56 protein-coding genes and 1 riboswitch (1 of these 57 running past the window's edge) are annotated in these 54188 nt (G+C 69.2%); of the genes, 21 read left to right on the top strand and 35 right to left on the bottom strand.

The genetic code is table 11. From position 1 onward, the window contains the following. The 4 genes from gcvPB to gcvT all read right to left on the bottom strand — a co-directional run. Nucleotides 1–191, bottom strand: the beginning of a protein-coding gene (gene gcvPB / locus AC1Q87_RS21305) for an aminomethyl-transferring glycine dehydrogenase subunit GcvPB (protein WP_492610837.1). The gene continues 1393 nt to the left of window position 1, outside the view; 191 of the gene's 1584 nt are visible here — the first part of the coding sequence; the start codon lies at nucleotides 189–191; the stop codon falls past the left edge of the window. Further along, complete coding sequence (gene gcvPA / locus AC1Q87_RS21300) at nucleotides 191–1534, bottom strand: aminomethyl-transferring glycine dehydrogenase subunit GcvPA (protein ID WP_492610836.1); 1344 nt, start codon at nucleotides 1532–1534, stop codon at nucleotides 191–193. Before gcvPA ends, gcvPB begins: the two co-directional genes overlap by 1 nt. Before the next feature lie 76 nt (nucleotides 1535–1610). Beyond that, nucleotides 1611–1976 carry a glycine cleavage system protein GcvH gene (gcvH, locus tag AC1Q87_RS21295; RefSeq protein WP_492610835.1) on the bottom strand — a complete coding sequence of 122 codons (366 nt, stop codon included), beginning with the start codon at nucleotides 1974–1976 and terminating at the stop codon, nucleotides 1611–1613. Nucleotides 1977–1994: 18 nt separating this feature from the next. After that, nucleotides 1995–3107: a glycine cleavage system aminomethyltransferase GcvT gene (gene gcvT, locus AC1Q87_RS21290; protein WP_492610834.1), complete on the bottom strand. Its 1113-nt coding sequence runs from the start codon at nucleotides 3105–3107 to the stop codon at nucleotides 1995–1997. Nucleotides 3108–3264: 157 nt separating this feature from the next. Continuing rightward, a riboswitch (glycine riboswitch) is annotated at nucleotides 3265–3358 on the bottom strand. A 173-nt stretch (nucleotides 3359–3531) separates the two neighbouring features. Between gcvT and AC1Q87_RS21285 the strand changes: the two genes are divergently transcribed. After that, a complete protein-coding gene (locus AC1Q87_RS21285; protein WP_492610833.1) occupies nucleotides 3532–3882 on the top strand; it encodes a nuclear transport factor 2 family protein in 351 nt (116 codons plus the stop codon). Between the two features lie 19 nt (nucleotides 3883–3901). Here the strand turns inward: AC1Q87_RS21285 and argS are convergent, their stop codons facing one another. Beyond that, nucleotides 3902–5737, bottom strand: coding sequence for an arginine--tRNA ligase (argS, locus tag AC1Q87_RS21280; RefSeq protein ID WP_492610832.1), 1836 nt, complete (start codon nucleotides 5735–5737; stop codon nucleotides 3902–3904). After that, on the bottom strand, nucleotides 5734–6417 hold the full coding sequence (locus AC1Q87_RS21275; protein ID WP_492610831.1) for a Tat pathway signal sequence domain protein: 684 nt from the start codon (nucleotides 6415–6417) through the stop codon (nucleotides 5734–5736). The genes argS and AC1Q87_RS21275 overlap by 4 nt, the downstream gene beginning before the upstream one ends. A gap of 129 nt (nucleotides 6418–6546) precedes the next feature. Here AC1Q87_RS21275 and ispH point away from each other — a divergent pair, with 129 nt between their 5' ends. The 4 genes from ispH to AC1Q87_RS21255 are packed head-to-tail and all read left to right on the top strand — an operon-like array spanning nucleotide 6547 to nucleotide 9490. Beyond that, nucleotides 6547–7512: a 4-hydroxy-3-methylbut-2-enyl diphosphate reductase gene (gene ispH, locus AC1Q87_RS21270; RefSeq protein ID WP_492610830.1), complete on the top strand. Its 966-nt coding sequence runs from the start codon at nucleotides 6547–6549 to the stop codon at nucleotides 7510–7512. Between the two features lie 34 nt (nucleotides 7513–7546). Further along, nucleotides 7547–8515, top strand: a complete 969-nt coding sequence (gene thrB, locus AC1Q87_RS21265) for a homoserine kinase (protein WP_492610829.1) — start codon at nucleotides 7547–7549, stop codon at nucleotides 8513–8515. Continuing rightward, nucleotides 8512–8955, top strand: a complete 444-nt coding sequence (gene rnhA / locus AC1Q87_RS21260; protein ID WP_492610828.1) for a ribonuclease HI — start codon at nucleotides 8512–8514, stop codon at nucleotides 8953–8955. Before thrB ends, rnhA begins: the two co-directional genes overlap by 4 nt. A gap of 55 nt (nucleotides 8956–9010) precedes the next feature. After that, entirely contained in the window at nucleotides 9011–9490 is a 480-nt protein-coding gene (locus AC1Q87_RS21255) for a MarR family winged helix-turn-helix transcriptional regulator (protein ID WP_492610827.1), read from the top strand. Here AC1Q87_RS21255 and AC1Q87_RS21250 read toward each other — a convergent pair. From AC1Q87_RS21250 to AC1Q87_RS21240, 3 genes are read right to left on the bottom strand one after another with little or no spacing between them, the layout of a single operon-like run. After that, entirely contained in the window at nucleotides 9450–9908 is a 459-nt protein-coding gene (locus AC1Q87_RS21250; RefSeq protein ID WP_492610826.1) for an NfeD family protein, read from the bottom strand. The two genes, AC1Q87_RS21255 and AC1Q87_RS21250, sit on opposite strands and share 41 nt — an antisense overlap. A 4-nt stretch (nucleotides 9909–9912) precedes the next feature. After that, on the bottom strand, nucleotides 9913–10899 hold the full coding sequence (locus AC1Q87_RS21245; RefSeq protein ID WP_492610825.1) for an SPFH domain-containing protein: 987 nt from the start codon (nucleotides 10897–10899) through the stop codon (nucleotides 9913–9915). A 29-nt stretch (nucleotides 10900–10928) separates the two neighbouring features. Continuing rightward, entirely contained in the window at nucleotides 10929–11357 is a 429-nt protein-coding gene (locus AC1Q87_RS21240) for a TIGR02301 family protein (RefSeq protein ID WP_492610824.1), read from the bottom strand. Between the two features lie 87 nt (nucleotides 11358–11444). Between AC1Q87_RS21240 and AC1Q87_RS21235 the strand changes: the two genes are divergently transcribed. Continuing rightward, nucleotides 11445–11975, top strand: a complete 531-nt coding sequence (locus AC1Q87_RS21235; RefSeq protein ID WP_492610823.1) for a type III secretion system chaperone family protein — start codon at nucleotides 11445–11447, stop codon at nucleotides 11973–11975. Here the strand turns inward: AC1Q87_RS21235 and AC1Q87_RS21230 are convergent. Then, nucleotides 11972–12889 (bottom strand): LysR family transcriptional regulator, encoded by a 918-nt coding sequence (locus AC1Q87_RS21230; RefSeq protein ID WP_492610822.1) that lies wholly within the window; start codon nucleotides 12887–12889, stop codon nucleotides 11972–11974. The two genes, AC1Q87_RS21235 and AC1Q87_RS21230, sit on opposite strands and share 4 nt — an antisense overlap. Before the next feature lie 112 nt (nucleotides 12890–13001). On the opposite strand from AC1Q87_RS21230, the gene AC1Q87_RS21225 reads away from it, so the two are divergent. Together AC1Q87_RS21225 and wrbA are read left to right on the top strand one after the other, a co-directional pair. Beyond that, a complete protein-coding gene (locus tag AC1Q87_RS21225; protein ID WP_492610821.1) occupies nucleotides 13002–13700 on the top strand; it encodes a pirin family protein in 699 nt (232 codons plus the stop codon). Between the two features lie 72 nt (nucleotides 13701–13772). Then, complete coding sequence (gene wrbA / locus AC1Q87_RS21220) at nucleotides 13773–14372, top strand: NAD(P)H:quinone oxidoreductase (RefSeq protein ID WP_492610820.1); 600 nt, start codon at nucleotides 13773–13775, stop codon at nucleotides 14370–14372. An 88-nt stretch (nucleotides 14373–14460) separates the two neighbouring features. On the opposite strand, the gene AC1Q87_RS21215 is transcribed toward wrbA, so the two are convergent. Further along, a complete protein-coding gene (locus AC1Q87_RS21215; RefSeq protein ID WP_492610819.1) occupies nucleotides 14461–15159 on the bottom strand; it encodes a winged helix-turn-helix transcriptional regulator in 699 nt (232 codons plus the stop codon). A gap of 169 nt (nucleotides 15160–15328) precedes the next feature. Between AC1Q87_RS21215 and AC1Q87_RS21210 the strand changes: the two genes are divergently transcribed. Further along, nucleotides 15329–16468 carry an acyl-CoA dehydrogenase family protein gene (locus tag AC1Q87_RS21210; RefSeq protein WP_492610818.1) on the top strand — a complete coding sequence of 380 codons (1140 nt, stop codon included), beginning with the start codon at nucleotides 15329–15331 and terminating at the stop codon, nucleotides 16466–16468. A 26-nt stretch (nucleotides 16469–16494) separates the two neighbouring features. Here the strand turns inward: AC1Q87_RS21210 and AC1Q87_RS21205 are convergent, their stop codons facing one another. After that, nucleotides 16495–17472 carry an NAD(P)H-dependent flavin oxidoreductase gene (locus AC1Q87_RS21205; protein WP_492610817.1) on the bottom strand — a complete coding sequence of 326 codons (978 nt, stop codon included), beginning with the start codon at nucleotides 17470–17472 and terminating at the stop codon, nucleotides 16495–16497. Between the two features lie 224 nt (nucleotides 17473–17696). Then, entirely contained in the window at nucleotides 17697–18479 is a 783-nt protein-coding gene (locus AC1Q87_RS21200; protein ID WP_293404155.1) for an SDR family NAD(P)-dependent oxidoreductase, read from the bottom strand. 131 nt (nucleotides 18480–18610) lie between these two features. On the opposite strand from AC1Q87_RS21200, the gene AC1Q87_RS21195 reads away from it, so the two are divergent. The 3 genes from AC1Q87_RS21195 to AC1Q87_RS21185 all read left to right on the top strand — a co-directional run bounded on the left by AC1Q87_RS21195 (nucleotide 18611) and on the right by AC1Q87_RS21185 (nucleotide 20349). Continuing rightward, nucleotides 18611–19417: a glutathione S-transferase family protein gene (locus tag AC1Q87_RS21195; protein WP_492610816.1), complete on the top strand. Its 807-nt coding sequence runs from the start codon at nucleotides 18611–18613 to the stop codon at nucleotides 19415–19417. 2 nt (nucleotides 19418–19419) lie between these two features. Further along, nucleotides 19420–19833, top strand: coding sequence for an HXXEE domain-containing protein (locus AC1Q87_RS21190; protein WP_492610815.1), 414 nt, complete (start codon nucleotides 19420–19422; stop codon nucleotides 19831–19833). 75 nt (nucleotides 19834–19908) lie between these two features. Further along, nucleotides 19909–20349 carry a hypothetical protein gene (locus AC1Q87_RS21185; RefSeq protein ID WP_436062768.1) on the top strand — a complete coding sequence of 147 codons (441 nt, stop codon included), beginning with the start codon at nucleotides 19909–19911 and terminating at the stop codon, nucleotides 20347–20349. A gap of 21 nt (nucleotides 20350–20370) precedes the next feature. Here the strand turns inward: AC1Q87_RS21185 and AC1Q87_RS21180 are convergent, their stop codons facing one another. The 5 genes from AC1Q87_RS21180 to AC1Q87_RS21160 form a co-directional block, all read right to left on the bottom strand. Then, nucleotides 20371–21168 (bottom strand): 3-hydroxybutyrate dehydrogenase, encoded by a 798-nt coding sequence (locus AC1Q87_RS21180; RefSeq protein WP_492610814.1) that lies wholly within the window; start codon nucleotides 21166–21168, stop codon nucleotides 20371–20373. A 4-nt stretch (nucleotides 21169–21172) separates the two neighbouring features. Continuing rightward, on the bottom strand, nucleotides 21173–21973 hold the full coding sequence (gene yaaA, locus AC1Q87_RS21175) for a peroxide stress protein YaaA (protein ID WP_492610813.1): 801 nt from the start codon (nucleotides 21971–21973) through the stop codon (nucleotides 21173–21175). Between the two features lie 6 nt (nucleotides 21974–21979). Further along, nucleotides 21980–23389, bottom strand: coding sequence for an FAD-binding oxidoreductase (locus AC1Q87_RS21170; protein ID WP_492610812.1), 1410 nt, complete (start codon nucleotides 23387–23389; stop codon nucleotides 21980–21982). A 59-nt stretch (nucleotides 23390–23448) separates the two neighbouring features. Further along, nucleotides 23449–27345 (bottom strand): autotransporter outer membrane beta-barrel domain-containing protein, encoded by a 3897-nt coding sequence (locus AC1Q87_RS21165; protein ID WP_492610811.1) that lies wholly within the window; start codon nucleotides 27343–27345, stop codon nucleotides 23449–23451. A 102-nt stretch (nucleotides 27346–27447) separates the two neighbouring features. After that, on the bottom strand, nucleotides 27448–27963 hold the full coding sequence (locus AC1Q87_RS21160) for a GNAT family N-acetyltransferase (protein ID WP_492610810.1): 516 nt from the start codon (nucleotides 27961–27963) through the stop codon (nucleotides 27448–27450). A gap of 232 nt (nucleotides 27964–28195) precedes the next feature. On the opposite strand from AC1Q87_RS21160, the gene AC1Q87_RS21155 reads away from it, so the two are divergent. Then, entirely contained in the window at nucleotides 28196–29329 is a 1134-nt protein-coding gene (locus AC1Q87_RS21155; RefSeq protein WP_492610809.1) for a serine hydrolase domain-containing protein, read from the top strand. A gap of 8 nt (nucleotides 29330–29337) precedes the next feature. On the opposite strand, the gene AC1Q87_RS21150 is transcribed toward AC1Q87_RS21155, so the two are convergent. After that, complete coding sequence (locus tag AC1Q87_RS21150) at nucleotides 29338–30234, bottom strand: dienelactone hydrolase family protein (RefSeq protein ID WP_492610808.1); 897 nt, start codon at nucleotides 30232–30234, stop codon at nucleotides 29338–29340. A gap of 202 nt (nucleotides 30235–30436) precedes the next feature. On the opposite strand from AC1Q87_RS21150, the gene AC1Q87_RS21145 reads away from it, so the two are divergent. From AC1Q87_RS21145 to AC1Q87_RS21130, 4 genes are all read left to right on the top strand, one after another. Next, on the top strand, nucleotides 30437–31723 hold the full coding sequence (locus AC1Q87_RS21145; RefSeq protein WP_492610807.1) for a cytochrome P450: 1287 nt from the start codon (nucleotides 30437–30439) through the stop codon (nucleotides 31721–31723). Between the two features lie 60 nt (nucleotides 31724–31783). Next, nucleotides 31784–32356: a TetR/AcrR family transcriptional regulator gene (locus AC1Q87_RS21140; protein WP_492610806.1), complete on the top strand. Its 573-nt coding sequence runs from the start codon at nucleotides 31784–31786 to the stop codon at nucleotides 32354–32356. Nucleotides 32357–32483: 127 nt separating this feature from the next. Further along, the gene (locus AC1Q87_RS21135; RefSeq protein ID WP_492610805.1) at nucleotides 32484–32957 is read left to right on the top strand and encodes a GatB/YqeY domain-containing protein; all 474 of its coding nucleotides are present in this window, start codon (nucleotides 32484–32486) and stop codon (nucleotides 32955–32957) included. Nucleotides 32958–33205: 248 nt separating this feature from the next. Continuing rightward, nucleotides 33206–35026 (top strand): DUF885 domain-containing protein, encoded by a 1821-nt coding sequence (locus AC1Q87_RS21130; RefSeq protein ID WP_492610804.1) that lies wholly within the window; start codon nucleotides 33206–33208, stop codon nucleotides 35024–35026. 647 nt (nucleotides 35027–35673) lie between these two features. Here AC1Q87_RS21130 and AC1Q87_RS21125 read toward each other — a convergent pair. Beyond that, nucleotides 35674–35973: a hypothetical protein gene (locus AC1Q87_RS21125; RefSeq protein WP_492610803.1), complete on the bottom strand. Its 300-nt coding sequence runs from the start codon at nucleotides 35971–35973 to the stop codon at nucleotides 35674–35676. 5 nt (nucleotides 35974–35978) lie between these two features. Continuing rightward, nucleotides 35979–36863, bottom strand: a complete 885-nt coding sequence (locus tag AC1Q87_RS21120; RefSeq protein WP_492610802.1) for a LysR family transcriptional regulator — start codon at nucleotides 36861–36863, stop codon at nucleotides 35979–35981. Nucleotides 36864–36983: 120 nt separating this feature from the next. On the opposite strand from AC1Q87_RS21120, the gene AC1Q87_RS21115 reads away from it, so the two are divergent. After that, nucleotides 36984–37307: a nuclear transport factor 2 family protein gene (locus AC1Q87_RS21115; RefSeq protein WP_492610801.1), complete on the top strand. Its 324-nt coding sequence runs from the start codon at nucleotides 36984–36986 to the stop codon at nucleotides 37305–37307. Further along, nucleotides 37304–38083, top strand: a complete 780-nt coding sequence (locus AC1Q87_RS21110; RefSeq protein WP_492610800.1) for an SDR family oxidoreductase — start codon at nucleotides 37304–37306, stop codon at nucleotides 38081–38083. Before AC1Q87_RS21115 ends, AC1Q87_RS21110 begins: the two co-directional genes overlap by 4 nt. Before the next feature lie 3 nt (nucleotides 38084–38086). On the opposite strand, the gene AC1Q87_RS21105 is transcribed toward AC1Q87_RS21110, so the two are convergent. Both AC1Q87_RS21105 and AC1Q87_RS21100 read right to left on the bottom strand, forming a co-directional pair. Beyond that, nucleotides 38087–39052, bottom strand: coding sequence for an L-threonylcarbamoyladenylate synthase (locus tag AC1Q87_RS21105; RefSeq protein ID WP_492610799.1), 966 nt, complete (start codon nucleotides 39050–39052; stop codon nucleotides 38087–38089). After that, complete coding sequence (locus AC1Q87_RS21100; RefSeq protein ID WP_492610798.1) at nucleotides 38983–40272, bottom strand: YceI family protein; 1290 nt, start codon at nucleotides 40270–40272, stop codon at nucleotides 38983–38985. The genes AC1Q87_RS21105 and AC1Q87_RS21100 overlap by 70 nt, the downstream gene beginning before the upstream one ends. A 344-nt stretch (nucleotides 40273–40616) precedes the next feature. On the opposite strand from AC1Q87_RS21100, the gene AC1Q87_RS21095 reads away from it, so the two are divergent. Continuing rightward, nucleotides 40617–42365 carry an acyl-CoA dehydrogenase family protein gene (locus AC1Q87_RS21095; protein ID WP_492610797.1) on the top strand — a complete coding sequence of 583 codons (1749 nt, stop codon included), beginning with the start codon at nucleotides 40617–40619 and terminating at the stop codon, nucleotides 42363–42365. 1 nt (nucleotide 42366) lies between these two features. Here AC1Q87_RS21095 and AC1Q87_RS21090 read toward each other — a convergent pair whose 3' ends face one another. Further along, on the bottom strand, nucleotides 42367–42849 hold the full coding sequence (locus AC1Q87_RS21090) for a peroxiredoxin (RefSeq protein ID WP_492610796.1): 483 nt from the start codon (nucleotides 42847–42849) through the stop codon (nucleotides 42367–42369). A 114-nt stretch (nucleotides 42850–42963) separates the two neighbouring features. On the opposite strand from AC1Q87_RS21090, the gene AC1Q87_RS21085 reads away from it, so the two are divergent. Then, nucleotides 42964–43533 (top strand): YqgE/AlgH family protein, encoded by a 570-nt coding sequence (locus AC1Q87_RS21085; protein ID WP_492610795.1) that lies wholly within the window; start codon nucleotides 42964–42966, stop codon nucleotides 43531–43533. On the opposite strand, the gene AC1Q87_RS21080 is transcribed toward AC1Q87_RS21085, so the two are convergent. The 11 genes from AC1Q87_RS21080 to ctaD all read right to left on the bottom strand — a co-directional run bounded on the left by AC1Q87_RS21080 (nucleotide 43530) and on the right by ctaD (nucleotide 54089). Further along, the gene (locus tag AC1Q87_RS21080; RefSeq protein WP_492610794.1) at nucleotides 43530–45188 is read right to left on the bottom strand and encodes a putative bifunctional diguanylate cyclase/phosphodiesterase; all 1659 of its coding nucleotides are present in this window, start codon (nucleotides 45186–45188) and stop codon (nucleotides 43530–43532) included. The genes AC1Q87_RS21085 and AC1Q87_RS21080 overlap by 4 nt on opposite strands. A 60-nt stretch (nucleotides 45189–45248) precedes the next feature. Further along, nucleotides 45249–45860 (bottom strand): GNAT family N-acetyltransferase, encoded by a 612-nt coding sequence (locus AC1Q87_RS21075; RefSeq protein WP_492610793.1) that lies wholly within the window; start codon nucleotides 45858–45860, stop codon nucleotides 45249–45251. Nucleotides 45861–45918: 58 nt separating this feature from the next. Beyond that, nucleotides 45919–47208, bottom strand: coding sequence for a M16 family metallopeptidase (locus tag AC1Q87_RS21070; protein WP_492610792.1), 1290 nt, complete (start codon nucleotides 47206–47208; stop codon nucleotides 45919–45921). After that, nucleotides 47183–48577 (bottom strand): threonine synthase, encoded by a 1395-nt coding sequence (thrC, locus tag AC1Q87_RS21065; RefSeq protein ID WP_492610791.1) that lies wholly within the window; start codon nucleotides 48575–48577, stop codon nucleotides 47183–47185. The genes AC1Q87_RS21070 and thrC overlap by 26 nt, the downstream gene beginning before the upstream one ends. Next, a complete protein-coding gene (locus AC1Q87_RS21060; protein ID WP_492610790.1) occupies nucleotides 48577–49302 on the bottom strand; it encodes an SURF1 family protein in 726 nt (241 codons plus the stop codon). The genes thrC and AC1Q87_RS21060 overlap by 1 nt, the downstream gene beginning before the upstream one ends. Beyond that, nucleotides 49295–49651, bottom strand: a complete 357-nt coding sequence (locus tag AC1Q87_RS21055; RefSeq protein ID WP_492610789.1) for a DUF983 domain-containing protein — start codon at nucleotides 49649–49651, stop codon at nucleotides 49295–49297. The genes AC1Q87_RS21060 and AC1Q87_RS21055 overlap by 8 nt, the downstream gene beginning before the upstream one ends. Before the next feature lie 11 nt (nucleotides 49652–49662). Beyond that, the gene (locus AC1Q87_RS21050) at nucleotides 49663–50538 is read right to left on the bottom strand and encodes a cytochrome c oxidase subunit 3 (RefSeq protein WP_436062788.1); all 876 of its coding nucleotides are present in this window, start codon (nucleotides 50536–50538) and stop codon (nucleotides 49663–49665) included. A 74-nt stretch (nucleotides 50539–50612) separates the two neighbouring features. Next, on the bottom strand, nucleotides 50613–51251 hold the full coding sequence (locus AC1Q87_RS21045; RefSeq protein ID WP_492610788.1) for a cytochrome c oxidase assembly protein: 639 nt from the start codon (nucleotides 51249–51251) through the stop codon (nucleotides 50613–50615). Next, nucleotides 51232–51390, bottom strand: a complete 159-nt coding sequence (locus tag AC1Q87_RS21040; protein ID WP_492610900.1) for a cytochrome c oxidase system small membrane protein — start codon at nucleotides 51388–51390, stop codon at nucleotides 51232–51234. The genes AC1Q87_RS21045 and AC1Q87_RS21040 overlap by 20 nt, the downstream gene beginning before the upstream one ends. Further along, nucleotides 51384–52352 (bottom strand): heme o synthase, encoded by a 969-nt coding sequence (cyoE, locus tag AC1Q87_RS21035; protein ID WP_492610787.1) that lies wholly within the window; start codon nucleotides 52350–52352, stop codon nucleotides 51384–51386. Before cyoE ends, AC1Q87_RS21040 begins: the two co-directional genes overlap by 7 nt. Nucleotides 52353–52433: 81 nt before the next feature. After that, the gene (gene ctaD, locus AC1Q87_RS21030; RefSeq protein WP_492610899.1) at nucleotides 52434–54089 is read right to left on the bottom strand and encodes a cytochrome c oxidase subunit I; all 1656 of its coding nucleotides are present in this window, start codon (nucleotides 54087–54089) and stop codon (nucleotides 52434–52436) included. Nucleotides 54090–54188 lie beyond the last annotated feature (99 nt).

The following is a 54188-nucleotide window of genomic DNA, read 5'->3' as shown; positions in this document are numbered from 1 at the left end:
ACCAGGTCGCCCAGGTCCGACGCGTCCTGCGCGGGCGCGGCCAGGTCGACGCCGGTCTTGTCCCAGCCGCCCAGTTCGAAGATCAGCGCCTCGTCCTGCAGCAGGCCGCGGCCGCCGGTCAGCGAGGTGTGGCCGGTCGATTCGGCGGCGCCTTCCGGACGGGTCGGACGGCCAACGTTTTGCATGGTCATTACGCGGTCCTCCCGGCGAGCGCCTGGGCGAAGGTCTGGATGTCCTGGGTGGTGGTGGTCTCGGTCGCGGCGACCAGCAGGACGTCGTCCATGCCGGCGCCGGGGTCGAGCCGCGAGAACGGCACGCCGGCGACGACGCCATCGGCGAGCAGGGCCTCGACGACGGCGGCCGCATCGCCCTTCAGGCGGATCGCGAACTCGTTGAAGAAGCGCGGGGTCAGCACCTCGACGCCTGGCACGGCGGCCAGGGCGTCACGCAGCTCGCGGGCCTTGGCGTGATTCAGCGCGGCCAGCTGGCGCAGGCCCGTCTCCCCCAGCAGCGACAGGTGGATCGTGAAGGCCAGGGCGCAGAGGCCCGAGTTGGTGCAGATGTTCGACGTCGCCTTCTCGCGACGGATGTGCTGCTCGCGGGTCGACAGCGTCAGTACGAAGCCGCGGCGGCCCTCGGCGTCGAGCGTCTCGCCGCACAGCCGGCCGGGCATCTGGCGCACCAGCTTTTCGCGGCAGGCGAAGAGCCCGACATACGGACCGCCGAAGTTCAGGCCGTTGCCGATCGACTGGCCCTCGGCCACGGCGATGTCCGCGCCCATCTCGCCCGGCGACTTTAGCAGGCCGTACGAGACCGCCTCGGTCGTCACCACGATCAGCAGCGCGCCGGCCTCGTGGGCCGCCTGCGCGATCTTGGTCACGTCGGTGACGACGCCGAACACGTTCGGCGTCTGCACCACCACCGCGGCGGTGTCGGCGTCGATGGCGTCGAGCACAGCGGCCTCGGCGTCGACCGCCGCGGCCTGGCGCACGATGTCCATGCCCTCGGCATGGGCGATGGTCTGGGTCGTCGCCGCATAGTGCGGATGCAGCCCCCCCGACAGCACCGCCTTCTTCCGGCGGGTGACGCGCTGGGCCATCATCACCGCCTCGGCGCAGGCCGTGGAGCCGTCGTACATCGAGGCGTTGGCCACCTCGAGCCCGGTCAGGGCCGCGACCTGGGTCTGGAACTCGAACAGCACCTGCAGCGTGCCCTGTGCGATTTCCGGCTGGTAGGGCGTGTAGCTGGTCAGGAATTCCGAACGCTGGATGATGTGATCCACCGTCGCCGGGACATGGTGCTTGTAGGCCCCCGCCCCGCAGAAGAACGGCCCTGCCCCGGCCGGACGGTTCATCGCCGCCAGGCCGGCCAGCTCGCGCTCGACCTCCAGCTCGCCGGCGTGCAGCGGCAGATCGAACAGCTCGGCCTTGCGGGCCGCCTGCGGCACGTCGACGAACAGGTCGTCGATCGACCCGGCGCCGATGGTCGCCAGCATCTGCGCGCGGTCGGCCGGGGAAAGGGGCAGGTATCTCATGGTGTCGTCACTCCCCGCTCCTGAAGAGCGGCGCGTCGGCTTGGACCCCGGCCTGCGCCGGGGTCGGCGGTGTTGATTAGAGCGTGCCCAGGAAGGCTTCGTAGGCGTCGCGGTCCATCAGCGCCTCGACCTCGGCCGGGTTCGCCAGCTTGACCTTGGCGAACCAACCCAGGCCTTCCGGCTGGTCGTTGACCGTCTCGGGCGCGTCGCCGAGCGCGGCGTTGCCCTCGACGACCTCGCCCGAGACCGGGGCGTAGACGTCGGAGGCGGCCTTGACGCTCTCGACCACGGCCAGGTTGTCGCCAGCCTTCACGGTCTTGCCCGTTTCCGGGACCTCGACGAACACGACGTCGCCCAGCTGCTCAGCCGCATAGGCGGTGATGCCGATGGTGGCCACGTCGCCCTCGACGACGACCCACTCGTGATCCTTGGTGAAACGCATGGGGGAAGGCCCTCTCTCTCAGAGCTTGCGAACATAGCGATGGGGAACGAAGGGCATGGCGACGACCTCTGCGGCCTGGGCCTTGCCCCGAACGATGACTTTCAGCTTCGAACCGGCGTCGGCGTAGGCCGGCGGCACGAAGCCCATGGCGATGGGCTTGCCGAGGCTCGGCGAGAACCCGCCCGACGTGACGACGCCGATCACGTTACCAGCCCCGTCGGCGATCTCCGCGCCCTCGCGGGCCGGCGCGCCTTCCAGCACTACCAGACCGACGCGCTTGCGGCTGACGCCCTCGGCCAGCTCCTTGGCGATGCGCGCCGCGCCCGGGAAGTCGCGCGCGTCGCGGCGCTTCTTGGAGACCGAGAACGCCAGGTCGGCTTCGACCGGGCTGACGGTCTCGTCGACGTCGTGGCCATAGAGCGGCAGGCCCGCTTCCAGACGCAGGCTGTCGCGCGCGCCCAGACCGATCGGCTTCACGCGCTCGTCGGCCAGCAGGGTGTTCCAGATGCGTTCGGCTTCAGACGCCGGGACCGAGATCTCGTAGCCGTCCTCGCCGGTGTAGCCCGAGCGCGAGACGATGGCGTCGGTTCCGAAGGCGGTGATCGCGCGGGCGTCCATGAACACCATGCCGGCGGCGTCCGGCGCGTGCGCGGCCAGCACCTCGGCGGCCTTCGGACCCTGCAGCGCCAGCAGCGCGCGGTCCTCCAGGCGCTCGATGCGCACCTGTCCGGCCAGTTCGTCGTCGATGACCTTGAAGTCGTTGTCCTTGCAGGCGCCGTTGACCACCACGAACAGGCCGTCGTCGTCCGGACGCGCAGCCATCAGGTCGTCGATGATGCCGCCCTTCTTGTTCAGCAGCACCGAGTAGCGCTGCTTGCCCGGCTGCAGGCCGATGAAGTCGCCGGGCGTAACCTCCTCGAAGGCCGACAGCGGCGAGACCCCGCGCAGCCGCGCCTGGCCCATGTGCGAGACGTCGAACAGGCCGGCGTTCTCGCGGGTCCAGAGGTGCTCCTTCAGCACCCCGTCCTTGTACTGCACGGGCATGGAGTAGCCGGCGAAAGGCACCATGCGGGCGCCCGCGGCGATGTGCGCGGCGTTGAGCGGGGTAGTCTTCAAGATCTCGTCGGACATGGCGGACTCCGGCTGATGACATCGCGAGCGCGCGTCAGGGCCAAGCCCTCGCGACGTTCGCGCCCCCGCTGTCCCTGAGCCTGAGAGATTTCAGGACCAGGCGGTCCCTTGCTCCTTCGGCGAGCCCCGGTTTCCCGGCGCTACTTTCCAGCGTTCATCAGCTCGCGCGGTCCTTTTGCCTGAGCGTTTCCGGGGCGGTTGCGCCTTCGGCTCCGGACCCCGAAAGGTCCGATCTCTCCCGCGAGAGTCGCCGCATAACTCTTCGATCGCCGAAGGGGAGTCAATGCGCCACGCGCCGCGAGGCGAGCGCTTGTGACGATCTGCGCATGGACGTCGCGGGAGAGGCCCCCGCGTGGTAGCTTTCCGCCGCCAGGCATAGCAGCGACCGCCTCGGCCGCGGGACCCGTCTGGCGGAGACGGCGCCATGCCCTCGATCACCCCCAAGACCCTGAAACACGCGCTCGAAGGCCGGGACGCTTCGGCCCTGATCGGCTTCTATGTCGACGATGCGGTCATCCAGATCATCGACCGCGACCACACACCCAGCGCCCCGATGGAGCTGCGCGGCAAGGCGCAGATCGCCCGCTACTACGAGGACGTCTGCGGCCGGGCGATGACCCACAAGCTGGAATCGGCAGTCGCCGACGATACCCACATGGCCTTCAGCGAGTCCTGCGCCTATCCGGACGGGACCAAGGTGTTCTGCACGGCGATGCTCGACCTCGACCACGGCAAGATCCGCAACCAGGTGACGGTGCAGGCCTGGGACGCCTGAACGCCCCAGGCGAGCTGCCCTACATCCGGTCGGTCGCGGCGATGCCCAGCAGGTCCAGCGCCTGTTCGAGCTGGCGCAGGGTGGTCTGCGCCAGCGCCAGGCGCGAGGCCTTCACCGCCGGTTCGGCGCTGAGGATCGGACAGGCGGCGTAGAACTTCGAGAAGGCCTGGGCGAGCTTGTAGGCGTGCTCGGCGACGAAGTTCGGGGCCTTCTTGTCGTAGGCGTCGATCAGCGCCTGGTCATAGGCGTCAAGCAGCAGCACCAGGTCGCGTTCGGCCGGATCGGCGACCACGATCGGCCCGGGCTCGGCGCCCTCGGCCTGCGCCTTGCGCAGCACCGACTTCACCCGCACCGCCTGGTACAGCAGGTAAGGTCCGGTCTTGCCCTCGAAGCTCGAGAAGCGGTCGAGGTCGAACACGTAGGACGTGCCGCGGAAGTTCTGCAGGTCGGCGAACTTCAGCGCCGCGACCGCCACCTTGTGGGCGGTGTCCTCGAAGGTGTCGGGGTCGAGCTCGGCGCCCAGGCCCGCCTCGTGCAGGCGCTCGCGCGCCTTGTCGCGGGTCATGACGATCATGTCGTTCAGCTTCAGGACGCCGCCTTCGCGGGTCTTGAACGGCTTGCCGTCTGTGCCGTTCATGGTGCCGAAGCCGACATGCTCCAGGCTGCCCTTCTCGGCGTAGCCGGCCAGGTAGGCGGCGCGGAACACGATCTCGAAGTGGTCGGCCTGGCGCTGGTCCACGGCGTAGAGGACGTGGTCCGGGCCGAAGGTCTGCTTGCGGTCGAGGATCGTCGCCAGGTCGGTCGTGCCGTACATGGCCGAACCTTCGGACGAGACCACCAGCAGCGGGTCGGGGCTCGGGACCACGACCACCGAGCCGTCCGGCAGCTTCTTCTTCTTGGTCTCGTTCGGACCGGCGACGTGCACGATGCGCGCACCCTGGTCCTCGACCAGCAGGCCCTTGGCCTCCAGGTCCTCGACCATCGGCTTGATCAGTTCGTCGACGTCGCTCTCGCCCTTCCAGAGGTCGAAGTCGACGCCCAGGGCGTGGAAGTCGCGCTCCAGGGCGACCTTGGTCACCTTGGCGAAGTGGCGCCACAGCAGGAAGTAGCCGGCGCGGCGCGCCTGCAGTTCGGCGGTCAGCTTGCGGGCCCGGTCGCGGTACTCCGGCTCGGTCTTGCCGCGCGCGGCGGCCAGCGGATAGAGCCGGTCGAGGTCGGCCAGGCTGACCTTCTCGTCGAACAGGGCGAAGGCGGCCGCCTCGTCGGCGTCGCTGACCGCGCCCTTGGCGTTCAGGTCTTCGACCACCTTGGCGATCTGCGCGTCCTCGTCGGTGACCGCGCCGATCAGCAGGCCCATCTGGTAGCCCCAATCGCCGAAGTGGGCGTCGCCCAGCACGGTGTCGCCGCGGAACCGGTAGATGCGCTTCAGCGATTCGCCGATGATCGACGAGCGCAGGTGGCCAACGTGCATCGGCTTGGCCACGTTCGGGCCGCCGTAGTCGATCATCACCTTGCGCACGGTCTCGACCGCCTGCGCGCCCAGGCGCGGATCGGCGGCGATCTCGGCGGCGCGGGCCGACAGGGCGCTGTCGCTGACGCGCATGTTGATGAAGCCGAGGCCCGCGGCCTCGACCGAGGCCAGGCGCGGGTCGCCGGTCAGGTTCGCCACCACCTCGGCGGCGATCTCGCGCGGGTCGCGCTTGGCGACCTTGGCCGCGGGCAGCGCCCCATTGCATTGGAAGTCCGCCAGGTCGGGCCGGTCAGACGGAGTCACCCGGCCGAGTTCGGCCGGCAGTCCCGCCGCGGCGAAGGCGGCGGCGACCGCTTCGCTCAGGCCCCTTTTCAGGTCGCTCATTTGTTTTCGTTGGTGTTCCCGGCGACGGCGGCGCCGGCGTTCAGCCGGAAACGCTTACCCTCGCGGTTGAAGGCCGCCATCTGCGGCGTGACGTCGAAACCGACCAGCACTTCGAAGTTGGCGCCGCTGGTGGTCATGGTGGCGCGCGGAATGGTGATCTGGTTGATGGTTTCGGTGGCGTAGACGCGATCCTGGCCGGCCGGGAAGGTGATCGGCAGGTCGAAGTATTCCTTGGCGATCACCGACTGACCGCGCTGGGTCACCGCCACCCAGTAGCGATAGTTCTTGGTGGCGCCTTGAGCCTGCGGGCCTTTGCCCAGTTCGAAGAGGATCTCCATCTTCACCTGGATCGGCTCTTCGTCCTTGTACTGGCAGCCCGCCGAGATGCCTTGGATCTCGCCCGAGAAGCCGACCGCTGAGGACGCCTCGCGTTCGTCCTTGAACTCGACAAAGCGGGCCGCGTCGTAGAGCACCTTCACATAGGGGCACGGGCCGGCGTTGCGCAGCTGCGGCAGCGGCGCCTGGACGTCGCTCCATTCCGAATCGCGCTTGCGCTTCTTGGAGGCCTCTTCCTGCTGGCGCTGTTCGTCGTTGCCGCGGCGTTGGGCGAGCGCCAGCTCGGGAACCGTGGTCCCGGCCACGATCAGGCCGGCGGCAAGCAGCATCAGGGAGCGGCGCATCAAGGTCGTCCAAAAGCCAGAGGGGCGTGCAGCCCTACGGGCGCGACGCATGCACGTCCCTAGTAATGGCTATCGATTGAGGCCGCAACGCGGCTGGCGGACACGGCCCTGAACGCCTAACTTGCCGCCATGTTGCAAGAGCCCCGCCCTCGCCCCCCGCTGACGGTCCTGCTGGCCACGCCCCGCGGCTTCTGCGCCGGCGTCGACCGCGCCATCCAGATCGTCGAGCGCGCCATCGAGAAGTACGGGGCTCCGGTCTACGTGCGCCACGAGATCGTCCACAACCGCCATGTCGTCGAGCGGCTGAAGAACCTCGGCGCAGTGTTCGTCGAGGAGCTGTCCGAGTGCCCCACCGACCGCCCGGTGGTGTTCTCGGCCCACGGCGTGCCCAAGTCGGTGCCGGCCGAGGCCAAGGGCCGCCAGATGCTCTACCTCGACGCCACCTGCCCGCTGGTCTCCAAGGTCCACGTCGAGGCCCAGCGCCACTACGACGCCGGCAAGGAGATCGTGCTGATCGGCCACGCCGGCCATCCAGAGGTCGTCGGCACCATGGGCCAGCTGCCCGAGGGCGTCGTCCAGTTGATCGAGACCGTCGAGGACGCCCGCGCCTTCAATCCGATCGACCCGGCCAACGTCGCCTTCGCCACCCAGACCACCCTGTCGGTCGACGACACCGCCGAGATCGTGGCCGCCCTGCGCGAGCGGTTCCCGGACATCGCCGCCCCGCACAAGGAAGACATCTGCTACGCGACCACCAACCGCCAGGAGGCGGTCAAGGCGATCTCGGCCCGCGCCGAGGTGCTGCTGGTGCTCGGCTCGGCCAACTCCTCGAACTCGGTGCGGCTGGTCGAGGTCGGCAAGCGCTCGGGGGCCAAGGGCGCCTATCTGATCGACGACGCCCGCGGCCTGGACTTCGCCTGGCTGGACGGCGTCGCGACCGTCGGGGTCACCGCCGGGGCCTCGGCGCCGGAACTGCTGGTCCAGGGCTTGATCGACCGACTGGGCGAAGCCTTCGACGTCACGGTCGAGGAAGTCGACACCGTGCGCGAGACGGTCAGCTTCAAGCTGCCGCGCAAGCTGACAGCGGACGCTTGACGCGCGGCCCGCGCTCCCGCACTTCCGCGCCAGCATGGCCGTTTACACCGACATCACCGACGAGGAGCTGAACGCCCTCCTCTCCGACTTCGACCTCGGCGCCCCCGTCTCGTTCAAGGGCATCGCCGAAGGCGTCGAGAACTCGAACTTCCTGCTCGAGACCGAGGCCGGGAAGTTCATCCTCACCGTCTATGAAAAGCGGGTGCGCGAGGACGAACTGCCGTTCTTCCTCGGCCTGACCCGCTGGCTGGCCCAGCACGGCTATCCCTCGGCCACGCCGATGATCGACAAGGCTGGCGAAGCGCTGAAGCGCGTGCGCGGCAAACCCTGCGCGATCTTCTCGTTCCTGCCCGGCCTGTCGGTCCGCCGCCCGAGCGCCGCCCACTGCCGCGAGGCCGGCGAGGGCCTGGCCCGCCTGCATCTGGCCGCCGACGGCTTTTCCATGACCCGCGCCAACGACCTTGGCCAAGCCGCCTGGGCGCCGATGTTCGAGGGGCTGAAGGCCCAGGCCGACGCCCTGAAGCCGGGCCTGGCCGGCGTCATCGACGGCGATCTGGCGCGCATCGCCGCGTCCTGGCCCGCGGACCTGCCGGGCGGGGTGATCCACGCCGACTACTTCCCGGACAACGTCTTCTTCCATCCGGGCGGCAAGTTCGCCGGGACCATCGACTTCTACTTCGCCTGCAACGACTTCCTGGCCTACGACATCGCCGTGGCCCTGAACGCCTGGTGCTTCGAGGCCGACGGCAGCTTCAACATCACCAGCGCCCGCGCCATGCTGGCCGGATACGAGGCCCACCGCCCGCTGAGCAGCGCCGAGCGCGCCGCCCTGCCGGTGCTGGCCCACGGCGCGGCGATGCGCTTCTTCCTGACCCGGCTGCACGACTGGCACGCCACCCCGGCCGGCGCGCTGGTGCGCCCGAAGGACCCGCTGGAGTACGAGCGCAAACTGGCGGTTCACCGCTCGGCGCCCGACCTCGTCCTGCTGGGCGAGGTCTCGTGACCCCTGCAGTCGTGATCTACACGGACGGCGCCTGCTCCGGGAACCCGGGCCCTGGCGGCTGGGGCGCGGTGATGATCTCCGGCGCGCACGTCAAGGAGATCTGCGGCGGCGAGCCGGGGACCACCAACAACCGCATGGAGCTGATGGCGGCCATCCAGGCGCTCGAGGCCCTGAAGAAGCCCTGCAAGGTCGAGCTCCACACCGACAGCACCTACGTCATGAAGGGCATCTCGGAGTGGATCTTCGGCTGGAAGAAGCGCGGCTGGAAGACGGCCGACGGCAAGCCGGTCAAGAACGACGACCTCTGGCGGCGGCTCGATACGGCCCGTGGGCGCCAGGACGTCAGCTGGAACTGGGTCAAGGGCCACGCCGGCCACGAGCTGAACGAGCGCGCCGACGCGCTCGCCCGCAAGGGTCTGGAGCAAGCGCGCAAGGCTTGACCGTTCAAGTCCGAACGACAACCATGTTCGGGCTTGAACAACAGGAGGCCGAAGCATGGCCCCGACCCTGCAGGATCGTCCGGACGTCGCTGTGTTCAGCGAGATCGGCGTCATCGAGCATCTGATCCGCCAGTCGGTGCAGCAGCACCTGCCGGCCGGCATGACTTACGCGCATTTCGAACTGCTGCAGCACTTCGTGCGCAACGGCGACGGCCAGACGCCGGCCGAACTGGCCCGCGACATGCTGCTCTCCAAGGCCGCGGTGACCAACATCCTGCAGAAGATGGGCGAGCTTGGCCTGGTCAGCGTGCTCGGCGACGTCGCCGATGGGCGCAAGAAGCGCGTGCGCCTGACCCGCGCGGGGCTCGAACAGCACGCCGCCGTGCTGAAAGAAATGAAGTGGAAGATGGAACTGCTGCGCGAGGGCTTCACCGACGCCGAGTTCCGTCAGGCCCTGCCCTTCCTGCGCAACCTGCGCCGCTTCCTCGAGGAGGTCAGCGCGGGACCCGCACCCGGAGCCGCGAGCCGCCGCTGAGGCCGGTCACCTCGACGATCGACTCCAGCTCCAGCTGCGCGCCGTCCTCGGATTCCGCGGCCCACTCCTTGCCGTCGATCAGCACCCGGCCGGCCCCGTGCACGAAGGCGGCCGAGACCCGGCCCTGGTGCCCGACCAGCCGCGCCACGTTGTCGTTGATGTCCGTCGTCGAGGTGCGGTCGCGCGGCCAGAACCGCCGCGCGGCCAGGCTGGTGACCATGGTCAGCACTGCGAACAGACCAATCTCGACCACCGCGTTGCGGGTGAACAGGCTGATCACCGCGACGACCGCCGCACAGGCGGCCGGCCACAACAGCCAGCCGGAGCCGAAGGCGATCTCGATCGCCAGCACCGCGGCCCCGACCGCCGCCCACAGCCAGAAGCCGTAGGCGCCGTAGAACTCGGCCAGCGTGCCCATCGGGTCAGGCTCCCGTCGGCGGGACCGCGCCGCGCGTGGCGCGCGGCGGGGCCGAGGCCGGCGCGGCCGGGCGACGCGGCGGATCGTCGGTGCGGATGGTCTTCACCAGCTCTCCGACCCCGGCGAGCGAGCCGACCAGCGCGCCCATCTCGGCCGGCACGATCACCGTCTTCTGCTGCGGGCTGTCGGCCAGCTTGGCGAAGGCCTCGACGTACTTCTGGGCGACGAAGTAGTTGATGGCGTTGACGTCGCCGCGGGCGATGGCTTCCGACACCATGGCCGTCGCCTTGGCTTCGGCCTCGGCCTCGCGTTCGCGCGCCTCGGCGTCGCGATAGGCCGCTTCCCGGCGGCCCTCGGCCTCGAGGATCGCGGCCTGCTTGGCGCCCTCGGCGCGGGCGATCGCCGCCGACTTCTCGCCGTCGGCTTCGGTGATCACCGCGCGGCGTTCACGCTCGGCCTTCATCTGCCGGGCCATGGCGTTGGTGATGTCGGGCCCAGGCATCAGGTCCTTGATCTCGATCCGCGCCACCTTGACGCCCCAGGGGCCGGTGGCCGTGTCGATGACGTGCAGCAGCCGGGTGTTAATCTGGTCGCGCTGCGACAGCACCTCGTCCAGCTCCATCGAGCCGACCACCGTGCGCAGGTTGGTCATCGCCAGCTGGGCGATGGCGTAGTTGAGGTTGTCGACGCGATAGGCCGCCGCGGCGGCGTCCATCACTTGGATGAAGACGATCCCGTCGACCTTCACCACCGCGTTGTCCTTGGTGATGACCTCTTGCTGGGGCACGTCCAGGACCTGCTCCATCATGTTCACCTTGCGGCCGATCCCCTCGACGAACGGGGTCAGGAAGCTGATGCCCGGCGCCAGGGTGCGGGTGTAGCGGCCAAAGCGCTCCACCGTGAACTCGCGGCCCTGCGGCACGATCTTGATGGCCCCGAACAGGATCACCAAAGCCAGGATCAGCAGGACGACGACCGCAGTCAATTCCATGACAACCTCCCCGAGAAACGGCGGTCACACTAACGCGGAGCAGGCTCCGCCGTCACGCCTTCTTCCGGCGTCGGCTGCACGACCCCGCTGCGGTACTGCGCATGGGACAGGGCCGTCGCCAGCTCGCGGCCGCGCACCGCCATCAGCCCCTGGGCGCGCCGCGTGCTGTCGTCGCATCCGCGATAGAGCCGCCGTCCCTCGGCGAACCCGGCGTTGAAGCTGTCCTTCAACCGCGCCTCGGCTTCCGGATCGCCGCCCTCGGTCTCGACCAGGCGGTTCATCCGCGTGCGCCAGTACTGGTCGTCGCTCCCCTCGCAGACCTGGCGCAGGGCGTGGCTTTCGCCCAGCACCCGGCTCAGCTCGGCCAGGGTCTGGCGCATCTCGGGCGAACGCTCCTGCGCCAGGCTCGGAACCGGAGCCAGCAGCAAGGCGGCGGCGATGGGCAGGACGCGGCGCATGGGTCGCACTTAAATCCGCAGGCCCCGGCTTGTCACCCACGGCCATAAGACGTTAGCCCTCCGGCTTCACGCTGGAGCTCAGCCCGCATGCGCGCCTTCGCCGCCCTTCTCGCCCTCGCCATGGCCGCGCCGGCGCTCGCCGCCGAACCGGCCAAGCCGGCCGCCAAGCCCGCGGCCAAGCCCGCCGCGAGCAGCGCCTTCGATGCGCGCGATCCGGCCGCCCTGGTCGGGCTGCTGGCTTCGATGGACGCCAAGGCCAGCGTCCTGGGGGCCAATAACGGCGTGGTCGTGCTCGACATCGCCACCCCCGGCGGCAAGTTCGGAGCCCAGTTCGTCGACTGCGATGCGAACGGCAAGGCCTGCGGCATGGTCGCCTTCTCCACCGCCTTCGAGCGGCGCGGCGCGAACCTGGCCCAGATCAACGTCTTCAACCGCAGCCAAGTCGCCTGCCGCGGCTACCTGACCGACGACGGCCGCGCCAACGTCATGTACGGCGCGATGCTGAGCGCCCGCACCAACGCCGCGGAAATGAAGCAGCACCTGGGAATCTGGCAGGGCTGTCTGTCCACCTTCGGCCGCTTCAACCGCGAGCCCCAGGCCTTCCCGCCCGCGACCTAGAGCCCCGTCTGCCAGGGGGCCGCCGCCAGCCGTTCGGCCAGGAAGTCCATCAGCACCTTGACCCGCACCGGCCGCAGCCGCCCCGGCGGGCTGACGATATGCAGCGCCGGGTTCGGCGGGCGCCAGTCGCACATCGCGGTCTCCAGGGTCCCGTCCTGCAGGTCGCGCCAGCAGATGAACTCCGGCTGCAGCGCCACGCCGAGGCCCGCGCGCAGCGAAGGGCTCAGGCTCTCGGAACTGTTGACCCGCATCGGTCCGCTCACGGTCACGCTCTGCTCCTCGCCGGCTGCGTTGGTGAACCGCCACAGGTCCGGCGTCTCGACGTTCGCATAGGTGAAGCAGCGGTGTTGCAGCAGGTCGCGCGGGTGCTCCGGCTTGCCGAACGCCTCGAAGTAATGCGGCGCCCCGACCAGCATCACCCGCATGTCGCAAAGCTTGCGGGCCAGCAGCGAGGAGTCCTGCAGCTGGGCGATCCGCACCGCCAGGTCGTAGCCCTCGGCCACCAGATCGACCTTGTGGTCGGCCAGGTTCACGTCGAGCGTCACCTCAGGATAGCGGGCCAGGAAGTCGGGCAGAATGTCGGCCATGTGCAGCAGGCCGAACGACACCGGCGCCGCCAGCCGCACCACCCCGCGCGGGATCACCGACTGCGCCGCCGTCTCCGCCTCGACCGCCTCGCCCTCGGCCAGGATGCGGTTGGCGCGCTCCAGGGCGTTGCGGCCGCTCTCGGTCAGCGACAGCCGCCGCGAGGTCCGGTGGAACAGGCTGGCGCCCAGGCGCGCTTCCAGGCGGGAGACGGCCTTGGAGACGGTGGCCTTGGAGAGGTCGAGCTCGTCGGCGGCGCGGGCGAACGAACCGGTCTCGGCGACCCGGGCGAAGATCGCCCAGGCTTCGAAGTCAGGGAGCTTTGACATGTCGCTTTTGGAAACAATCTGTTTCCATCGTTTCTATTTCTAATTCCCGGGGGATCGCTACCTTTTTCTCGAACGGACGGCCCAAGCAGACCCGTCCCCCGGAGTACCGAAGATGATCGACATTCGACCCTTCAACACCCTCGGCGGCGCCAACCACGGCTGGCTCGACGCCAAGCATCACTTCTCGTTCGCCGACTATCACGACCCGAAGCGGATGAGCTGGGGCGCCCTGCGCGTCTGGAACGACGACAAGATCGCCCCGAACTCCGGCTTCCCGCCGCACCCGCATGCGAACATGGAGATCATCACCTACGTCCGCACCGGGGCGATCACCCACCAGGACAGCCTGGGCAACCAGGGCCGGACCGAGGCCGGCGACGTGCAGGTGATGAGCGCCGGCTCGGGCATCCGTCACGCCGAGTACAACGTCGAGAACGAAGACACGACGCTGTTCCAGATCTGGATCCTGCCGACCAAGGCCGGCGGCGAGCCCTCCTGGGGCGCCAAGCCCTTCCCCAAGGGCGACCGCGCCGGGAAGTTCGTGACCCTGGCCAGCGGCGTCGACGGCGATGAAGACGTGCTGCCGATCCGCGCCGACGGCCGGGTCGCCGGCGCGACGCTGAAGGCCGGCGAAACCGCCGAGTACCAGCTCGGCGAAGGCCGCTACGCCTACCTCGTGCCCGCCACCGGCGCGATCGAGGTCAACGGCGTGAAGGCCAACGCCCGCGACGGCGTCGCCATCCGCGACGAAGCGACCATCCGCGTCACGGCCCTTGAGGACGCCGAACTCGTCCTCGTCGACGCCGCCTGACGCAGATCTGGCCCGGACGCAGCCCCCCGCGTCCGGGCCACCCCTTTTCCCATCGAAAGCCAGGAACTCCCGATGACCAAAGTCCTCGTGCTCTACCACTCGACCTACGGCCACATCGAAACCATGGCCAAGGCGGTCGCCGAAGGCGCCCGCGAGGCCGGCGCCACCGTCGACATCAAGCGCGTGCCCGAGACCGTCTCGGACGAGTTGGCCAAGGCCTCGGGCTACAAGCTCGACCAGGAAGCCCCGATCGCCACGGTCGACGACCTGGCGAACTACGACGCGATCATCGTCGGGGTCGGCACCCGCTACGGCCGCATGGCCTCGCAGATGGCGGCGTTCTGGGATCAGACCGGCGGCCTGTGGGCCAAGGGCGCCCTGGTCGGCAAGGTCGGCGGCGTCTTCACCTCGACCGCCACCCAGCACGGCGGCCAGGAGACCACCATCATCTCGACCATCACCCAGCTCTTGCACCACGGCATGGTGATCGTCGGCCTGCCCTACGCCTGGGCCGGCCAGATGCGCCAAGACGAGATCACCGGCGGCAGCCCGTACGGCGCCTCGACCATCACCGCTGGGGACGGCTCGCGCCAGCCCAGCGCCAACGAACTGGACGGCGCGCGCTTCCAAGGCCGCCACCTGGCCCAGATTGCGGCCAAGGTCGCAGCGTAACGTCCGGAACGCCGGCGGAAGGCGCACACCCCTTCCGCCGCAACGCCGAGCTCGTCCCCGCCAGCCCCGGGGGCGGGCTCTTTTGCATTCAGCTGGCCAGCTTGCGCTCCTTGGCGAAGGGGCTGAGCCCCAGCCAAGTCTGCATGTCCGCGGCCAGGCGCTGGTCGCCGGTCAGGTGCATCCGGCCGTCGCGGAGGGCGGCGGCCACGGTGTCCAGTCCCATCCAGATCGCCGTCATGCTGCGCAGGTCGGTCGACACGAAGAGGTTCACGTCGAAACCGGGATCGATCGAGCAGAGATCCACCGATCCGTCCGGGGCCACGATCAGCCACGCCGAACGCTGCACCGGCGGCAACTCCGGATACCGGAACTGCACCACCACCCGCTGTTTCGGCAGCGGCGTGGTGTCCAGGCTGCGCCGCATGTCCCACATCAGCAGGGTCACATCGAGGTGCTCGAGCGACAGCTCCGAAGACACCCAGCGCTGCCCCCACATGCCGAACGCCTCGATCAGCGGCTCCAGTTCCTGTCCGGCCGCGGTCAACCGATACTCGAGAACCCCGGGCTCGCGCGGCGCCGGATCGCGGCGCACGACCCCGGCCGCTTCCAGCTCCTTCAGCCGCTGCGACAGCAGGGCCGGCGACATCCGCGGCACCCCGCGCCGCAGGTCGTTGAAGCGTGTCGAGCCGGCGACCATCTCGCGCAGCAGCACCACCGTCCAGCGGGTGCACAGCACCTCGGCGGCCATCGAAACCGGACAGAATTGTCGGTAACTGCCCCGCGTCATAAGCTTGTCCTTGGGAAGTCGCCTAGACCAGCCTGGCCGGAGCGAGCCCCGACCCAGTTCATTTCCTATACCACCGGTGCTTCAGTTCCTGAACTAGCTGCATTCCCCAGGGGCTGAGACCCTATCGACAACAGAAAACTGTTCGCTTCCGAGCACATGGAGCTGATCAATGTTGTTGGATACCCAAGCCAGGACTGACACTGCCGACTGGCTGACCCGCGCCGATCGGATCGCCGCGAAGATCGCCGCCAAGGCCGCGCTGCACGATGTGGAGGAGAGCTTCGTCTTCGACTCCTACGTGCTTCTGAAGGAGGAGGGCTTCCTCACCGCCATGGTCCCGACCGAGTTCGGCGGCGGCGGCGCGGACCTGACCGAGATCTGCCACGCCATCCGCCGACTCGGCGCGGCCTGCGGCTCGACCGCCCTGGCCTTCTCGATGCACACCCATCTGGTCGCCGTTGCCGCCTGGCGTTGGCGCGTGACCCAGGCCCCGACCGAAGGCCTGCTCAAGCGCGTCGCGGCCGAAGACCTCGTCCTGGTGTCGAGCGGCGGCTCCGACTGGCTGGCCAGCGCCGGAACGGCCGTCAAGGTCGACGGCGGCTTCCAGATCACCGCCCGCAAGGTGTTCTCCAGCGGCTCTCCTATCGGCGACCTGCTGGTCACCAGCGCCGTCTATGACGACCCCGAGGCCGGCCCCACGGTGCTGCACTTCGCGGTATCCATGAAAGCGCCGGGGGTGAAGATCCTCGACACCTGGCGGGTGATGGGGATGCGCGGCACCGGTTCGAACGACGTCGAACTGCAGGACGTCTTCGTGCCCGACGCAGCGATCTCCGGCCGCCGGCCGCAGGGCCAGTGGCATCCGCTGTTCCACATCATCTCGATGATCGCCTTCGCCATCATCTACTCGGCCTATATCGGGGTCGCCGAGGGGGCCCGCGACAAGGCCCTGGCCATCGCCCGCAAGAAGCCGGACGACGAGAAGTTGGCCTACATGGTCGGCGAGATGGAGAACGCCTTCCACATGGCGCAGCTGGCCTGGGCGGACATGGTCCAGCTCGCTGCGCACGGCGCGCCCGGTCCGGAATCGACCGGCCGCGCGATGACCGACCGCACCTTGATCGGCCAGTCGGCCATCAGGACCGTCGAGCGGGCGATGGAGGTCGCCGGCGGCGCGGCCTTCTACCGCGACACTGGTCTGGAACGGGCGTTCCGCGACATCCAGGGCGCCCGCTTCCACCCGCTGCAGGAGATGCCGCAGCTACGCTACGCCGGTCGCCTGGCCCTGGGCCTCGACATCGACGGCTGAGAGACCGGACGCCTGGAGCCGCGGCTTCAGGCGTCCGCCTTCGCGCGCAACCTGGCGGTCCGGTCGATGGCCGCCTCGGCTTCCTTGATCAGGTTGGCGACGATGGTGGCGGCCGGCAGCACCTCGTGCACCCCGCCGGCCGACTGGCCCATGGCGAAGCACGAACGATCGGGGTCCAGGCCTTCGAGCTGGCCGCCGATGCCGCCCATCACGCCCTCGCGGGTCGACAGCATCGCCTGCATCGGGAACGGCTGGATGTCCTGCGGACGGGTCTCCCACTCCTCGACATAGGGGTTCTTCTTCACCCGCATCGGCTTGCCCGAATACGAGCGGGTGCGGATGGTGTCCTCGTCGGCCGCTTCCAGGATGGCCTGGCGGTACATCTCCCCGGCGTGCGCTTCCTGGGACGCAATGAACCGGGTGCCCATCCAGACGCCGGTGGCGCCCAGGGTCAGCGCCGCGGCCAGCCCGCGTCCGTCGTAGAGGCCGCCGGCCGCCACCACCGGGATCTTCACAGCCTCGACCGCCTGGGCCACCAGCGGCATGGTGCCGACAAGGCCGGTATGGCCGCCGCCCTCGCCGCCCTGGCAGATCACCGCGTCGCAGCCGGCCTGCTCGGCCTTCACCGCGTGCTTCACCGCCCCGCAGACGACCATGACCTTCAGGCCGGCCTTCTTGAGCTTTTCCATGATCGGCATCGGCACGCCGAGCCCGGCGACGAACGACGAGGCGCCCTCCTCGATGATGATCTCCACCGAGGCGGTCAGGCTCTCGGGCGAGGCGGCCAGCAGGTCGACGCCGAACGGCTTGTCGGTCAGGCTTTTGACCTTGCGCATCTCGTCGCGGATGAATTCCGGGCTGCGGCCGGCCATGCCCAGCACGCCGTAGCCGCCGGCGTTCGATACCGCGGCCACCAGCTCGGCGTAGGAGACGCCGCCCATCCCGGCCAGCATGATCGGGTGCTTCACACCCAGAAGATCGCAAAGCGGAGTATGCAGGCTCATCGAAATCCTCCCGAATTCTTATGGCCGGGAGGATGGCGCCGGGCGACGGCCATGGAAACTATGACCCGACGTTAGACAGGACTTCATTCCCGATCCTGATCGTCATCCCCGGCCGCGTATGCGGGCCGGGGATCCATACGCGTCGGTGCTCGTCGCAAAGGCGCTGCGTCTATGGATGGCCGGGACCTGACGGCCCGGCCATGACGAACTGTCGAAGGGCGGCGTCAGAAGATCGCGTAGCCGCCGTCGATCAGCACCGAGTCCCCCGTGTGGAACGCTGAGGCGTCCGACGCGAAATAGACCGCCATGCCGCCGAAGTCGGCCGGCTTGCCCCAGCGGCGCATCGGCACCCGCTTGATGACGTTGTCGTTGAACTTGTCGTTGTCCTGCGCCCCGGCGGTCATGTCGGTGGCGATCCAGCCGGGCAGGATGCAGTTGGCCCGCACGCCATAGCGCGCATGCTCCACCGCGATCGCGCGGATCATCGGGATCAGCGCGCCCTTGGTCGCCGCATAGGCCTCGTTGCGCGCCGCCCCGTCCAGCGCCGACAGCGACGAGATCGCCACCAGCGAACCGCCGTGGTCGCCTTGGCCGGAGCGCTCGACCATGTGCTTGCAGGCCTCGCGGAACGTGAAGAACACCCCGTCCAGATTGACCGACAGCACCTTGCGATAGGTGGCGGTGTCGAACTCGGCGAACGACTTCGCGCCGCCGCCGATGCCGGCGTTGGCGACCACGGTGTCGACCCGGCCCATCTTGCTGACCGCCTCGACCATGCCGGCGCGCACGGCTTCCTCGTCGGCGACGTTGACCACCTGGGTCAGCACCCGCACGCCGGTCGCCTTCAGCTTCTCGGCCGCATCGGCGTTCTTGCCCGCGTTCGAGCCCCAGATGACGATGTCGGCGCCGGCCTGGGCCATGGCCTCGACCATGCCGAAGCCGATGCCGCCGTTGCCGCCGGTGACCAGCGCCACCTTGCCGGTCAGGTCGAAAGGTTTGTAGGCCACGCGCGCCTCCCTCGTTTTTCAAACGTTTGTTGGACGACAAGGAGCGGCCTTCCGCGGGGGCCGTCAAGGCGCCCCGGTTGACTTCCGTGGCGCAAGCGCGGCTCGATCATGCCGCTGGAGGGAGCCGCGCCATGCTGAAGCTCTACGACCACCCGCTGTCGCCCTATGCCCAGAAGGTCAAGATCGCGCTGCGCGAGAAGGGCCAGCCGTTCGAGACCCTGACCCCCGGCGGCCTCGGGGCCGGCGGCGCGGCCGGCGAGTTCCTCGAGGCCAATCCCCGCGCCGAGGTCCCGGCCCTGGTCGACGGCGAGGTCCGCATCTTCGACTCGACCATCATCCTCGAATATGTCGAGGACCGCTGGCCCGACCCGCCGCTGCTGCCGGCGTCGCCCGCCGAACGCGCCCGCGTGCGGATGCTGGAAGAGGCGATGGACACCCACTTCGAGGCGATCAACTGGGGCCTGTCGGAGATCCGCTGGTTCCGCCGGGCCGAGGGCGAGCTGGAACGCACGCTGCTCGCCAGGGCCGCCGCCCAGACCCGCCGCTGGTTCGGCTGGCTGGAGAGCCAGCTGGACGACCGCCCGTGGTTCAACGGCGCGGCCTTCGGCTGGGGCGACCTGGCCGTCGCGCCCTATCTCAACGGCTCGGTCGGCCACGGCCTGCCGCCGGACAAGGGCTCGAAGCTGGCCGCCTGGCTCGAGCGCGCCAACGCCCGCAGCTCGGTCGCCCGCACCGCCGAAGAGGCCGCCGCCTCGTCACGCGCCGCGGCCATGCCCAACGTCGCCGAGCTGGTCCGTCAGGGCCTGTTCAAGCGCGAGTACCGCGACCACCGCCTGGAATGGATGATCAAGAGCGGCGGCGCCCAGGTGGTCATCGACGGCCTGGCCAGGGACAACATCCGCTTCAGCCCCGACTTCGGGCCGCGTTCCGGCGACTAGGGATGAGCAACCGCCGGACCGCCGGGCTGGCGGTGATCGCCGCCCTCGCCCTGCACAACCTCGAGGAAGGGGTCGCCTACGCCCTGCTCCGCGACCAGGTCGAGTCGATACTCGACGCCTACGGCGTGACCTGGTGGCGGCCGGAGCCGGCGGTGTTCGCCCTGGCCCTGACCTTCCTGACGCTGGGGGCGGGAGCGCTCGCCGCCTGGGCGGCGACGGGGGTCTCGACGTCGGGCAAGATCTTCGCCCTGAGGGCCGTGGCCGTAGCCCTGCTGATCAACGTTCCCGTGCCGCACCTGACGGCGGCCTGGGCGGCCGGCGGCTACGCCCCCGGAGCCATCACCGCCGTGCTGGTCAACCTGCCGGTCTCGATCTGGGTGCTGTGGACCCTGCGCAGGTCGCCACAACCCGAATAGCGTTGTTCTTTCAATTACCACAGATCATGCTCCCGCCCGCGCGGGCTTCGCGCGAAACATAGAGGGAGAATTCGCGTGAAGACGATGCTTGTTTCGGCTGCTCTGGCCTTGGCGATGGCCGGTTCCGCCATGGCCCAGAACGCGCCCAGGACCTACGACCTAGGTCCGGTCTGGCAGATCTCCTACATCGAGACCAAGGCCGGCATGTTCGACGACTACATGTCCTACCTGAACTCGACCTGGCGCAACATCCAGGAGGCCGAGAAGGCCCGCGGCGACGTCCTCGACTACCGCGTGCTGGCGATCGACTCGCCGCGCGACGGCGAGGCCGACGTCATTCTGATGATCCAATACAAGAACATGGCCGTGTTTGACCGCAGCCTCGAAGAGGGCGAAGCCGTCATGGCCAAGGCCTTCGGCAGCGTCACCAAGAGCAACCAGGCCGCGGTCTCGCGCGAACAGGTCCGCGTGCTGCGCGGCGGCCTCACCGCCCGCGAGCTGACCTTCAAGAAGTAGATCCGTCGGGGACGGCGACCTTCAGGTCGCCGTCCAGCCGCCGTCCACCACCATGGCCGCGCCGGTCGCCGAGGCGCCCATGTCCGACACCAGGTAGAGCAGCATCCCGGCCAGGTGTTCGTACTCGACGAACTTCTTGGTCGGCTGCGCGGCCAGGATGACCTCTTCCATCACCCGGTCCTCGGGAATGCCGCGGGTCTTGGCCTGATCGACGATCTGCGCCTCGATCAGCGGCGTCTTCACATAGCCCGGGCAGATGGCGTTGGCGGTGATGCCGGTGCGCGCCAGCTCGACGCCCAGACCCTTGGTGAAGCCGACCACGCCGTGCTTAGCCGCCACGTAGGGCGCCTTGAACGGCGAGGCGACCAGGCCGTGCGCCGAGGCGATGTTGACGATCCGCCCGCGGCCCTGCGCCTTCATGATCGGGATCGCCGCGCGGCTGGCGTGGAAGGTCGAGGAGAGGATGATCGCGATCAGCGCGTCCCACTTCTCGGGCGGGAACTCGTCGACCGGGGCCACGTGCTGGATGCCGGCGTTGTTGACCAGGATGTCCAGCCGTCCGAACTCGCGCACCGCATAGTCGATGAGATCCGTGATCTCGTCCGGCTTGGTCATGTCCGCGCCGTGGTAGCGGATCGCAGCATTGGTCCGGGCCTGCAGCGCGGCGCGGTCGGCCTCGATCTTGGCCGGGTCGCCGAAGCCGTTGAGGATGACGTTCACGCCCTGCTCGGCCAGCGAGGCGGCGAGCGCCTGGCCGATGCCGCTGGTGGACCCGGTAATGACGGCCACATGGCCCTGCAGCCCATAGTCCACGGCCATCCGATCAGTCCTTCTGCTTTTTGGCCGCCGACGGCGGCGGAGGCTGGGGCCGCGAGAACACCCATTCGGTGTCGCTCGAGGCGCTCTTCTGGAAACGGTAGCCCTCGCTGTCGAAGGCCTTGAGATCCTCGGCCTTCTCGACGCCGTGGTCGATGGCGTAGCGCGCCATCAGCCCGCGCGCCTTCTTGGCGTAGAACGAGATGATCTTCGACGATCCGTCCTTCTCCTCGAAGAACTTGGCCGTCACCACCGGCAGCTTGATCGCCGCACGGTCGACGGCGCCAAAGTATTCCTGGCTGGCGCAGTTCACCAGCGTCGGGTCCTTGTGCCCGCGCCCGGCCTCGTTCAGCGCGGCCGAGATCTTGTCGCCCCAGAAGTCGTAGAGGCTGGCGCCGCGCTTGGTCTTGATCCGCACGCCCATCTCCAGGCGGTAGGGCTGGATCGCGTCCAGCGGCCGCAGCACGCCGTACAGCCCCGACAGGATCCGCAGGTGCTTCTGGGCGTAGTTCAGGCCCTTCTTGTTCAGCTCGCGCGCCTTCAGTCCCGAATAGACGTCGCCGTTGAACGCGAACGCCGCCTGCAGGCCGTCCTCCATCGCCGGATCGAAGGCGGCGAACCGTTCGCGGTTCAGCTCGGCCAGCTTGTCCGACAGGTCCATCATCTTCTTCAGGTCAGAGACCTTCAGCTTCTTGGCCGTGACGCTCAGCTCGGCGATGTCCTCGGCCATCTGCGGCGTCGTCATCGGCGCGGCGCCGTCCGGTCGCGTGAAGTCGAGCGCCTTGGCGGGGGAGATGACGATCAGCATGGGGACTCAGAAATGAACTCGCGGATTCATGATCCGCTTCGGGTCCAGGCTTAGCCGGATCGCCGAGAGCGCCGCAACCTCGACCGGCGACTTGTAGCGCCTCGCCTCCTCGGTCTTCATCGCCCCAAGCCCGTGCTCGGCCGAGATCGAGCCGCCCATCGCGGCGACGATGTCGTGCACGATGCGCGAGCCTTCGCTCCGCAGCGCCGAGTGCGCTGCGTCGTCGCCGCCGTCCGGCCGGATCACATCGTAGTGGATGTTGCCGTCGCCGACATGGCCGAAGGCGGTGACGCGGGCGCCCGGAACCAGCGCTTCCATCCGCGCCGTCGCCTGGTTCAGGAAGTCGGCCACCCGGCTGACCGGCACCGACACATCGTGCTTCCACGTCGCCCCTTCCGGCTTCTGGCCCGGCGACTGGTTCTCGCGCACCGACCAGAACGCCTGGGCCTGGGCCTGGCTCTGGGCGACGGCGGCGTCGCGCACCAGGCCGTCTTCCAGCGCCGCGGCCAGCAGCCGCTCCATGGCGTTCTCGGCCGCGCCCGGCTCGCCCGAGGCGATCTCGATCAGCACGTACCAGGGATGGATTTCGCTGAGCGGATCGCGCTGGTTGGGAATGTTCTTGAGCACGAAGTCGACGCCGCGCCGGCCCATCAGCTCGAACGCCTCGACCGCGCCCCCCGCCTCGTCCTTGGCCCTGGCCAGCAGCCGGATCGCGGCTTCGGGATTGTCCACCGCGGCGATGGCGGTGGCGCGCGACACCAGCACCGGGAACAGCTTCAGGCTGGCGGCGGTGACCACCCCCAGCGTCCCCTCCGCCCCGATCAGCAGCTGCTTGAGGTCATAGCCGGTGTTGTCCTTGCGCAGGCGCTTGAGCCCTTTCCAGATCTCGCCGTTCGGCAGCACCGCCTCCAGCCCCAGCACCAGGTCGCGGGTGTTCCCGTAGCGCAGCACCGCGGTGCCGCCGGCGTTGGTCGAGATGATCCCGCCGATCGTCGCCGTCCCCTGCGAGGCGATGTCGAGCGGGAAGCGCCGCCGCTTCTCCAGCGCCGCCTCGTGCGCGGCCTGCAAGGTCACGCCCGCCTCGGCCACCAGCACGTCGTCGAAGGCGTCGACGTCGCGGATCGCCCGCATCCGCTCGGTCGAGAGCAGGATCTCGCCCAGCGGGATCTGGCCGCCGACCAGGCCGGTGTTGCCGCCCTGCGGCACCACCGGCGTTCCCATTTCCGCGCAGACGCCGATCACGGCGGCGACCTCGTCCGTCGTCTTCGGCAGCGCCAGGAACGGCGTGTTCCCCTGCCAGCGGTCGCGCCACTCGACCAGCTTGGGCGCCAGCCGCTCAGGATCCTGGCTCCAGCCGCCCTCGCCCAGCACGGCCTTGAGGCGGGAAATCACGTCGGCGGGCACGGAAACGGTCATGCCGAGACCCTAGGCCCCCGCCCCGCGGCCTTGAACCGAAATCTCGCCTGGCCGCGCGGTTAGAACCGCATCTTGAAGCCCCCGCCGGCCGTGACCGTATAGCTCTCGCCGAAGGACGACAGGCCGGTGTCGGCCGCCGCCTGCCCATAGAGGGCGTAGCGGCCATCGCCCCAGCTATAATCCGCGCCCGCGGCAAGCCCGCCCCATGCGCGGCTCTGACGGCTGTCGAGCGGCGTTCCCGCCACCAGCACGCGGACCCCGTCGAGAAACTCGTACTTCAAGTTGAACAGGCCATAGAGGCTGACCTGCCGCGTCTCGCCGCTGGCGTCCTGCCAGATGCGGGCGTGGTCGAACGCCACGCCGGCCCGCGCCTGCAGACTCTCGCCCTTGTCGCTGTCGACGCGGGCGCCGAACCGGTCGCTGAAGCTGTCGAAATCGGTCGAGGCGTAGCTGAACTGGGCCTGCGGCGTGACGGAAAGGTCTGTTCCCAGGGCGAAGGCCTTGCCGGCCTCCAGGCTCGCGCCGAAGCCCTGACCGTCCTGGCCCGACACCTGGCGACCGGCCAGGCTCGACGTCAGTTCGCTGGCGAACCAGGCGGCCTGCGCCTGGGCGTCCAGATAGCCTCCGCCCCCGCCATACCAGGTCACGGCCGCGCCGATCCCATAGGTGTCGGTGTCGATATCTCCGCCGCCGTGCGCCGAGGACAGCTTGGTGTCGGCCATGCCAAGTTGGACGTTCACGCCCGCGACCAGGCGCGCGCCGCCCTGCTCTCCGGACAGGACGCGATCGACGCCGAACTGGACCTTCCAGCTGTCGACGTCCTGATGGACTCCGGTCGCCGTGACCGCAGGCTCGAGGTGGCTGGTCCGGCCCTCCATCCGCCCCCAGACGCCCGTGCGCTCGGCATCGGCGGGGTCATAGCGGCGTTGGCCCACGCGCTGGCGCAGGGTCGAAGCCTCGCTCAGCGAGAGCAGCATGTTGGCGTAGGCCTCATAGACCGGCGCGCCCGGCTGGAAGAGCGGCGTCCGCGGCGTCTTCGTCCCGCCGGCGCCATCGCCGCCCGGCCCTGGCAGGCTGGAACGCAGGTACCAGTCTCCGTCCGCCGCATCTCTCTCCAGAACATAGCCGTAGGCCCCGGCCACCAGCGCCGACCGCCCGCCAATGCTGTAGTCGCCGTTGGCCAGCGCGAACTGCCCGTTCGAGGCGCCGTCCTCCTGGACCACCAGGATTCCCTTCGAGGTCGCAGCGCCCTTGCCGCCGAGGTTCGTCACCGTCACGGGGGTGAGCCCCGACGAAGCCCCTGTCACCACCAGGCGGTCGGCCGGCGCATTGTCCCCGCCCAGTTCGGCCTCGATCTCAAGCCGTCCGCCCAGGCCTGCATAGTCGCCGGCGATCGTCAGCGTCCCGAAGCCCCCGCCGCCCGGCGCGATCGCGCCCCGATTGGCCGTGGCCCCCACCTGGCCGGACCCGCTGAGCCGCGCGCCCGGCGACACCTCGAGAGGCCCCGCAAGTACGCCGTCCACCTGCAGGGTCCCGGAAGAGACCCTGGTTCCCCCCGTATGGCTGCTCGTCCCGGTCAGGATCAGGGCGCCTAGATCGGTCTTGTCCAGCCTGCCCGGGCCGCTTAGCGCCGCGTCGATGGTCGCGATGAAGCCGGCGCCGGCCGCCGTTCCGTCCCCCACCCGCACGATGGCGTCGCCGGCCTGCAAGGTGATCGCGTCGCCTGACAGCCTGTAACCGTCGGAGGCGAATTGCATGCCGCTGACCGTCACCGGGCCGGCGACGCCGTCGACGACGACCGCGCCCGGCTTCGCGGCGAAGATCGCGAACACTCCGTTGCTGAAACTTCCGTTGGTCGCCCCGGCCGCTTGCGTCCAGCTGGTCGGACCACCCACCCGCCAGGTCCCGTCGCCGCCTTGGATCGCTCCGTCGTCGGCCGCCCCGCCAGCGCCATCCCAGAAGTCGAACGGCCCGGGCGGGGGAGGCGGAGGCGGCGGAGGCGGGACAGGCGGGGTGGGATCGCCGCCGCCGCCTCCCCCGCCGCCACCGCCTGAGGACGCGGTTCTAACCAGGTTCACCTGGTTGGCGATCGAGATCTGGATGGTGTTGGAGCCGCCCGCCGGCAAGGAGCCGAGGTTCAGGCCGCCGTTGGTCAGCGCGCCGGTGTAGTTGATCAGGCGGTAGACGCCCGGCCCGAAAGTTCCGCCGGGCGAAACCGTGACGTTCAAAGTCCCGTCCAGCGTCAGGGCTCCGCCCACGACCAGGAGATCGTTCAACGCCCCGCCGACCGTTCCGGCCTGGCCGAGCCGATAGTTCAGCACCGAGGCGCCCGAGAGCGTCAGGTCGCCGGCGATCGTCAAGGTCCCCGGAGTGGTCGATCCACCGGGAGAGAGAATGCCGGAGCCGGCCACGGCGACGTTTCCGCCAATGTCTCCAACGCCGCCCAGGGCGCCGCCGGCCCGGACATCGACGTCGCCGCCGAGCGACGCGCTAGCGCCGGTCTCGCCGACCACCAGCTTGCCCGCGAAGACGGTCGTCGCGCCCGTGAACGCCGAGCTGTCGCCCGTCAGCGTCAGCTTTCCGAGGCCAAGCTTGTTGAGGCTCGAGGTCCCCGAGAAGTCGCTGGCGACGGCGATGTCGTGGCCGTCGGTGTCGAACCACGCGCCTTCGCCGCCGATGGTCAGCGCGTCGAAGCCGCGCAAAAAGTCGGTCGCGTTCCAGGTCGCGCGCAATATGCCGCCATCCAGGTCGAGGGTGGCGGCGCCGAGCCCCTTCACCACCGAACTGGTTTCCAGCACGCCTCGCCCGCTGGGGTCGCCGGTCAGGCTCAGGGCGCCGACCGATCCACCGCTTCTGGCGATGACGACGTTGCTGCCGACGACGACCCGTCCGCCGGTATCGATGGTCAGGTCACCGTCCCCGTCGAAGCCGACCGTGATTTCGTTCGAGACGTCCCAGGTCGAGATGTCGCCCGTGCTGCTGGAGATAGTCAGCGTGCCCGTCCCGGCGCCGTCGTAGCCGACATAGCCGGCGCCGGTCGTGTTCACCACGCCGCCGTCCTCGATCGCCAGCGAGCCGTCGCTATAGGCCCCCACATAGAGGTTCGCGCCGTTCCAGGTCGAGGCGGTTCCCGCGCCGTCGGTGCCCGAGATCACCACGGAGCCTGTTCCCACGCCCGGACTGCCGATCTCGCCGCCAATGATGCCCTGGTCGCTGTTCATCAGGGCCCCGCCGTCCACGCGGAGGGAGCCTGTGCTGAGCGCGCCGACATACACTGGCCCTGAACTGGTCCAGGTGGAAACGCCCAGGGCGTCGCGGCCCGAGACCGTCACGCTGCTGACGCCGGGGCCCCCGCCGCCGATCGTTCCGTAGGCGTTGCTCACCACGCCCCCGTTCTCGATGATCAGGCGCCCGGTCCCGAGATTGCCGAGGCGGAGATCACCGAAGGTCCAGGTCGACGCGACGCCGTCGGCGCCGCGGCCGCGCACGGTCACCGTGCCGTCGCCGGTGGGGTCCGCGCCGACATAGGCGTCCTGGCTGGTCACACGGCCGCCGTCCTCGATGGTCAGCGTGCCCCTGCCCGCCTGGCCGACCGCCAGCATGCCGTTGTTGGTCCAGGTCGAAGCTTGACCGCCGCCCTGGCCGGAGACCGTGACCGTGCCCTGCCCGGCGGCGGCGTCGCCGACATAGCCGGAGTCGTTCTCGACGGTTCCGCCGTCCTCGATGGTCAGCGTACCGGGGCCGGAGACGCCCACCACGAGGTCGCCCGCAATCACCCAATCCGGCGTCTGGACAGGACTCTCGTTCAGATCGCCGCCGCCCGTCACGGACTGGGCCAAGGCCTGCGGCGCGCTGGCCAGCGCAAGCACCAACGGGGCGGCGGAGAGGAGGAGACGGCTCCGCCGTCGGATTTCGGCGCGCGCACGCACCGTCCCGTTTTCGAGATTCTTCTGCATGGTCCGCATCTTTCTGATATGCGGCCATGGTTTATACCACAGGTTGATTATTCGTTATTGGATCGCCTCCAGAGGGTGCTTGCGCAACGCAGCACGCCGCTTTCACGGCGCATCGAACGCGGGATGAAAGCTGACGTCTCCCGCCGGCGCCGGCGGCCTTAGGACGAGGCGCTGGAAGTACCGGTTGGGCTTGCCCTGATAGGTCAGCGTGGGATCGCTCACGAAGCCGAAGCGCCGGTAGTAGTTCGGATCGCCCAGCAGGACGCAGCCCCCGGCGTCCAAGGCCCTCAGGCGCTCCAGGCCGCCCAGGATCAGGGCGCAGCCGACGCCGCGCCCTTGGAGCCCAGGCGCGACCGAAACCGGCCCCAGCCCGTACCAGTCGCTCGGCCGCCCATCGATCCGCACCGGCGAGAAGGCGACATGGCCGGCCAGCTCCCCGTCGGCGGCGATGGCGACCAGCGAAATGGTCAAGGCTCCAGCCTCGCGCAGGGCGTGGATCACGCGGGCTTCGTCGCCGTCGCTGAACGGCATGGGCGCGAACGCCGTCGTGGTGAGCTGGCCGATGGCGCTCGCGTCGCCGCGACGCTCGGGTTCGATGCGTGGGAAGATCGTTTTCAACGGGATGTCTTTCAACCGGCGTGACGCAGCAATGCGGCCGCATGCCCTGCGGTCCGCGATGAAGGCTGGCGGCGCCGCGCTCGGCGCCAGGGTCACGCAAGTGTCGACATACGCAGACGCTACGAAGCTGCTGACCGCCGGTCAACGACGGTGACGAGGCCGTTGACAGGCCCCCGTCGATTGGTCCCGCTGGCGGGCGACGAGAGCCTCAAGAGAGGCCGGGGGAGGAAGCATGGGTTCGCAGACGATACAGGCGCTGCTCGACGACGCCGTGGCCAGGGGCGCTGCGCCCGGCCTCACCGCGGCGGTCGCCCGCGCCGACGGCGCCGACAGCTACTTCGCCGCCGGCGTGCGCGGCGCGGCGGACCCGACGCCGATGGCGCCCGACGACACCTTCTGGATCGCCTCCTGCACCAAGGCGATCACCTCGGCCGCGGCGCTGCAACTGGTCGAGCGCGGGGTGCTCGATCTCGACGCGCCGGTCGGCGAGCGGCTGCCGAACCTCGCCACGCCGCAGGTGCTTGAGGGCTTCGGTCCCGACGGCGCGCCGCGGCTGCGGGCGGCCCGCACGCCCCTAACCCTTCGCCGGCTGCTGACCCACACCTCGGGCCTGGCCTACGACTTCTTCCACGCCGACCTTGGTCGCTACTACGCCCAGGTGGGCGGCAGCCTGATGGAGAGCGCGCCGGCCGCGCCGGTGCTGGCCTTCGATCCGGGCGCGGGCTGGCAGTACGGCATAGGCATCGACGCGGTGGGCTGGCTGGTCGAGCAGGCCACCGGCCAGGGCCTCGACGCCTACGTCGCCGAGCACCTCACCGGCCCGCTCGGCATGACCGACACCGCCTTCGTCTCCACGCCGCAGTTGGACGCCCGCGCCGCCGGAATGCACCACCATGCGCCGGACGGCGCCTTCATGCCGGCGCCGCACCTGCCCTCGTCGCCGATCTACTATGGCGGCGGCGGCCTGCGCTCGACCGCGCCCGACTACCTGAAGTTCTTGCGCGCCGTGCTCACCGACGACGGGGCCGGCGTCCTCGGACCCAAGACGCTGCGCTGGCTGCGCGAAGCCGACAGCACCGTCCCGGCCGGCGATCTCACCACCGCCATGGCGCCGATCAGCCACGACTTCCGCCCGATGCCCGGAACGCCCAAGACCTGGACGCTGGGCTTCCTGCGCAACGAGGCCGACGTCCCCGGCATGCGCCGCGCCGGCAGCCTCGCCTGGGGCGGCCTGGCCAACTGCTACTACTGGGCCGACCCGGCCAGCGGCGTGGCCGGCATGCTCTGCGGCCAGTTCCTGCCCTTCGCCGACCCCGGCATGCTGGCCGCCTTCGAAGCCTTCGAGCGGGCGGTCTACGCGCCGTAGGCCGCGCCCTAGCGCGGCGGCGCCGGGGTCCGCAGCCAGCCGATGAACTGCTCGTGGACCTTGGCGGTGGCGGCGGGGTCGAAGCGGAAGGCCGAGTCCGGGCTCTGGACCCGCTCGTCGAAGGCATGGGTCACGCCGGGAACCATGGTGACTTCGACCCTGGCCCCCGCCGCCTTCGCCCGCTCGACCAGCCGCGTGCAGCCGGCCGGGGGCTGGACGACGTCGCGCTCGGCCATCACCAGGTCGACGCCGCCGCTCCAGGTCCAGTCGCGGCGACCGCCGCGGGCCGGCGGCTCGCAGAACGGATAGGTCAGGCGGATCGCCTCGACCCCGGCCATGGTCCGCTGGAAATCCGCATCGCCATGCAGGGTGACCAGGTCGCCCAGCGCCCAGCCGCCATGGCTCCAGCCGGCGACGCGCACATGGTCGTGGTCGACGCGCGGGTCCTTCGCCAACAGGTCCAGCCCGGCCAGGATGTCGGCGGTGCGGAACAGCCCCTGCAGCCGCGCCCCGGCGCAGACCCGCCGTCGCGCCCACTCCGGGTCCCAGCCGCGCGGCCCATAGCTGTCGAGAATCGCCGCCGCCCAGCCGGCCTGCAGCGCCGACTGCGCATACTCGTCCATGATCGGGTTGGGGCCCCGGCCATTCCGGATGCCGCCGCAGCCGGGGATCAGCAGCACGGTCGGGAACGGGCCGCGACCGGGCGGGGTGTGCAGCGTCAGGCCCGAAGCCATGAACGTGGCGTGCGCCGCGCGCGGCTTCTCGTCCAGAAACGAAGGATGCGAGCCCTTCCAGACATAGGCGACGATCGCCGCGGCGACCAGCAGCGCGACCGCCCCGGCCGCCAGCAGCAGCAGCTTGACGAGACGGCCCAGGCGAAAGCGGCGGTTGGACTCGTGCGACATCGCCGCCACCTTCGACCGCCGCCGCCGCAGAGCCATCCCGACGCGCCCTCACCTCCCGCTGGGAAACACCTGAGGTGAGAGGTCAGGCGTTCGGCCATCGCCTAAGTCACCAGGCGCTTCCTGAGAGCTTGTGGAACCTTGTTCGAAAGGGTCCGATCGCTCGTCGTCCAGATTGTGGGCGCTCAAGGGCGAGGGAACGGCCATGGCTGACGGAACCGCGGACATCCTGAAGGACAAGCGCGCCGCCGCGCACAAGGCCGCCTACGAAACGCCGGTGGAGGAGCTGAATCCGGCCCGCGCCTCGCTGTTTCGCGACGACTCCATGTGGCCGATCTTCCAGCGCCTGCGCGATGAGTCGCCGGTCCACTTCACGCCTGACAGCAACTACGGGCCCTATTGGTCGATCACCCGCTACAACGACATCATGTCGGTGGATTCCAACCACCAGGTGTTCTCGTCGGCCAAGGGCATTTCGCTGACGCCGAAGGCGGCGCAAGGCTTCCGCGATCCGAACAACACCGCCACCAACTTCATCGCCATGGATCCCCCGCGCCACGACGTGCAGCGCAAGACCGTCAGTCCGGCGCTGTCGCCGCACGCCCTGACCGTCATGGCGCCGCAGATCCGCGAGCGGGCCGGACTGATCCTCGACTCGCTGCCGGTCGGCGAGGCCTTCGACTGGGTCGACCTGGTGTCGAAGGAGCTCACCACCATGACGCTCGCGACCCTGTTCGACTTCCCGTTCGAGGAGCGCCGCAAGCTGACCCGCTGGTCCGACGCCATGACCACGCCGCCCGGCTATCCCGGCGGCGCGGCCAGCCTGCAGGACCTGCGCGCGACCATGAACGAGTGCTTCGGCTACTTCACCGAGCTGTGGAACCAGCGGGTGAACGCCGAGCCCGCCGGCGACCTGATCTCGATGCTGGCGCACGGCGAAGAGACCCGGAACATGACCATGGCCGAGTTCCACGCCAATGTCGGCCTGCTCATCATCGGCGGCAACGACACCACGCGGAACACGATCAGCGGCTCGGTCTACGCCCTCAATCAGAACCCGGACCAGTACGCCAAGCTGCGCGCCGACCACGGCCTGATCACCTCGATGGTCTCCGAGACGATCCGCTGGCAGACGCCGCTGGCCCACATGTCGCGCACCGCCACCCAGGACTTCGAAATGGGCGGCAAGACCATCCGCGAAGGCGACAAGGTGGTCATGTGGTACGTCTCGGGCAATCGCGACGAGCGGGTGATCGAGAACCCCAACAGCTACATCGTCGACCGCGCCCGGCCGCGCCAGCACATGTCGTTCGGGTTCGGCATCCATCGCTGCGTAGGCAACCGGCTCGCCGAGCTGCAGCTGACCATCATCTGGGAAGAGATCCTCAAGCGCTTCCCCGACATCCAGCTGCAGGCCGAGCCGAAGCGCAGCTACTCGACCTTCGTGAAGGGCTACGAAGACATGAGCGTGGTGCTGCCGACCCGCCACTGAGGCTGGTTGCGGCGACAGTCATCGTCCATGGTCGGGGCTGTCTTCTAGGGACAGCATGAGATGACGCGCTTGGAGATCGCAAGCCCCGTAACTTTGCGCCGTCGGGCCTTGGAGGCGGCGCGCCGGCTGGTCGACACGGGCGGGGCGGACGCCTTGCAGTTGAGGCTTATCGCAGCCGAAGTCGGCAGCGGGGTCGCCAGCCTCTACTACCATTTCGCCAACAAGGACGCCTTGCTGGCGGCGGTGGCGGTTGAAGGCTGGCAGGAGCTCGCCCAAACGATCGAGCGGTCCATGGCGAGCGGCAAGTTCCAGCACCGGATCGACGCTGCTTCGGCCGCGTTGCTGACGTTCATCCGCCGACGGCCGCACCTCTACGCGCTCATGCAAATGGAGCCGAACCTCGCCGTGCGGGAAGCTGAGCAGAGGGCGTTCGAGGTGTTCCAGAGCTCCTTGCTCGGCGACGACAGGGCCCCGCTTGATCGAGTCGAGGACATCGCCCGGGTGTTCTGGGTGCTGGGACGCGGCATCGCTCTCAGCGTCCACATGCAGGACGATGTCGGATCCGCCGAACGGCTGGAGCAGGCGGTTCTGCGCGGGCTGGCCTTCCTCCTCTCCCCGAAGTCGGCGGGTTGACCCAGCAAGGCGCATGGCTGACGAAATGTTGCGGGGAGCCTGCTACGGTGGCCCTACGGCGTGACCCGCGGTGGCCTCCTTCCCCACTACAGAACCGCCGAACAGAGTGAATTGAAAGGACGGCTCCATGGCTTTGCTGAGCGAGCTCAAGGCTGACCAACTGGCGGCACGCAAGTCGAACGACCGTCTGAAGGCCGACCTGCTCACCACGCTGATCGGCGAAGCGACGCAGATCACGACCGAAGAGTTCAAGCGCGGCGTGACGGAAGTCACCGATGAAAAGGTCGCCGCAACCGTCGCCAAGTTCCTGAAGAATACGAAACTGACGCTGGAAAACCTCGCGAGCGAGCGCGCGCGTCTGATCGAAGCCGGCAGCGATGCGTCCAAGGTCGACCAGCGCGCCAAGGCCGCTGAAACCGAACTGGCGATCCTTTCCTCGTATGGCCCAAAGCAGATGACGGAATCGGAGCTGCGCGAGGCCATCGACGATTTCCGGGCCAAGAACCCCGACGCCAATGTCGGGACCATCATGGCCCACCTGAAGACGAGCTTCGGCGGCCGGTATGACGGCAAGGCGGCCAGCACGTTGGCCAGGGGCTAAGGGGCGCCCCCGCCGTCAGGAGCTAAGTTCTCCCGTCGTCCGCAAGCGTTGGAAGCGGACCTTCATGCCCGAGGTGCGCGATCTCAGCGTGCACCTTGGCCACGTCCCGCGACTGATTGGCTCTCAGCCGTTCCGCTGATGACGGCTCCAACGCGCCGACGTATGGACCGCGCAAGTTCTACGATTTTTGCGGCGGCGAATCGCCGGATCATTTCTTCGAGGCCGCTGACGCGGCGGGGGCGTTTTGCATGGATCGTCGCATCTTCCTCGGCGGGACCGCCGCGCTGGCCGCGGCATGGGCCGGCGCTCCGCCGCTCGCTCTGGCCGCCACGCCGGAGGACGCCAGGCTGCGAGCGGTGCTGGACGCCTTCTTCGAAGCCGACCTCGATGAGTCGCCGCAGCTCGCCACGACCCTTGGCCTGGACACCGGAAAGCGCGCGAGCCAGCGGAGCCAGCTGGACGACGTCTCGTCGGCCGGGCGCGCGCGTTGGGTGGCGGCCCGCAAGGCGCGCCTGGCGCAGCTTTCCGGGATCGATTCGAGCAAGCTGTCGGCGCTGGGCCAAACCGATCTGGACGTGGTCAGGTACGTTTACGGCCAGATCGTCGAGGGCGGCGAGCGGTTCAGCTTTGGCGAGGGCGGCTACTCTGCGCCGTTCTCTCCGTTCGTGCTGAGCCAGCTGAGCGGCGTCTACCAGTCGACTCCCGACTTCCTGGACTCGGTGCATCCGGTGGAAACCGCGGACGACGCAGAGGCCTATCTGGCCCGCCTGGACGCTTTCGCCGCGACGCTCGACGACAACACCGACGCCTTCCGCAACGACGCTGCGCGCGGCGTGCTCGCGCCCGACTTCGCGCTCGATCAGACCCTTGGGCAGCTTCGCGCACTGCGCGCGCCGGCGCCGGCGGCGCACGGCCTGACGGCTTCGTTGGCGCGGCGCGCCGGCGAAGCGAAGCTTCAAGGCGACTGGTCGGCTCGGGCCACGGCGATCGTGTCCGGCAAGGTCTATCCCGCGCTCGATCGCCAGATCGCGGCGATCGAGACCGCGCGCTCCAAGGCCACGCCGGAGCCCGGCGTCTGGAAGATCCCAGGCGGCGAGGTCTTCTACGCCGGGGCGCTGGCGTTCCAGACGACGACCTCGCTGACGCCCGAGCAGGCGCATGAGATCGGCCTGAAGCAGGTGGCCGATCTTGAGGCGCAGATGGACGCGCTGCTGCGAGCCGAGGGCTTGACCACGGGCTCGGTCGGGCAGCGCATCGCCGAGATCTCCAAGCGGCCGGAGCAGCTCTATCCGAACACCGACGCCGGCCGCGCCGATCTGCTGAAGGCCCTGAACCAGCAGACCGAGGCCATGCGTGTGAAGATGCCGCTGGCCTTCAACACCTTGCCGAAGTCGCCGGTCGAGATCGTGCGGGTGCCGCCGGAAATCCAGGACGGCGCGCCGAACGGCTACGCCACCTCGCCCACCTTGGATGGGTCGCGGCCCGGACGCTTCTACATCAATCTCAAGGACACGGCCGAATGGCCGAAGTTCACGCTTCCCACCCTCACCTATCACGAGGCGATTCCGGGTCACCAATGGGAGGGATCGATCGCTTTCGCCTCCACCGAGATCCCGCGCCTGCGTCAGACGGTGTTGTTCTTCGCGGCCCACGGCGAAGGCTGGGGCCTCTATGCCGAGCAACTGGCGGCCGAACTCGGGGCCTATGAGGGCGACCGCCTGGGGCGGCTCGGCTTCCTGCAGTCGCTGCAGTTCCGCGCGGTCCGCGTCGTCGTCGACACCGGCATGCACGCCAAGCGCTGGAGCCGCGAACGCGCCACCGACTACATGGTCGAAAAGACCGGCATGCCCCGCACCCGCGTGCAACGCGAGATCGACCGCTATGCGATCTGGCCGGGCCAGGCGTGCAGCTACAAGATCGGTCACAGCGAGTGGGTGCGGCTGCGCGAAGAGGCGAAAGCCCGCGCCCGCGACAGGTTCGACCTGAAGGTCTTCCACGACGTCCTGCGCCGCGGCTCGATGCCGATGGTGGTGCTGGAGCGGACGGTGAAAGAGATCTTCCCGGCCTGAGGCGCAGGGACGGGCGGTCCGCGGCCGGCGTGCGTCAGCCCACGAAAATCCAGTTCCCGTTCAGCGACGACAATGACACGCCGACCAGCACCATCTGCCCTCCCAGGTCCATGGTGATGATTGTGTCGGCTCATGTTCGACGCGTCGATGGCGTCGAGCGTCCGCGAGCGAAGGGTCACCGCGTCGTCCGCCGCCCGGTCGTCGGCCTGGCTGTCGGCGAAGACGATGACGTCGCTTCCAACCTGCACGGCCCCGTAGTCGACGGAGCCGTTCGCGGTCTGGGCGTCGGCCAGCCGTCGCCGCCCACCAGGCTGTCGGCGCCGTCCCCCCCGCCCAGCACGTCGTCGCCGCCTGCGCCGTCGAGGAGATCGGACAGGCCCGAGCCCGCCAGGCCATCGCCCTTGGGTCCGCCCTTGAGGGAGCCGGCGCCGGGAATGCCGACCGCGAAGGCCGACCCGTCAGGGAAGACGACATCAGCGCCGCCGGCCACATCGGCCTAAGCGCCCCCCAACGCTTGAAGACCGGCCCGAACGCTCGGGTCGCAAAGGCGACGATGGGTTAACGGGCTCGCTACGTCAACGCGCACCGAGAGAGCGCTCAGCCGCCGGTCGAGGGCCGTTCGGAACGCGGGGCCGTTGGCGCCGCCGTTAGTCGGCGCCCCATGCCGGCGAACGATCACCGTCGAACGGAGCCAGGTTGAGGCAGTACCTCACGACAACGCGGTCATCCTCCTGCGTCACGACGTGCTTGACGGAATGGACTGTGTAGCGCCGGGGGGTCGCAGGCGTGCCGGGCGGGTCGTCCGCATCGAGCCGCGGCCACCCTTCGTCGTCGAAGCGGTCGCCGACCGACACCGCCACGAAGGGGCTGGCCGACGTGATCACGGCGATGGGGCGATGCGCGCCGGAGGTGTCGCAGAGTTCCAGGCGGTACTCGATCGGCTTCATGCTGCTCACGATCTCGCGTTCGTCCCGCGCGCCAAGCCGATCAGGGCCTTGAGCGCGGCCGAAGGATGCCGCCGGCTCGGATAGTAGAGGCAGAGCGGCGGGCGCGGCGGCGTCCAGTCGCCGAGCACGCGGACAAGGCGTCCCGCCGCGACGTCGGCCCTGACGTCCTGCTCCATGAAGAGACCGAGCCCGAGGCCCTCCGTCACGGCGATGCGCGCCAAGCTGGCCTCGTCCAGGGTCATCGGCCCGCTGACGTCGACGTCCAGGGCCTGCCCCTGCTTCTCGAACGGCCATCTGAACATGGCGCCGTTGGGCAGGCGCACGCGGATGCAGGCATGAGCGAGCAGGTCGGGCGGCACGGTCGGCACGCCGTGCTTCTCGAGATAAGCCGGAGCGGCCACCACGGCGTGGGACTGCGGACCGCCGAAGGGGATCGCGATCATGTCGCTGGGGACTAGGTCCGCGGTGCGTACGCCCAGATCGAAGCCATCGGCGACGATATCCACCAGCCGTCCTTCGGTGACGAGGTCGACGTGGACCTGGGGATGAGTCCGAAGGAACGTCACGATCAGGCTTGAGAGCAGTTCGCGCCCGGCCGTGGCGAACGCGTTGATGCGCAGCGTTCCGGCGGGCGTCTCCTGCTGCGATCGCGCCGCATCCATCGCGCCGTGGATCTCCTGCAAGGCCGGCCCCATCTGGGCGATGAACAGCCGGCCCGCATCGGTAAGCGAGACGCTGCGGGTCGTGCGGTTGAAAAGGCGCACGCCCAGGTGCGCCTCAAGCTTGCCGATCGCGTTGCTCAGCGCCGTGGTCGAAAGGCCCAGATCGAGCGCGGCCGCGCGGAACGACGAGCGCCGCGCGATGGCGGCGACGGCGTCCAGCTCGATCAACCCCGGTCGATACAATTATCCCGATCCTCGTGATGACACGTTCAGCTTTGTCTTACTTATCGGGACAGACGTCCATGCCTAGCTTCCGAGCCTTGGAAGCCAGCAGAAGGACGAGCCGCGATGCGCCTACCCCCACCGATCCAGACCTACTTCGACGCGGACACGACCGGCGCCGTCGAGGCCCTCATCCAGGCCTTCGCGCCGGACGCCGCGGTTCACGACGAGGGACGCACCCATGCCGGCCGCGCGGCCATCGAGGCCTGGTGGCGCGACACCAAGGCCAAGTATCGCGCCGTGCTGGAGCCTTTCGAGATGAAGGCACTCGCCGACGGCGCGGAGGTCCTGGCGACCGCGACCGGCGATTTCCCGGGCAGTCCAACGACGCTGCGGTTCACGTTCGCCATCGAGGCGGACCAGATCTCGCGGCTGGAGATCGGGTTGTGAACCCGTTCCTCAGCCTCCAGGGCAAGCGCGCCTTGATCACCTCCGGCACCCGCGGGGCCGGGGCGGCGACGGTGGCGCTGTTTCGCGAGCTCGGCGCGCAGGTCTTGACGTCCGCCCGCTCCCGCCCGGACGCGCTGGCCGAATCCGAGTTCGTGGCGGCCGACCTGACGACCCCGACCGGTTGTCGCGATCTGGCCGCCGCCGCGCGTCAGCGCATGGGCTCGGTCGACATCGTCGTACACATGCTGGGCGGCTCGTCGGCGCCCGCCGGCGGCTTTGCAGCCTTGAGCGACGACGACTGGACCAGGGAGCTCGACCTGAATCTGATGGCCGCTGTCCGCCTCGATCGTGAACTGTTGCCGGCGATGGTGGCGCAGGGGCGCGGGGTGATCGTCCACGTGACGTCCATACAGCGCCAACTTCCGCTTCCAGAGGCGACGACAGCTTACGCCGCCGCCAAGGCCGCGCTCTCCACCTACAGCAAGAGCCTCTCGAAGGAAGTCTCGCCCAAGGGCGTGCGCGTCGTGCGCGTCTCGCCGGGCTGGATCGAAACCGAGGCCTCTGTAGCGCTGGCGGAGCGTCTTGCGGCGCAAACCGGAGGCGATCTCGCGCACGGCAAGCAGCTGATCATGGACTCGCTGGGCGGCATTCCCATCGGTCGCCCGTCCAAACCGGAAGAGGTCGCGAGCCTGATCGCCTTCCTGGCCTCCGACCGCGCCGCGACCATCACCGGAACGGAGTACGTGATCGACGGCGGCACGGTGCCCACCGCCTAGTCCCTACCCGACGAACCCCGCCGCGCGTTTCAGGCGGTCGTTGATCGCCTCGCCCAGGCCCTCGTGCGGGATCGGGGCGACGGCGATGGCGCTGGGCGCGGTGCGGTCGGCGTCGCGGAGATAGGCGAACAGGCGGGCGGCGGCCTCGCGCAGGTCGCCGGTCGGGCTGAGGTTCCAGCGGTGCTCGCCGGGCCCGAAGGCGAGGTACGCCTCCCCCGGCTCGGGCTGGGCGACGTTCAGGCGCACCGGGGCCTTGGGCGAATAGTGGCGAGCCAGCCGGCCGGGCGAGCGCTTGGCGTCGGCCTCCGCCTCGGCCAGCGGGCCGATCACCGCCTCGATCTCGGCGCGGGTCACCGAGCCGGGCCGCAGCAGCCGCGGCTGGTCGAGCAGCGAGACCACGGTCGACTCCAGGCCGACCTCGCAGGGCCCCCCATCGAGCGCGGCGGCGACCTTGTCCCCCGTCTCCTCCATGGCGTCGGCGTAGTTGGTCGGGCTGGGCCGCCCCGAGCGGTTGGCCGAGGGCGCCACCACCGGCCCGCCGAACCGCGCCAGCAGCGCGCGGGCCAGCGGATGGGCCGGCGCGCGCACCGCCACGGTGTCGAGCCCGGCGCGGGCCAGCTCGCTGACCGCCTCGGTGTCGGCGACCGGCAGCACCAGGGTCAGGGGGCCTGGCCAGAACGCCTCGGCCAGGGCGCGGGCGCGGTCATCAAAAAGGGCGATCTTCTCCGCGCCGGCCAGGTCGGCGACGTGCGAGATCAGCGGGTTGAAGCTCGGCCGGCCCTTGGCCTCGAAGATCGCGGCGACGGCCTGCGGATCGCCGGCGTCGCCGGCCAGGCCGTACACCGTCTCGGTCGGCAGGATGACCAGCTGGCCCGCGCGCAGCGCTGCGACGGCGGCCTCTAGCGCCGCGTCGCCGTCAGGTTGACGCTGACCTTCACCTCGGCCGGGATTTGATCGGTGCTCTTCCACTCGCCCTGTCCGACGCCAAAGGCCGTACGGTCCAGGGTCGTTACACCGCTGACGCGCGCCTTGTCGCCCTCGATCTTGAGCGTGAACGGCAGCCGCAGCGGCTTGCTGACGCCGCGCAGGGTCAACGTCCCGATGGCGACATAGCGGTTCTCGCCGGTCTTCTCGAAGCGCGTGGCGGCGAAGGTCGCCTTGGCGTGGCTGGCGGTGTCGAACCAGTCGGCGCCCTGCATGGAGTCGTCGCGCTGCGCATCGCCCGACACCGCCGAGGCTAGGTCGATGCTGACGCTGACCTTGGATTTGTCGAGCGCCTCGGGGCTGAACAGGATGTCGGCTGTCCAGCGGTCGAAGCGGCCCTCGATTGCCGATCCGCCCCAGGCGGTGGCGAAGCCGAGGGTCGAGCCGGCATTGACCTTCCAGGCCGACGGCGCGGCGGCCTCGGCCGGCGTCTCGGCGGCGGGCGCGGTTTCGACGACCGCCGGCGCAGCGGCTTGCGGCGCTTCGATCGGCGCCTCTTCGACGACTTGCGGCGGGGGCGGCAGCGGCTTGCTGGCCGGCGGCGCGGGCCGGACGGCGTAGCCGGCGCCGATCACGGCCAGGGCGGCGACCACGATGCCGATCAGCCGCAGGTCGAACCAGGCGCCGGGCTTGGCGCCGGGCGCCATGTGCGCGAGCACCGGCTCGTCCTTGCTGAACAGCTGATGCTTCAGCGCTCCGGCCACGTGCAGCGCCACCAGGACATAGGCGCCCCAGGCCAGCACCTCGTGGCCGGTCTCTCCAAAGGCGTGCCAGGCGCTCTTGGCCGGCTCGGCCAGGTGCGCCAGCCCCGGCACGTGCGGCCACGGCACGACGCCGTAGAGCAGGGTCGGCACCTGGATCCGGCTCGCCGAGACCATGATCCAACCGGTGATCGGCAGGCCGATCATGATCACGTAGAGCCCGACATGCGCGACCTTCGCCAGCGCCTTCTCCCAGGTCGCCATGCCGGCCGGCAGCGGCGGCGGCCGGTGGGTCAGCCGCCAGGCGAGCCGCGCCAGGCTGAGCAGCAGGACGGTGATCCCGATCGACTTGTGGAGCTGGACGAGCGCGAAGCCCTCCGGCGTCCGGCCGCCGCCCATCCGCCAGGCGATGATGACCTGGAACACGATCGCCGCGGCGATCAGCCAGTGCAGGACGATGGCGACGGCGCTGTAGTGGCTGCGCGCCTGGGCGGGCTTGGGCATGGGCGATCTACTCTGCACTCGACGCGACTGCGGACGCGTTGCGTCGATCCGGCAGGTTCGTGGACGGCGTCCGCGAAAACCTGCCGCTAAGGCGCAGTTACGTTCCAGGTTCACATATGGGCTTCGGTCGGCCGATCTGGCTAGGCCTGCGCGCCGCCGCGACCCGCAACGCACCGTTTCGCCCGCCGCAACAGCAGCGCTGGGTCGTCGGCGCCGACGCCGCGGGCGGCCGAAATCGGCCGCTCAACCCCTTGCGCAGCCGCCAACTTGCATTTTGCAACTCGTTGGCGCTTGGAGCGCCGCCGCGCCTCCCCTAAAGAACGCCTGACATATCGGAGTTCAGCATGTCCTACCGCGCGCCCGTCCGTGACCTCGCCCTTTCGCTGCAGATCGCCGGCCATCCGGGGCTGGTGTCCGGCGCCTTTGCCGATCTCGATGACGATACGGTCGCCGCCGTGCTGGAGGCCGCCGGCGCCTTCACCGAAGAGCAGCTCGCGCCGCTGAATCGCAAGGGCGACCAGGTCGGCGCGCGCTACGAGAACGGCACGGTGATCGCCGCGCCCGGCTTCGCCGACGCCTACCAGGCCTTCGTCGCCGGCGGCTGGAACTCGCTGTCGGCCGACCCCGGGCACGGCGGCCAGGGCCTGACCAAGGCCATGGAGCTGGCGGTGTTCGAGATGGTCCACGCCTCGAACATGGCCTTCGGCCTCTGCCCGATGCTGACCCAAGGCGCGATCGAGGCGCTCGACCTGCATGGCACCGAACGCCAGAAGGCGCTGGTGCTGCCCAAGCTGGTCTCGGGCGAATGGACCGGGACGATGAACCTCACCGAGCCGCAGGCCGGCTCGGACCTCGCCGCCGTCACCACCCGCGCCGAGCCCGATGGGAACGGCGGCTATCGCCTCTACGGCCAGAAGATCTTCATCACCTGGGGCGACCACGACGCCGCCGATAACATCTGCCACCTGGTGCTGGCCCGCCTGCCGGACTCCCCGCCCGGCGTGAAGGGCATCTCGCTGTTCCTGGCCACCAAGCGCGAGGTGCTGGACGACGGCTCGCTCGGCGTCGCCAACGACCTGCGCGCCGGCTCGATCGAGCACAAGCTGGGCATCCACGGCTCGCCCACCTGCGTGATGCTGTTCGAGGGCGCCAAGGCCGAGCTGGTCGGCGAGATCAACAACGGCATCGCCCATATGTTCGTCATGATGAACGCCGCCCGGCTGCAGGTCGGGGTCCAGGGCGTCGGCATCGCCGAGCGCGCCTTCCAGCAGGCCCTGGCCTTCGCCCAGGAGCGCAAGCAGGGCCGCGCCGTCTGGTCGGCCGAGGTCCCCGCCCCGCTCTACGGCCACCCCGACGTGCGCCGCTCGCTGCTGCTGATGAAGGCCAAGATCGAGGCCGCGCGCGGCATCTGCATGACCACCGGCGTGCTGGCCGACCAGGCCCGCCTGGCCTCCAGCGAGGCCGAACGCGCCACTGCCAAGGCCCGCCAGGAGCTGCTGACCCCGATCGCCAAGGCCTGGTCTACCGACGTCGGCGTCGAGGTCGCCTCGATGGGCGTCCAGGTGCACGGCGGCATGGGCTTCATCGAGGAGACCGGCGCGGCCCAGCACTATCGCGACGCCCGCATCGCCCCGATCTACGAAGGCACCAACGGCATCCAGGCCATCGACCTGATCGGCCGCAAGGTCGCCATGCAGGACGGTGCGGTGATGGACGCGCTGTGCGCCGAAATGCACGAGACGGCCCAGGCGCTGCAGGGCGATCCGGCGCTCGGCGGCGTCGCGGCCCATCTCGAAGCCGGGGTGGCGGCGCTGGAACGCGCCACCGACTGGGTGCTGCAGAACAAGGGCCCCAACGCCCTGGCCGGCGCCACGCCCTATCTGAAACTGGCCGGCGACGTCATCGGCGGGTGGATGCTGGCGCGCCAGGCCCAGGCCGTGGCCGGCGGCGACGACGCCTGGAGCAAGAGCAAGCCGGCCCTGGCCCGGGTGTTCGCCAGCCAGGTCCTGGCCCAGGCCCCGGGCCTGGCCGCGGGCGTGATGGAAGGCGCCGACGACTACGAAGCCGTCGGCGCGGAAGCTTTGGGCGTCTGACCTAGAGCTGGGCCAGCATGTAGTCGGCGGCCGAGACCTTGAACTCGCCCGGGGCTTCGACGTTGAGCTCCTTCACGACGCCGTCCTCGACGATCATCGAGTAGCGTTGCGAGCGCAGGCCCATGCCGAACTTCGAGCCGTCCATCTCCAGGCCCAGCGCCTTGGTGAAGTCGCCGTTGCCGTCGCCCAGCATCAGGATGTCGCCCAGCACCGACTGGCTTTCGCCCCAGGCCTTCATGACGAAGGCGTCGTTGACCGACACGCAGGCGATGACGTCCACGCCCTTGGCCTTGAAGTCGGCCACGTGATCCTTGAAGCCCGGCAGGTGGCGGGCCGAGCAGGTCGGGGTAAAGGCGCCGGGCACCGCGAACAGCGCGACCTTCTTGCCGGCGAAGATGTCGTCCGTCGTCATCGGCTTGGGACCTTCGGCGGTCCCGGCGGAAAAGGTGGCGGCGGGCAGCTTGTCGCCGACTTTGATGGTCATGATCTGTCTCCCTGATCAGCTCAGCCCCACCAGATAGCGAGCTTGGCGCAGGCATCAACGGCCTTGTGTAACGCGAAGACTTGAAAGCGCCGCGATCAGCGTCACATTCGACGCATGGGAGACGGCGAATTCCTTTCAGGCAAGATGCTGATCGCCATGCCCGGCATCGGCGACCCGCGCTTCGAGCGCGCCTTGGTGCTCATCTGCGCGCACGACGAGAGCCATGCGATGGGCATCGCCGTGAACCGGCCGGTCGAAGGGCTGACCCTGCCCGACCTGCTGGGCCGGCTGGACGTCAAGCCCACCATCGAGCTCCCGGCCGAACTGGTGCTGCTCGGCGGGCCGGTGGATCGTGAGCGCGGCTTCGTCCTGCACACCGACGACTACATGGCCGGTGAGCACAGCCTGCACGTCGGCGACGGCGTCGCCCTCACCGCCACGCGCGAGGTGCTGGAAGCGATCGCCGGTCACGGCGAACCGCCGCGGCGGTCCACCCTGGCGCTCGGCTACGCCGGTTGGGGTCCGGGCCAGCTGGAACGCGAGCTGCGCGACAATGTCTGGCTGACGTGCGACCCCGACGAGACGCTGATCTTCGGCGCCGACCACGCCAATAAGTGGTCGCACGCGCTGGCCAAGATCGGGGTCGATCCGCGGCTGCTGTCCTCGACGGCCGGACAGGCCTAGCCGCGCGCCTTCACCGGCGCGGCGCCGTCGACATAGCTTTCGTTGAGATAGACCTCGGCTTCCTGCGGGGAGAGCGCCGGCGCATAGCCGAAGCCCTGGCCGTAGTCGCAGCCCAGCGAGAGCAGCTGGCGGGCCATCTGGGCGTTCTCGACGCCCTCGGCGACGACCTCGAGCGACAGGTCCTGGCCAAGCTTGACCACGGACGAGACGATCTTCGCCGAGCCCTCGTTGGTGGCCATGGTGCGCACGAAGTAGCGGTCGATCTTCAGGGTGTCGAACGGCAGGCGGGTCAGGTAGCTGAGCGACGAGAAACCGGTGCCGAAGTCGTCGAGCGCCAGGGCGGCCCCGGCCTCGCGCAGCTTGTGCAGGATGATCGCCGCGCGGTCCGGATCGCGCATGACGTCGCCTTCGGTGACTTCCAGCTTCAAGGCGCCAGGCGGCAGCCCGGTCTCGCGGCGGATGTCCAGGACGTCGGAAATCAGGTCGGGGCGGTCGATTTCGCCGGTCGAGAGGTTCACCGCCACGGTCAGTTCGCCGGCGGCGCGGTGGTCGAGCCGCCAGCGGGCGAGCTGGGAGCCGGCCTGGCGCATCATCAGCGCGCCAAGCTCGCTCATCAGGCCCATTTCCTCGCAGAGCGGCAGGAACTGGTCGGGGGTCAGCAGGCCGCGGCGCGGGTGGCGCCAGCGGACCAGGGCCTCGAAGCCGGACAGCGCCCCGGTCGAGAGCCGCACGATCGGCTGATAGAACGGCACGATCTCGTTGCGGCCCAGTGCCCCGCGCAGGTCGCTTTCCAGAGCCAGCCTCGAAAGCCCGTCGCTTTCCAGGCTGCGGCCATAGGCGGCCGCGCCGCCGCGTCCGCCGCTCTTGGCGGCCTCGACGGCCAGTTCGGCGCGCCGCAGCAGCTCGGCGGCTTCCGGAGCGTCCTCGCCGCCGGTCGCCTCGACAGCGCCGATCGATAGGGTGGGGTGGATGTCGAAGCCGGCGACGCGCAGCGGCTGCTCCAGCGCCTGGCGCAGGGTCTCGGCGGCGGGCAGCTCGCTGACGGTCGTCAGCACGGCGAATTCGTCTTCGCCGACCCGCGCCAGAAGGGCGTGCGGCGGGAAGGCCGCGGCCAGCCGCGAGCCGAGCGCGGCCAGCACCAGGTCGGCGCGTTCGTGGCCCAACGCCTCGTTCAGGCGGCGCAGGCGGTCGAGGTCGGCCACCACCAGTTCGTGCTGGCCGGCATGGGCCAGACGTTCGCGGGCGCGGGCGACGAAACTCTTGCGGTCGAGCAGGCCGGTCAGGCCGTCCTGGTCGGAGGCCGCGAACTTGGCCTCGGGCGCGACGACGCCGGCGGCGCGCAAGCCCTCTTCCAGCCAGACCCCACGCCAGATGCAGACGCCGCCGCCGCGCATGCGCAGGCGAACGGAGATCTCGGTGCCCGGCTCCTGGATGCGCAGCACATCTTCGGCCAGCGCCCGGTCGGGCGGCAGCGCCAGGGCGCGCATGGCGGCGGACGAGCATTCAGGCGCCAGCGGACCCAGGCCCAGCGCGCGCGAGGCGCCGGTCAGGTGCAGGCGATCCTTTTCAGGTTCCCAGAGCCACAGGGCCACATCGGCGGCGCCTAGCGCCTCCAAGGTCGCGGTTGCGTCCCAGCTCCAACGATCGTTCGGCATCGTCTCAAGACATTTCTGGCCAACGCGCCGCAGAGCGGATCGGCCCACGACAGCCGAGCGCTAAACAGACACTCCTTCGTCCGGGCCCTCGTGCGCCCGCAATGGGGAGACAAGGCCGAACAGCACATGATCTCGCCAGACGCCGTTAATTTTCAGATAAGCCTGGGCGAGACCTTCTTCGCGAAACCCGGCACGGTTGAGGAGCCGCCGCGACGGCTCGTTGCTGGGCAGGCAGGCCGCTTCGAGGCGGTGCAGGGCCAGCGTGCGGAAGGCGAAGACGGTCAGGGCGCGCACGGCGCCGAGCGTTTGCCCTTGCCGGGCAAAGGGTTGGCCGCACCAGTATCCGATCGATCCCATCTGGGCGACGCCGCGCCGGACATTGGACAGCGTGATGCCGCCGGTCAGGGCGTCGTCGCTCGTCCGGAAGACGAAGAACGGATAGGCCGTTCCGGCCTCGCGATCACGCGCATAGGCGGTGAGCCTGCGGCGGAAGGCCGCACGGGTCAGGTCATCTGCCGGCCAGGTCGGCTCCCACGGCTGCAGGAAATCCTTCGACTGGGTCCGCAGTTCGCGCCACTCGGCGAAGTCGGCCGCACGCGGCGGGCGCAGGCGCACGCCGTCGCCTTCGATGCGAAGGCCGCTTTCCGGCGCGATCCAGTCCAACAGGGCCATGCCCGGAACGTCGCGGGATGCGGGAAATCCGTCAAGACCGACTGAAGCCGTCGAGCCGCTAGCCGAACAGCGCCCGCTGGAACGCTTCTCCGGCCTTCATAGCGCCCTTGGGCCCGAGGATGCTCGCGGCCGCCGCGCCCGGCGCGAGCATCTGCGCGCCGAGGCGGGCGATGTCGGCGGCCTCGACAGCGTCGATCTGCGCGGCGAGTTCGGCCGGCGGCAAGGTGCGGTCGAACAGCAGCACCTGGGCGGCGGCCTGTTCGGCCCGCGACAGCGGCTGCTCCCGCGCCATGAACATCGAGGCCTTCAGTTGCGCCTTGGCGCGGGCCAGCTCAGCGCCCTCCACGCCGGCGGCCATACCCTTGATCTCCTCGGCCGCCACCTTGGCCAGCTCGACGGCGTCCTTGGCCGCGCAGCCCGCGAAGACGCCGAGCACGCCGGTGTCGGCATAGGTTTCGGAATAGGCGTCGACCGCATAGGCCAGGCCGCGCTTCTCGCGCGCCTCCTGGAACAGCCGCGAGGCCATGCCGCCCCCAAGGATTTCGGCATAGAGCCGCAGGGCGAAGTACGCCTCGCTGCGCACGCCGACGGCCGGCAGCAGGAAGACCAGATTGGCCTGCTCCAGCGCCTTGGGCGTGGTCCGCACGCCGCCGACGAACGCGGCTGGGGCCGGCTCGCTGGCGCCCTGCCCGGCCGCGCCGCCGAAGTCGCGCTCGGCCAGGGCCAGCAGTTCATCCTCGTCGACCGCCCCGGACGCGCAGATCACCAGGGCGTCGGGGGCGTAGAGCTCGCTGCGCCAAGCCGCGAGCGTCGCCGGCGAGGCGCGGCCGATGGACTCGTCGGTGCCGAGGATGGGGCGTCCCAACGGCTGGCCGTTGAACGCCGCGTCCTGGGCCATCTCGAAGACATGGTCGTCCGGAGTGTCGGCGGCCTCGGCGATCTCCTGGCCAACGACCTGGATCTCCCGGGCTAGGTCGCCGGTGTCCATGGTCGGGCGCTGGACGAGGTCGGCGATCACGGCGCTGCCGAGGTCCAGCCCGCCCTTCAGAGCGCGGATCTGGAAGCTGGTGCGCTCATAGCCGGTGGCGGCGTTGATCTGGCCGCCTTCGGCCTCGATCACCTCAACGATGTCACGGGCCGAACGATCGCCTGCGCCCTTGAACACCATATGTTCGAGCAGGTGCGACCAGCCCGAGCGGGCCTCGTCCTCGGAACGCGCGCCGCGGCCGGCGACGACCGACAGCGCCAGGGTCTCAAGACCGGCGATCGGGTCGCAGACGACCCGGACCCCGTTCTTCAGGGTATGGATGTTGGGCAGAGCCTCAGCCTTCCGCAAAGGCCCTGACATAGGCCTTGATGGTCTCGGCGTCAGCCGGCAGGCGATCGAAACGTTCGGGCTTGCCGGCCAGATGCGCCGCGGTGCGGGGCATCACCGGGGTTTCGCCGGTGGCGGCCTCGACGGTTTCCGGGAACTTGGCCGGGTGGGCCGTGGACAGCACCACGATCGGCGCGGTGGTGACGCCGCGGGCGCGCTGCATGCCCGACACGCCGACGGCGGTGTGCGGATCGATCATTTCGCCGGTCTCGCGCAGGGTGGCGACGATGGTGCGGGTGGTGTCGCCCTCGCCGACCGTGACGCCAGTGAAGGTCTCGCGCATGGCGGCCAGCGCCTGGGGCGGAATGTCGACGCCGCCGGTCTCGGCGAAGGCGGCGAAGGCGCGGGCGGTCTCGACGCCGTCGCGGCGCACGCACTCGAAGTAGAGGCGCTCGAAGTTCGAGGCCGACTGAATGTCCATGGCCGGCGACTGGGTCGGGGCGGTGACGCCGCGGACGTAGCGGCCGTCCTCGAAGGCGCGAGCCAGGATGTCGTTGGAGTTGGTCGCCACGATGATGCGGTCGATCGTCAGGCCCATGCGCTTGGCGACGTAGCCGGCGAAGCCGTCGCCGAAGTTGCCCGACGGCACGGCGAACGACACCGGGCGGTGCGGGGCCCCCACGGCCACGGCGGCGGTGAAGTAGTAGACGCTCTGGGCGACGATGCGGGCGAAGTTGATCGAGTTGACCGCCGACAGGCCCACCGACTGCTTCAGCGAGGCGTCCGACAGCGAGGACTTGAGGATCGCCTGGCAGTCGTCGAAGTCGCCGTCCACGGCCACGCAGCGGACGTTGGCTTCCTCGGCCGTGGTCATGAAGCGGCGCTGGACCTCGGAGATCCGGCCGTCCGGGAACATCACGACGATCTTGGTGTTGCCGCGGCCGCGGAACGCCTCGACGGCAGCGCCGCCGGTGTCGCCCGAGGTCGCACAGAGAATGGTCTGGGTGCGCTTCTGCTGGCCCAGTACGTGGTCCGACAGGCGGGCCAGCAGTTGCATGGCCACGTCCTTGAAGGCCAGGCTGGGGCCATGGAACAGCTCGGCGATGAAGCCGCCCGGCGCGATCTGGCGCACCGGCACGACCGCCGCGTGAGTGAAGCTGGCATAGGCCTCGGCGCACATCTCGGCCAGGGTCTCGCGGTCGATCTCGTCGCCGACGAACTTGGCCAGCACCGCGGCGGCGACCTCGGCGTAGGGCCGGCCGGCGAAAGCGGCGATCTCATCGCGCGTGAAGCTCGGCCACTCCTGCGGGACATAGAGCCCGCCGTCCGGAGCCAGGCCCGCCAGGACCGCATCGACAAAGCCGACCGAGGGCGACTGCCCCCGCGTAGAGACGTACCGCATCAAGACTTCCGTTTCCGCCAGAGCATGGCGGCATAGACGCCGACCAGGGCGGCGGCAAGGCCGAACCAGGTCAGGGCGTATTCTAGGTGACGGTTGGAGATTTCCGCCGGCAGCGGGGCCGGATTGAGCGCCGGCCAATCGGGGTTCGACGAGGTCTCGGCCATCAGGAAGAGCGGCGCCGGAGCGTCGACGCTCAGCGCCTGGGCCATGGCGGCGACGTCGCGGACGTACCAGCGATTGCCGGCCGCATCGTTGGCGGGGCTGAAGCGGTTGCCGGCCTCGGGAACGCGCAGCACGCCGACCACCTCGACGGGGGCCAGGTCCGAGACGTTGACCCGCGGGCGGGCCGAGACATCGTCGCGCACGAAGCCGCGATCGACGAGGATGCTCCGGTAACGACCGCCGGCGACGCGGCAGGCGGAGATCAGCCGCGAACCGGCCTTGCCCTCGCGGACCGAATACAGCTCGAGAAAGGGCGCGCTGGCGAGGCCCGGACATACGAGCCGGACGCGGGCGAAATCGAGATCAGCGCCGGCGGCCATCCGCTCCAGCGCCGCTTCGCCGCTGGTGGCGGGGGCCGCCTGCAGGGCGGCGACGCGGGCGAGCAGGGCTTCCTTCCAGTGGAGACGCTGCAACTGCCAGCTGCCCAGGCCGATGAGGATGGCGAGCGAGATCGCCGTCGCCACCGTCAGGCCGATCGGGAAGCGCTGAGCGCGATCAGTCATGGCGGGCTTCCGATGCCTTGTTGGCGAACTGGGCGGCCAACATCAGGCCCTTCAGCGGGCGCAGCAGGCCAAGGCACACGAGAAGCGTCAGGGGGAGGAAGATGACGAAGTGCACCCAGATCGGGGGCGAGAACGTCAGCTCTGTGAAGAGCAGGGCGAAGGCGCAGAGGAAGCCCGCGATCAGGATCACGAAGACCGCGGGACCATCTCCAGAGTCCGCCTTGGCCAGATCGTAGCCGCACCGCTCGCAGGCGGGGGCTACGGTCAGGAAGCCTAGGAACAGACGCCCCTCTCCACAGTTCGGGCAGCGGCCGCGAAGGCCCGCCATCAGCGGATTGGGGCTGTCCATATCGGCGGGCCTTAGTGGCCCGCCCCGCCGAACACCACGTAGATGAAGGCGAACAGGAAGAGCCAGACGACGTCGACGAAGTGCCAGTACCAGGCGGCGGCTTCGAAGCCGAAGTGCTTCTGCGGGCTCATGCCGCCACGCAGCAGGCGGATCAGGCAGACGGCCAGGAAGATCGTCCCGATGAGGACGTGGAAGCCGTGGAAGCCGGTCGCCATGAAGAACGACGAACCGTACAGGCCCGAGTGCTCCGCGCCCTCGCCGCCGAAGAAGTACTTGTGCTCGAGGATGTGGTGGTACTCGTAGACCTGCACCATGGTGAAGATCGCGCCGAGGCCGATGGTCAGCATCAGGCCGATCTTGGTGCCCTTGCGGTCGCCTTGCTGCAGCGCGTGGTGCGCCCAGGTGACGGTGGTGCCCGAGAGCAGCAGGATCAGGGTGTTCAGCAGCGGCAGGTTCCAGGCCGGAACCGTCTCGATGCCGGCCGGCGGCCAGGTGGCCCAGGCCAGACGGACTTCCTCGATCGAGGAGAGGGTCCGGTGGCCGTGGAACAGGGCCATTTCGAAGAAGATCCAGAACCAGGCGACGAAGAACATCACTTCGGAAGCGATGAACATGATCATGCCGTAGCGCAGGCCGATCGACACGACGGGGGTGTGGTCGCCCGCCTTCGATTCCTTGATCACGTCCGACCACCAGCCGTACATCGTGTACAGCACGCCAGCGAGGCCGGCGAAAAACACCCACGGGAAGTGCTGGGGCAGGCCGAACAGGCCCTTCATCCAGATCACGCCGCCGATCGCCATGACCGTCGCGGACAGCGATCCGACCAACGGCCACGGGCTGGGCGGCAGCAGGTGATAGTCGTGCTTAACTTCGCCGTGGGCCATTTCGGTCCTAACCCCTCTCAGATCCTACAGACGCCAGCCCCTCTCTCGGGCCGGCGAATGACAATTCGCGTGTGCTATAGCCCCGCCTTGGCCGGTACGCCAAGGGCGGAAGAGTGCTTTGCCGCCGTGGCGTCGGCGCGCTTCTCGGCGCGCGCGGCCTCCACGGACGGGAAGAAGGTGTACGACAAGGTCACTTCGCCCTTGCCCTTGGTCTCGAAGTCGTCCGCGAACTTCGGATCGACGAAGTAGACGACCGGGAATTCGATGGTCGTCTTCGGCGGAATCGTCTGATCCGAGAAGCAGAAGCACTCGAGCTTCTGGAAATACGCGCCGGCCGATTCGGGCACGACGTTGTAGATCGCGCGGCCGGTCTGCGGCTGGTCGCTGTTGTTGGTGACCTTGAAGAAGGCGAGACCCGTCTGGCCGATCTTGACCTCCTGGGTCACCTGCTCGGCGGTGAAGGTCCAGGGCAGCTCGCGGATGTTGGCGTCGAAGCGAATCGTCAGCTTGCGGTCGAGCGTCTTGTCCGGCGCGGCCTCGGCCTTGCGCACGGTGCCGTCGAAGCCGGTGACCTGGCAGAAGGCCTTGTAGAGCGGCACCGAGGCGAAAGCCGCGCCGACCATGGCCACGAAGCCGCCGGCGGCGATCAGGGCGACCTTGCGGTTGCGCTTCTGAAGGGGCGAAAGCTCGGGCTTAGAAGGGCCGGTGGGCAACGCTGCCTCCCAGACGCACGACGGTCACCACAAAGACCAGGACGACGAACAGGACCAGGCCCAGCGCCAATGCGATGTTGCGGCCGCGGCGGGCGCGGGCTTCGACGGTCGGATCGGGGGTGGGCTCGCTCACTAGAATACTCCGACGACAGGCAGGTCGAGCAGGTGCTCGGCCAGCAGGGTGGCGAACAGAAGGGTCAGGTAGAGGATCGAGAACGCGAACAGGTTGCGCGCGTCCTTCGAGCTGGCCTTCACGTCATAGAGGCCGTCGTCGTTGCGCTGGCCGCCGGTCTCGCCGGCCCGGCTGCGGAAGACGCGCCAGGCGAGCATGAGGAAGACCAGGCCGCCCAGGGCCGCGACGGCCAGGTAGGTCATGCCGCCCAGGCCGGTAAAGGCCGGAACGATGCACAGCGGCACGAACAGCAGGCTGTAGATCAGGATCTGCTTGCGGGTGGAGGCCGCGCCGGCCGTGACCGGCATCATCGGCACCCCGGCCTTCTGGTAGTCCTCGCTCGTGTAGAGCGACAGCGCCCAGAAGTGCGGCGGCGTCCACATGAAGATAATGGCGCAGAGCAGCCAGGCGTTCAGCGGCGCCGTTCCGGTCGCCGCGGCCCAGCCGATCACCGGCGGCAGCGCGCCGGCGAGACCGCCGATGACGATGTTCTGCGGCGTCGAGCGCTTCAGCCACATCGTGTAGACGACGGCGTAGAAGAAGATGGTGAAGGCCAGCAGGCCCGCCGCCAGCCAGTTGGTGGTCATCCCCAGCAGCATCACCGAGAACAGCGACAGGACGACGCCCATCGCCAGGGCGTCGGCGCCCTGCACCTTGCCGGCCGGCACCGGCCGCGCGCGCGTGCGCCGCATCTTGGCGTCGATGTCGGCGTCGTACCACATGTTGAATGCGGCAGATGCGCCCGCCCCGACGGCGATGCAGAAAATGGCGACGGCGCCCAACACCGGATTGATCGGCGCGTTGGCGCAGACCAGCCCGGTAATGGCGGTGAAGATCACCAGCGACATGACCCGCGGCTTCAGCAGCTGGACATAGTCCTGCCACCGCGGGGGTGCGCTGGAGCGTGGAACGGCTGGCGACATGGCCATCACAATACTCTCAAAACGACCGAAGGGCGCGCGCTGGAATGTCCCAGCCCGCGCCCCACAGAGGTCTTTGGGGAGCCGGACCTAGTGGAGGTCCGGCTTGACCACCGGCAGTTCGTTGAACTGGTGGAACGGCGGCGGCGAGGACAGGGTCCACTCCAGCGTCGTGGCGCCTTCGCCCCACGGATTGGCTTCAGCCTTGCGGCGGAAGATCATCGCGTCGATCAGCACGATCAGGAACACGCCGACCGCAACCAGGGTCACCAGGTAGCCGACCGAAGACACGTGGTTCCAGAGCGTGAACGCTTCCGGATAGTCGATGTAGCGGCGCGGCATGCCTTGCAGGCCGAGGAAGTGCTGCGGGAAGAAGATCAGGTTCACGCCGACGAACATGATCCAGAAGTGCAGCTGGCCGAGCCACTCGCGGTACTTCACGCCGAAGATCTTCTCGAACCAGTAGTAGAAGCCCGCGAAGATCGCGAAGACGGCGCCCAGCGACAGCACGTAGTGGAAGTGCGCGACCACGTAATAGGTGTCATGCAGGGTGTAGTCGATGCCGGCGTTCGCCAGGACCACGCCGGTGACGCCGCCCACGGTGAACAGGAAGATGAAGCCCATCGCCCAGAGCATCGGGGTCTTGAAGTCGATGGAGCCGCCCCACATCGTGGCGATCCAGGAGAAGATCTTCACGCCAGTCGGCACCGCGATGACCATCGTGGCGGCCACGAAGTAGGCGCGCAGATTGATGCTCATGCCCACGGTGTACATGTGGTGGGCCCACACGACGAAGCCGATGAAGCCGATGGCCACCATGGCGTAGGCCATGGCCAGGTAACCGAACACCGGCTTACGCGAGAAGGTCGAGACGATGTGGCTGATGATGCCGAAGCCCGGCAGGATCAGGATGTACACTTCCGGGTGACCGAAGAACCAGAACAGGTGCTGGTACATGACGGGGTCGCCGCCGCCGGCCGCATCGAAGAAGTGGGTGTTAAAGTTCCGGTCGGTCAGCAGCATGGTGATCGCGCCAGCCAGAACCGGCAGCGAGAGCAGCAGCAGGAAGACGGTGACCAGCACCGACCACACGAACAGCGGCATACGGTGCAGGGTCATGCCCGGCGCGCGCATGTTGAAGATCGTGGTGATGAAGTTGATCGCGCCCAGGATGGACGAGGCGCCGGCGAGGTGGAGCGCCAGGATGGCGGCGTCCATCGACGGACCGGCGTGACCGCTGGTCGAGAGCGGCGGATAAGCCGTCCAGCCGCCGCCGAAGCCCTTACCCGGGCCGCCGTCGACGAACATCGAGACCAGCAGCAGGATCCAGGCGGCCACCAGCAGCCAGAACGAGATGTTGTTCATCCGCGGGAAGGCCATGTCCGGCGCGCCGATCATCAGCGGCACGAACCAGTTGCCGAAGCCGCCGATCATGGCCGGCATGACCATGAAGAAGATCATGATCAGGGCGTGCGCGGTGACCACGGCGTTGTAGCCGTGCTTCGACTGCTCAACGAGCCCGAACAGTTGGATCGAGGAGCCTTCCTTGAAGATCTGGATGCCCGGTTCAGCGAGCTCCCAGCGGATCAGGCCCGAGAGGGCGCCGCCGACCAGGCCCGCCATGATGGCGAACAGCAGGTAGAGGGTGCCGATGTCCTTGTGGTTCGTGGAGAAGAACCAGCGAGCGATGAAGCCTGGCTTATGTTCGGCTTCGTCGTGATGATCGTGAGCTGCGGCTTGTGCCATCTTACTATGTCCTAGGCTCATTTCGCGGCCGGCGCCGCGGCGGGCGCGGCGGGCGTGGAGGTCGGGGCCGGCGCTGCGGCGGCCGGAGCAGCCGCGGCC

This window comes from Phenylobacterium sp. GW823-FHT02A09 (assembly GCF_058797775.1).
This window is presented reverse-complemented; position numbering and strand designations above follow the sequence as displayed.

Coding starts and splice junctions, on each gene's coding strand:
- gcvPA (WP_492610836.1), bottom strand. CDS start 1,534: ATGAGATACCTGCCCCTTTCCCCGGCCGACCGCGCGCAGATGCTGGCG.
- gcvH (WP_492610835.1), bottom strand. CDS start 1,976: ATGCGTTTCACCAAGGATCACGAGTGGGTCGTCGTCGAGGGCGACGTG.
- gcvT (WP_492610834.1), bottom strand. CDS start 3,107: ATGTCCGACGAGATCTTGAAGACTACCCCGCTCAACGCCGCGCACATC.
- AC1Q87_RS21285 (WP_492610833.1), top strand. CDS start 3,532: ATGCCCTCGATCACCCCCAAGACCCTGAAACACGCGCTCGAAGGCCGG.
- argS (WP_492610832.1), bottom strand. CDS start 5,737: ATGAGCGACCTGAAAAGGGGCCTGAGCGAAGCGGTCGCCGCCGCCTTC.
- AC1Q87_RS21275 (WP_492610831.1), bottom strand. CDS start 6,417: ATGCGCCGCTCCCTGATGCTGCTTGCCGCCGGCCTGATCGTGGCCGGG.
- ispH (WP_492610830.1), top strand. CDS start 6,547: ATGTTGCAAGAGCCCCGCCCTCGCCCCCCGCTGACGGTCCTGCTGGCC.
- thrB (WP_492610829.1), top strand. CDS start 7,547: ATGGCCGTTTACACCGACATCACCGACGAGGAGCTGAACGCCCTCCTC.
- AC1Q87_RS21255 (WP_492610827.1), top strand. CDS start 9,011: ATGGCCCCGACCCTGCAGGATCGTCCGGACGTCGCTGTGTTCAGCGAG.
- AC1Q87_RS21250 (WP_492610826.1), bottom strand. CDS start 9,908: ATGGGCACGCTGGCCGAGTTCTACGGCGCCTACGGCTTCTGGCTGTGG.
- AC1Q87_RS21245 (WP_492610825.1), bottom strand. CDS start 10,899: ATGGAATTGACTGCGGTCGTCGTCCTGCTGATCCTGGCTTTGGTGATC.
- AC1Q87_RS21240 (WP_492610824.1), bottom strand. CDS start 11,357: ATGCGCCGCGTCCTGCCCATCGCCGCCGCCTTGCTGCTGGCTCCGGTT.
- AC1Q87_RS21235 (WP_492610823.1), top strand. CDS start 11,445: ATGCGCGCCTTCGCCGCCCTTCTCGCCCTCGCCATGGCCGCGCCGGCG.
- AC1Q87_RS21230 (WP_492610822.1), bottom strand. CDS start 12,889: ATGTCAAAGCTCCCTGACTTCGAAGCCTGGGCGATCTTCGCCCGGGTC.
- AC1Q87_RS21225 (WP_492610821.1), top strand. CDS start 13,002: ATGATCGACATTCGACCCTTCAACACCCTCGGCGGCGCCAACCACGGC.
- wrbA (WP_492610820.1), top strand. CDS start 13,773: ATGACCAAAGTCCTCGTGCTCTACCACTCGACCTACGGCCACATCGAA.
- AC1Q87_RS21215 (WP_492610819.1), bottom strand. CDS start 15,159: ATGACGCGGGGCAGTTACCGACAATTCTGTCCGGTTTCGATGGCCGCC.
- AC1Q87_RS21210 (WP_492610818.1), top strand. CDS start 15,329: ATGTTGTTGGATACCCAAGCCAGGACTGACACTGCCGACTGGCTGACC.
- AC1Q87_RS21205 (WP_492610817.1), bottom strand. CDS start 17,472: ATGAGCCTGCATACTCCGCTTTGCGATCTTCTGGGTGTGAAGCACCCG.
- AC1Q87_RS21195 (WP_492610816.1), top strand. CDS start 18,611: ATGCTGAAGCTCTACGACCACCCGCTGTCGCCCTATGCCCAGAAGGTC.
- AC1Q87_RS21190 (WP_492610815.1), top strand. CDS start 19,420: ATGAGCAACCGCCGGACCGCCGGGCTGGCGGTGATCGCCGCCCTCGCC.
- AC1Q87_RS21180 (WP_492610814.1), bottom strand. CDS start 21,168: ATGGCCGTGGACTATGGGCTGCAGGGCCATGTGGCCGTCATTACCGGG.
- yaaA (WP_492610813.1), bottom strand. CDS start 21,973: ATGCTGATCGTCATCTCCCCCGCCAAGGCGCTCGACTTCACGCGACCG.
- AC1Q87_RS21170 (WP_492610812.1), bottom strand. CDS start 23,389: ATGACCGTTTCCGTGCCCGCCGACGTGATTTCCCGCCTCAAGGCCGTG.
- AC1Q87_RS21165 (WP_492610811.1), bottom strand. CDS start 27,345: ATGCAGAAGAATCTCGAAAACGGGACGGTGCGTGCGCGCGCCGAAATC.
- AC1Q87_RS21155 (WP_492610809.1), top strand. CDS start 28,196: ATGGGTTCGCAGACGATACAGGCGCTGCTCGACGACGCCGTGGCCAGG.
- AC1Q87_RS21150 (WP_492610808.1), bottom strand. CDS start 30,234: ATGTCGCACGAGTCCAACCGCCGCTTTCGCCTGGGCCGTCTCGTCAAG.
- AC1Q87_RS21145 (WP_492610807.1), top strand. CDS start 30,437: ATGGCTGACGGAACCGCGGACATCCTGAAGGACAAGCGCGCCGCCGCG.
- AC1Q87_RS21140 (WP_492610806.1), top strand. CDS start 31,784: ATGACGCGCTTGGAGATCGCAAGCCCCGTAACTTTGCGCCGTCGGGCC.
- AC1Q87_RS21135 (WP_492610805.1), top strand. CDS start 32,484: ATGGCTTTGCTGAGCGAGCTCAAGGCTGACCAACTGGCGGCACGCAAG.
- AC1Q87_RS21130 (WP_492610804.1), top strand. CDS start 33,206: ATGGATCGTCGCATCTTCCTCGGCGGGACCGCCGCGCTGGCCGCGGCA.
- AC1Q87_RS21125 (WP_492610803.1), bottom strand. CDS start 35,973: ATGAAGCCGATCGAGTACCGCCTGGAACTCTGCGACACCTCCGGCGCG.
- AC1Q87_RS21115 (WP_492610801.1), top strand. CDS start 36,984: ATGCGCCTACCCCCACCGATCCAGACCTACTTCGACGCGGACACGACC.
- AC1Q87_RS21100 (WP_492610798.1), bottom strand. CDS start 40,272: ATGCCCAAGCCCGCCCAGGCGCGCAGCCACTACAGCGCCGTCGCCATC.
- AC1Q87_RS21095 (WP_492610797.1), top strand. CDS start 40,617: ATGTCCTACCGCGCGCCCGTCCGTGACCTCGCCCTTTCGCTGCAGATC.
- AC1Q87_RS21090 (WP_492610796.1), bottom strand. CDS start 42,849: ATGACCATCAAAGTCGGCGACAAGCTGCCCGCCGCCACCTTTTCCGCC.
- AC1Q87_RS21085 (WP_492610795.1), top strand. CDS start 42,964: ATGGGAGACGGCGAATTCCTTTCAGGCAAGATGCTGATCGCCATGCCC.
- AC1Q87_RS21080 (WP_492610794.1), bottom strand. CDS start 45,188: ATGCCGAACGATCGTTGGAGCTGGGACGCAACCGCGACCTTGGAGGCG.
- AC1Q87_RS21075 (WP_492610793.1), bottom strand. CDS start 45,860: ATGGCCCTGTTGGACTGGATCGCGCCGGAAAGCGGCCTTCGCATCGAA.
- AC1Q87_RS21070 (WP_492610792.1), bottom strand. CDS start 47,208: ATGTCAGGGCCTTTGCGGAAGGCTGAGGCTCTGCCCAACATCCATACC.
- thrC (WP_492610791.1), bottom strand. CDS start 48,577: ATGCGGTACGTCTCTACGCGGGGGCAGTCGCCCTCGGTCGGCTTTGTC.
- AC1Q87_RS21060 (WP_492610790.1), bottom strand. CDS start 49,302: ATGACTGATCGCGCTCAGCGCTTCCCGATCGGCCTGACGGTGGCGACG.
- AC1Q87_RS21055 (WP_492610789.1), bottom strand. CDS start 49,651: ATGGACAGCCCCAATCCGCTGATGGCGGGCCTTCGCGGCCGCTGCCCG.
- AC1Q87_RS21050 (WP_436062788.1), bottom strand. CDS start 50,538: ATGGCCCACGGCGAAGTTAAGCACGACTATCACCTGCTGCCGCCCAGC.
- cyoE (WP_492610787.1), bottom strand. CDS start 52,352: ATGGCCATGTCGCCAGCCGTTCCACGCTCCAGCGCACCCCCGCGGTGG.
- ctaD (WP_492610899.1), bottom strand. CDS start 54,089: ATGGCACAAGCCGCAGCTCACGATCATCACGACGAAGCCGAACATAAG.